Annotated in this window: 44 protein-coding genes and 1 pseudogene; 18 read left to right on the forward strand and 27 right to left on the reverse strand. The window is 55.9% G+C overall.

Translation table 11 applies throughout. From position 1 onward, the window contains the following. Both AUQ42_RS15895 and AUQ42_RS06935 read left to right on the forward strand, forming a co-directional pair. Positions 1 to 161 (forward strand): annotated as a pseudogene (locus AUQ42_RS15895) (aldehyde dehydrogenase (NADP(+))); the annotation flags it as partial. Between the two features lie 767 nt (positions 162 to 928). Beyond that, the gene (locus tag AUQ42_RS06935; protein WP_068518367.1) at positions 929 to 1,861 is read left to right on the forward strand and encodes a cyclase family protein; all 933 of its coding nucleotides are present in this window, start codon (positions 929 to 931) and stop codon (positions 1,859 to 1,861) included. A gap of 103 nt (positions 1,862 to 1,964) precedes the next feature. On the opposite strand, the gene AUQ42_RS06940 is transcribed toward AUQ42_RS06935, so the two are convergent. The 18 genes from AUQ42_RS06940 to hutI form a co-directional block, all read right to left on the reverse strand. Beyond that, positions 1,965 to 3,119, reverse strand: coding sequence for an iron-containing alcohol dehydrogenase (locus AUQ42_RS06940; RefSeq protein ID WP_068518368.1), 1,155 nt, complete (start codon positions 3,117 to 3,119; stop codon positions 1,965 to 1,967). A 21-nt stretch (positions 3,120 to 3,140) separates the two neighbouring features. Next, positions 3,141 to 4,616 carry an NAD-dependent succinate-semialdehyde dehydrogenase gene (locus AUQ42_RS06945; RefSeq protein ID WP_197460801.1) on the reverse strand — a complete coding sequence of 492 codons (1,476 nt, stop codon included), beginning with the start codon at positions 4,614 to 4,616 and terminating at the stop codon, positions 3,141 to 3,143. A gap of 18 nt (positions 4,617 to 4,634) precedes the next feature. Further along, positions 4,635 to 5,789, reverse strand: a complete 1,155-nt coding sequence (locus AUQ42_RS06950) for an iron-containing alcohol dehydrogenase (RefSeq protein ID WP_068518369.1) — start codon at positions 5,787 to 5,789, stop codon at positions 4,635 to 4,637. A gap of 48 nt (positions 5,790 to 5,837) precedes the next feature. Then, on the reverse strand, positions 5,838 to 6,500 hold the full coding sequence (locus AUQ42_RS06955) for an ABC transporter ATP-binding protein (protein WP_068518370.1): 663 nt from the start codon (positions 6,498 to 6,500) through the stop codon (positions 5,838 to 5,840). Further along, entirely contained in the window at positions 6,497 to 7,273 is a 777-nt protein-coding gene (locus AUQ42_RS06960) for an ABC transporter ATP-binding protein (protein WP_068518371.1), read from the reverse strand. Before AUQ42_RS06960 ends, AUQ42_RS06955 begins: the two co-directional genes overlap by 4 nt. Continuing rightward, a complete protein-coding gene (locus AUQ42_RS06965; RefSeq protein ID WP_068518372.1) occupies positions 7,270 to 8,217 on the reverse strand; it encodes a branched-chain amino acid ABC transporter permease in 948 nt (315 codons plus the stop codon). The genes AUQ42_RS06960 and AUQ42_RS06965 overlap by 4 nt, the downstream gene beginning before the upstream one ends. Position 8,218: 1 nt before the next feature. Beyond that, entirely contained in the window at positions 8,219 to 9,118 is a 900-nt protein-coding gene (locus AUQ42_RS06970; protein WP_068518373.1) for a branched-chain amino acid ABC transporter permease, read from the reverse strand. A 94-nt stretch (positions 9,119 to 9,212) separates the two neighbouring features. Then, complete coding sequence (locus AUQ42_RS06975; RefSeq protein WP_068518374.1) at positions 9,213 to 10,526, reverse strand: ABC transporter substrate-binding protein; 1,314 nt, start codon at positions 10,524 to 10,526, stop codon at positions 9,213 to 9,215. A gap of 21 nt (positions 10,527 to 10,547) precedes the next feature. Continuing rightward, positions 10,548 to 11,885: an ABC transporter substrate-binding protein gene (locus AUQ42_RS06980; RefSeq protein ID WP_068518375.1), complete on the reverse strand. Its 1,338-nt coding sequence runs from the start codon at positions 11,883 to 11,885 to the stop codon at positions 10,548 to 10,550. Between the two features lie 244 nt (positions 11,886 to 12,129). Beyond that, positions 12,130 to 13,500, reverse strand: coding sequence for a sigma-54 dependent transcriptional regulator (locus tag AUQ42_RS06985; protein WP_068518376.1), 1,371 nt, complete (start codon positions 13,498 to 13,500; stop codon positions 12,130 to 12,132). Beyond that, positions 13,469 to 14,974, reverse strand: a complete 1,506-nt coding sequence (locus AUQ42_RS06990) for a PAS domain-containing sensor histidine kinase (RefSeq protein ID WP_231856704.1) — start codon at positions 14,972 to 14,974, stop codon at positions 13,469 to 13,471. The genes AUQ42_RS06985 and AUQ42_RS06990 overlap by 32 nt, the downstream gene beginning before the upstream one ends. A 420-nt stretch (positions 14,975 to 15,394) precedes the next feature. After that, entirely contained in the window at positions 15,395 to 16,942 is a 1,548-nt protein-coding gene (locus AUQ42_RS06995) for a TRAP transporter large permease subunit (RefSeq protein WP_068518378.1), read from the reverse strand. Then, positions 16,942 to 17,463: a TRAP transporter small permease subunit gene (locus AUQ42_RS07000; RefSeq protein WP_068518379.1), complete on the reverse strand. Its 522-nt coding sequence runs from the start codon at positions 17,461 to 17,463 to the stop codon at positions 16,942 to 16,944. The genes AUQ42_RS06995 and AUQ42_RS07000 overlap by 1 nt, the downstream gene beginning before the upstream one ends. Before the next feature lie 67 nt (positions 17,464 to 17,530). Then, positions 17,531 to 18,625: a TRAP transporter substrate-binding protein gene (locus AUQ42_RS07005; protein WP_068518380.1), complete on the reverse strand. Its 1,095-nt coding sequence runs from the start codon at positions 18,623 to 18,625 to the stop codon at positions 17,531 to 17,533. 77 nt (positions 18,626 to 18,702) lie between these two features. After that, positions 18,703 to 20,379: a urocanate hydratase gene (gene hutU, locus AUQ42_RS07010; protein ID WP_068518381.1), complete on the reverse strand. Its 1,677-nt coding sequence runs from the start codon at positions 20,377 to 20,379 to the stop codon at positions 18,703 to 18,705. Then, complete coding sequence (gene hutG / locus AUQ42_RS07015) at positions 20,376 to 21,179, reverse strand: N-formylglutamate deformylase (protein WP_068518382.1); 804 nt, start codon at positions 21,177 to 21,179, stop codon at positions 20,376 to 20,378. Before hutG ends, hutU begins: the two co-directional genes overlap by 4 nt. 1 nt (position 21,180) lies before the next feature. Then, positions 21,181 to 22,722, reverse strand: coding sequence for a histidine ammonia-lyase (gene hutH, locus AUQ42_RS07020; protein WP_068518383.1), 1,542 nt, complete (start codon positions 22,720 to 22,722; stop codon positions 21,181 to 21,183). Positions 22,723 to 22,766: 44 nt separating this feature from the next. Beyond that, entirely contained in the window at positions 22,767 to 23,978 is a 1,212-nt protein-coding gene (gene hutI, locus AUQ42_RS07025) for an imidazolonepropionase (RefSeq protein WP_068518384.1), read from the reverse strand. 81 nt (positions 23,979 to 24,059) lie between these two features. Here hutI and AUQ42_RS07030 point away from each other — a divergent pair, with 81 nt between their 5' ends. From AUQ42_RS07030 to AUQ42_RS07065, 8 genes are all read left to right on the forward strand, one after another. Further along, the gene (locus tag AUQ42_RS07030) at positions 24,060 to 25,436 is read left to right on the forward strand and encodes a formimidoylglutamate deiminase (protein WP_068518385.1); all 1,377 of its coding nucleotides are present in this window, start codon (positions 24,060 to 24,062) and stop codon (positions 25,434 to 25,436) included. Beyond that, positions 25,433 to 26,134: a GntR family transcriptional regulator gene (locus tag AUQ42_RS07035; RefSeq protein WP_068518386.1), complete on the forward strand. Its 702-nt coding sequence runs from the start codon at positions 25,433 to 25,435 to the stop codon at positions 26,132 to 26,134. The genes AUQ42_RS07030 and AUQ42_RS07035 overlap by 4 nt, the downstream gene beginning before the upstream one ends. Before the next feature lie 392 nt (positions 26,135 to 26,526). Then, positions 26,527 to 27,057: a sigma-70 family RNA polymerase sigma factor gene (locus AUQ42_RS07040; RefSeq protein ID WP_068518387.1), complete on the forward strand. Its 531-nt coding sequence runs from the start codon at positions 26,527 to 26,529 to the stop codon at positions 27,055 to 27,057. 156 nt (positions 27,058 to 27,213) lie between these two features. Further along, complete coding sequence (locus tag AUQ42_RS07045) at positions 27,214 to 28,275, forward strand: FecR family protein (RefSeq protein WP_068518388.1); 1,062 nt, start codon at positions 27,214 to 27,216, stop codon at positions 28,273 to 28,275. 145 nt (positions 28,276 to 28,420) lie between these two features. Continuing rightward, on the forward strand, positions 28,421 to 30,718 hold the full coding sequence (locus tag AUQ42_RS07050) for a TonB-dependent receptor (protein WP_068518389.1): 2,298 nt from the start codon (positions 28,421 to 28,423) through the stop codon (positions 30,716 to 30,718). Between the two features lie 73 nt (positions 30,719 to 30,791). Then, positions 30,792 to 31,922 carry an ABC transporter substrate-binding protein gene (locus tag AUQ42_RS07055; RefSeq protein WP_068518390.1) on the forward strand — a complete coding sequence of 377 codons (1,131 nt, stop codon included), beginning with the start codon at positions 30,792 to 30,794 and terminating at the stop codon, positions 31,920 to 31,922. Next, the gene (locus AUQ42_RS07060) at positions 31,919 to 32,968 is read left to right on the forward strand and encodes an iron ABC transporter permease (protein WP_068518391.1); all 1,050 of its coding nucleotides are present in this window, start codon (positions 31,919 to 31,921) and stop codon (positions 32,966 to 32,968) included. Before AUQ42_RS07055 ends, AUQ42_RS07060 begins: the two co-directional genes overlap by 4 nt. After that, entirely contained in the window at positions 32,965 to 33,756 is a 792-nt protein-coding gene (locus AUQ42_RS07065) for an ABC transporter ATP-binding protein (RefSeq protein ID WP_068518392.1), read from the forward strand. Before AUQ42_RS07060 ends, AUQ42_RS07065 begins: the two co-directional genes overlap by 4 nt. Positions 33,757 to 33,777: 21 nt before the next feature. Here the strand turns inward: AUQ42_RS07065 and AUQ42_RS07070 are convergent, their stop codons facing one another. The 7 genes from AUQ42_RS07070 to AUQ42_RS07100 form a co-directional block, all read right to left on the reverse strand. Continuing rightward, positions 33,778 to 35,523 (reverse strand): ABC transporter ATP-binding protein, encoded by a 1,746-nt coding sequence (locus AUQ42_RS07070; protein ID WP_068518407.1) that lies wholly within the window; start codon positions 35,521 to 35,523, stop codon positions 33,778 to 33,780. Between the two features lie 174 nt (positions 35,524 to 35,697). After that, complete coding sequence (locus tag AUQ42_RS07075; protein WP_068518393.1) at positions 35,698 to 36,030, reverse strand: hypothetical protein; 333 nt, start codon at positions 36,028 to 36,030, stop codon at positions 35,698 to 35,700. Positions 36,031 to 36,094: 64 nt separating this feature from the next. Then, positions 36,095 to 37,714, reverse strand: coding sequence for a benzoylformate decarboxylase (mdlC, locus tag AUQ42_RS07080; protein ID WP_068518394.1), 1,620 nt, complete (start codon positions 37,712 to 37,714; stop codon positions 36,095 to 36,097). A gap of 141 nt (positions 37,715 to 37,855) precedes the next feature. Then, positions 37,856 to 39,307, reverse strand: a complete 1,452-nt coding sequence (locus tag AUQ42_RS07085) for an aldehyde dehydrogenase (RefSeq protein WP_068518395.1) — start codon at positions 39,305 to 39,307, stop codon at positions 37,856 to 37,858. A 92-nt stretch (positions 39,308 to 39,399) separates the two neighbouring features. Beyond that, positions 39,400 to 40,242 carry an intradiol ring-cleavage dioxygenase gene (locus AUQ42_RS07090; protein WP_068518396.1) on the reverse strand — a complete coding sequence of 281 codons (843 nt, stop codon included), beginning with the start codon at positions 40,240 to 40,242 and terminating at the stop codon, positions 39,400 to 39,402. Further along, the gene (locus AUQ42_RS07095; protein ID WP_068518397.1) at positions 40,239 to 41,324 is read right to left on the reverse strand and encodes a maleylacetate reductase; all 1,086 of its coding nucleotides are present in this window, start codon (positions 41,322 to 41,324) and stop codon (positions 40,239 to 40,241) included. The genes AUQ42_RS07090 and AUQ42_RS07095 overlap by 4 nt, the downstream gene beginning before the upstream one ends. A 3-nt stretch (positions 41,325 to 41,327) precedes the next feature. Then, positions 41,328 to 42,539, reverse strand: coding sequence for an FAD-dependent monooxygenase (locus AUQ42_RS07100; RefSeq protein WP_068518398.1), 1,212 nt, complete (start codon positions 42,537 to 42,539; stop codon positions 41,328 to 41,330). 158 nt (positions 42,540 to 42,697) lie between these two features. On the opposite strand from AUQ42_RS07100, the gene AUQ42_RS07105 reads away from it, so the two are divergent. Next, complete coding sequence (locus AUQ42_RS07105) at positions 42,698 to 43,582, forward strand: AraC family transcriptional regulator (protein WP_068518399.1); 885 nt, start codon at positions 42,698 to 42,700, stop codon at positions 43,580 to 43,582. 186 nt (positions 43,583 to 43,768) lie between these two features. On the opposite strand, the gene AUQ42_RS07110 is transcribed toward AUQ42_RS07105, so the two are convergent. Further along, entirely contained in the window at positions 43,769 to 44,800 is a 1,032-nt protein-coding gene (locus AUQ42_RS07110; RefSeq protein ID WP_068518400.1) for a LacI family DNA-binding transcriptional regulator, read from the reverse strand. A 185-nt stretch (positions 44,801 to 44,985) separates the two neighbouring features. On the opposite strand from AUQ42_RS07110, the gene AUQ42_RS07115 reads away from it, so the two are divergent. The 7 genes from AUQ42_RS07115 (at position 44,986) to AUQ42_RS07145 (ending at position 52,570) form a co-directional block, all read left to right on the forward strand. Next, on the forward strand, positions 44,986 to 46,008 hold the full coding sequence (locus tag AUQ42_RS07115) for an ABC transporter permease (RefSeq protein WP_068518401.1): 1,023 nt from the start codon (positions 44,986 to 44,988) through the stop codon (positions 46,006 to 46,008). Positions 46,009 to 46,066: 58 nt separating this feature from the next. Next, positions 46,067 to 47,077: a substrate-binding domain-containing protein gene (locus AUQ42_RS07120; RefSeq protein ID WP_068518402.1), complete on the forward strand. Its 1,011-nt coding sequence runs from the start codon at positions 46,067 to 46,069 to the stop codon at positions 47,075 to 47,077. A 92-nt stretch (positions 47,078 to 47,169) separates the two neighbouring features. Next, positions 47,170 to 48,717 (forward strand): sugar ABC transporter ATP-binding protein, encoded by a 1,548-nt coding sequence (locus AUQ42_RS07125; RefSeq protein WP_068518403.1) that lies wholly within the window; start codon positions 47,170 to 47,172, stop codon positions 48,715 to 48,717. Continuing rightward, a complete protein-coding gene (locus AUQ42_RS07130; protein WP_082817772.1) occupies positions 48,714 to 49,760 on the forward strand; it encodes an ABC transporter permease in 1,047 nt (348 codons plus the stop codon). Before AUQ42_RS07125 ends, AUQ42_RS07130 begins: the two co-directional genes overlap by 4 nt. 11 nt (positions 49,761 to 49,771) lie before the next feature. Beyond that, complete coding sequence (locus tag AUQ42_RS07135) at positions 49,772 to 50,773, forward strand: dihydroxyacetone kinase subunit DhaK (RefSeq protein WP_068518404.1); 1,002 nt, start codon at positions 49,772 to 49,774, stop codon at positions 50,771 to 50,773. Between the two features lie 12 nt (positions 50,774 to 50,785). Further along, positions 50,786 to 51,421, forward strand: a complete 636-nt coding sequence (locus AUQ42_RS07140) for a DAK2 domain-containing protein (RefSeq protein WP_068518405.1) — start codon at positions 50,786 to 50,788, stop codon at positions 51,419 to 51,421. Between the two features lie 96 nt (positions 51,422 to 51,517). Beyond that, positions 51,518 to 52,570, forward strand: a complete 1,053-nt coding sequence (locus AUQ42_RS07145) for an aldo/keto reductase (protein WP_068518409.1) — start codon at positions 51,518 to 51,520, stop codon at positions 52,568 to 52,570. A 111-nt stretch (positions 52,571 to 52,681) separates the two neighbouring features. On the opposite strand, the gene yghX is transcribed toward AUQ42_RS07145, so the two are convergent. Continuing rightward, entirely contained in the window at positions 52,682 to 53,569 is an 888-nt protein-coding gene (yghX, locus tag AUQ42_RS07150; protein WP_068518410.1) for a YghX family hydrolase, read from the reverse strand. Positions 53,570 to 53,913 lie beyond the last annotated feature (344 nt).

Here is a 53,913-nt window from a genome sequence, read left to right on the forward strand (position 1 = left end):
CCGGTGTGGAGGTATCCGATACCATGGTCCATGGCGGGCCATATCCGGCATCGACCAACTTTGGCGCGACTTCGGTCGGGACCATGGCCATCCGTCGTTTCCTGCGCCCGGTTTGTTATCAGAACATCCCGACCGACGTGCTGCCGGCAGACATCGCGTAACGGCATTTTGATCATGATGCAGCCCGGCCCGAAGTGGTCGGGCAAACCCACGGAGACGAAGCATGAGTGATTATGTCCTGAGCAGTGCGACGCGCGACAAGTTCAAGAAACTAATATTTTAATATTACAAGTTTTTCGTCTCTGAAAAAGTTGATCAGTTGATGGTTTGACCAATTCAGCGCCGACTGTCATTTAGAGCCATTCAAAGATTAATTAATTAGAATAGAGATCAAAAAGAACAGGTTAGCTGTTTTGCAGGCATTCGAAAAATAGCAGCTATTGGTAATCGCCTTAACCAGCTAAAGGTTGAATTTCTTCTCACAAACAATCTTTACTTGACAGTGTTGCGGCTGGTGCTGCTTTACGAACTTTTGAGAGACATTTTCATTCCGTAAATTTTCGGAATTTCTTGAAAAAATCACCTCAGTTGAGCTCTCCACTCGACCCAAACACAAGAATACGCATTGATTTTATTGAATTATTTCCTGCCTCAAAATCTGTTTCACCTAGTGAGTGGGAGTTCGATTCTCCCCGGGGGCACCATCGCTTTATCTCAAAATTTAGAATGACAAAGATTGCCAGTTTGGTGAGACAGGCCGATCGGCTGCGTGTTTTGCCGGAGCGGTAACCGATCATTTTACACTCTGGGTGGATCGGATTCCGCTCCAGTCTCTTCATTTTGTCTAGGTTTTTCACCACTTTTGATTGGCATTATAATTGCTGTTCTCTGAGTCCTTATCAACTTAGGGGGGGTGCAAAAAGCAAAAATGCTTGTCTCTGCATCCATGATGCTTGGTCTTATCGGCGCAATCGGTACCGCTTCGGCTGATGACCGGTTCACATCACCGTTTGGACCTGATGATCAAATCGGGGCTGCGAACTATCTGACTTCGGAAATAACACTTGCAGCCAGCAAGCTGATTTCCGAAGGCAAGGTCTATTCACTGGGGATGGAAGTTTCACGTGATACGCCGGCCTTTGCACCACGTGGTGTCGCTGTGACGGTTTTCTCGCCCGGACAAAGCGGTAACAAAACAATCGGCAGCAATGCGGGAACCTATAACGATGACATGTTCACCGGCTGGCTCGGTGTCGGGACACAGATTGATGGTCTGGGTCATCTGGGTGATCATCATACCTATTATAATAATAACCACGCCGAAGACATGGTCGCAGCCACCGGCCTGACCAAGCTTGGCATTGAAAACGTGCCACCAATGGCAACGCGTGGAGTCTTGCTGGACGTTGCTGCGATCAAGGGGACTGATCGTCTTGAAGGCGGCTATGTCATCACCCTTGAGGACATCATGGCGGCTCAAAAAGCGGCCGGTACCGAAATTCGCAAGGGAGATGTGGTTCTGATCCATACCGGATGGCTTGATTTGGTCGGGAAGGACAATGAGCTTTACGGAACGACCGAACCGGGCCTTGGTCTGGAAGCAGCGGAATGGTTGGCAAATCAGGGTGTTGTCGCCGTTGGTGCCGATACATGGGGGCTTGAAGCTGTTCCCCATGAAGATCCCAGTGCTTTCTTCCCGGTCCATGTGAAGCTTCTGGCAGAAAACGGTGTCTATATTCTTGAAAATATCGTCACGAGGGACTTGGCCGCAGACCGGGCACACGAGTTCCTGTTCGTTCTCGGGCAGGCCAAGCTCAAGGGCGCTGTACAGATGATCATCAACCCGGTTGCCATTCGCTAAGCCGGTCTGATCATTTTGATAACTTTAGAACCGGCGGCCAAGCGACCAAACAGGCCGCCGGTTCTTGTGCCACGATACAAACCGAAGTTTGCAGACGGGCAAATTAATAAACGCTGCGATAAATCGCCTCGATCTCCTTGGCGGTCATGTCGCGCGGATTGCTGTCGATCAGGCGATGGATTTTTGTAAAGACCTCCTCGGCCATTTCCGGCAGGGACTCTTCGGTGACGCCAAGATCGCGCAGGCGGATTTCAAGGCCGCTGGCCGGGACCATTTCTTCAATCCGTTTGACGAACGCCTCGGCGGCGGCGTCTTCGCTGTCGAAATCGACCCCTTCGATCAGGCACGGGGCGAGTTCGGCATACAGCTTTTTCGCGGCTGGCAGGTTAAAGCGGATCACCTGCGCCATGACCAGCGCATTGGCATGACCATGCGGGATGTGGAAGCGTGCGCCCAGCGGATAGGCCAATCCATGAATGGCGGCAACCGATGCATTGGCAAACGCCATCCCGGCAATCAGCGATCCCTGCAACATGGCAGCGCGTGCTTCCTTGTCACCCGGATTTTCAATCACCTTCATCAGGTTCTTGCCAAGCAGCGAAAGGGCGGTGACCGCCATGCCATCGGCAATCGGGTTTTTACGTGTGCGGCTGGTATAGCCTTCGATCGCATGGACCATGGCATCAAGGCCGGTGGCCGCTGTGACCTTTTGCGGCAGGCCATAGGTCAGTTCCGCATCAAGAAGGGCGATATCGGGCATCAGTTGCGGGGTGTAGACAACCTGTTTGAGGTGGTCGTTATCGGTAATCACCGACACCCATGTAACTTCCGATCCGGTCCCGGCGGTGGTCGGGATCTGGATCAACGGCAGGCGATCACCGCTTGCCTTGTCCACCCCATAGATTTCTTCGATGGTCTGATCGCTTTTGGCGAGCAATGCAACCAGCTTCGCACTATCAAGCGAGCTGCCGCCGCCAAGACCGATTACGCCATCCGCCTTCCAGTCACGTGCCCTCGCAATGGCGGCTTCGACGATTTTCTGGGGCGGGTCGGCTTCGACGTCAGAAAAGACCTGAACCGCGATACCGACGGCCTCAAGCGCATCTTGCGCCTTTTGCGCAAAGCCCAGTTTGACGATGCCGGGATCGCAGACAATGGTGACACGGCTGGCGCCGAGTTCCTTCATCAGGCTGCCGGTCTTGGCAATGCCACCGGCTTCGCAGACGATGCGCGGCGCACTTCGGAACATGAAACTCATGATGTGTCTCCTTATCCGGGATCAGTTGGCATTCCCGGCGAGACCGCCGAGGCACATATATTTAATCTCGACGAAATCATCGACGCCGTATTTTGACCCTTCGCGGCCGATGCCGGATTCCTTGACCCCGCCAAACGGTGCTGATTCGGTCGAAATGATGCCTTCGTTGATGCCGACGATGCCGTATTCAAGCGCCTCGCCAACCCGCCAGATGCGGCCGATATCACGGGCATAGAAATAGGCCGCCAGACCAAATGGCGTGTCATTGGCCATCCGAATGGCGTCTTCTTCACTGCTGAATTTGAACAACGGCGCGACCGGGCCAAAGATTTCTTCGGAGAAAATCCGCATATCCGACGTAACCCCGGTCAGAATGGTCGGGGTAAAGAAGTTGCTGTCGGGCTTGGCCCGATCACCACCCAGAACAGCCTTTGCCCCACGAGAAACCGCGTCTTCGACCAGTGCTTCGACCTTTTCGATTGCCTTCGCATTGATCAGCGGACCTTGGGTAACTCCTTCTTCGGTGCCCAAACCCACGCGCAGTTTACCAACGGCCTCGGCCAGTTTGGCGGCAAAGACGTCATAGACACCTTCCTGAACCAGAATGCGGTTGGCACAGACACAGGTCTGCCCGGCATTGCGGTATTTCGAGGCAATTGCGCCTGCAACCGCCGCATCCAGATCGGCATCGTCAAAGACAATAAACGGCGCGTTACCGCCAAGCTCCAGGCTGACTTTTTTGACGGTATCAGAACATTGACGCATCAAAAGTTTGCCAACTTGGGTGGAGCCGGTGAAGGACAGTTTGCGCACGATCGGGTTGGCAGTCAGTTCACCACCGATTTCAGCACCGTGTGATGCGGTGACGATATTGATTACGCCATCGGGGAACCCGGCGCGTTTGGCCAGTTCGACCAGTGCAAGCGCGGTCAGCGGGGTATCTTCTGCCGGTTTGATGACCACCGTGCAACCCGCGGCAAGGGCCGGGGCACATTTGCGCGTGATCATGGCCATCGGGAAGTTCCATGGCGTGATCGCGGCAACAACACCAATCGGCTGTTTGACGGTGATGATGCGTTTGTCCGCCCCATGCGACGGGATAACATCGCCATAAATGCGTTTGCCTTCTTCGGCAAACCATTCAAGGAAGGACGCACCATAGGCGACTTCGCCGGATGCCTCTGCCAGGGGTTTGCCCTGTTCGCGGGTCATCAGCAATGCAAGGTCGGCCTGGGCCGCCATGCAGAGTTCAAACCATTTGCGCAGCACATTTGCGCGTTCCTTGGCGGTTTTGGCTCGCCATGCCGGAAGGGCGGCATTGGCGGCATCAATCGCACGGCGGGTTTCGGCGGCACCCATATCGGGCACATCGGCAAGATGTTCGCCGGTGGCCGGGTCAACAACCGCAAAGGTCTTGCCGCTGTCGGATGCGACCCATTGGCCGTCAATATGCCCCTTGGTTTGCCAAAGGCCAGTATCATTTAGCTGGATGGTCATGGTGGCTATTCCTTTTCGTTACAGCACGGCGGCATAGATCGCGCGTGCGGCGTCGAACGTCATTTCACGCGGATTGTTGATCAAAAGGCGTTCCACCTTCATCGCATCGGTTGCCAGCATGTCGAGATCGCTTTCCGCCACGCCGACTTCGCGCAAGGTGCGGCTGAACGGCATGCGTTCGACCATGTCGGTCATGAAAGTAATGAAGCGATCACAGGCAGCATCGTCATTTGCGAACTTTTCATCCGGCAGAATGGCGCGGGCGAGTTCGGCGTATTGAGATACGGCCGCATCCCGGTTGAATTTCAAAACTTCGATCAGGACCAGCGCATTACTGTGTCCATGCGGAACATGGAAATGCCCGCCTAGAGGATAGGCAAGGGCATGAACAGCCGCCACCGGGGCATTGGCAAAGGCCATTCCGGCCAGCATGGACCCCTGAAGCATGGCTTCACGCGCTTCGCGTGACGGGGTGGCAGAAACCGCATCATCGATATGGGCGGTCATCAGCTGCATCGCGCGGATGGCAAGTCCGTCCGACAGGGGGTTTTTCTTGTGCTTGGTGGTGTAGGCCTCGATGGCGTGCACCATGGCATCAATGCCGGTCATGCCCGTGATCGGGGCCGGAAGGCCCATGGTCAGTTTGGCATCAAGCAGTGCGACATCGGGATAAAGCAGGCTGGACACGACACCCTTTTTCTCGTGCGTCGGTGTGGTGACAATCGAAATCGGGGTGACTTCCGAACCGGTACCAGCCGTGGTCGGCACCTGAATAAGCGGCAGGCGCGGACCCGTCGCCAGACCGATGCCATAGATCTCGTCAAGTTTCTGATCCTTGCCACACAGAAGGGCGACCAGTTTTGCGGTATCAAGCGATGACCCGCCACCTAGGCCGATGACGATATCGGCCTTGTAGTCACGGGCACCTTTGACCGAGGCAAGAATGCTTTCTTCGGGCGGATCTGCCTGAACATCAGTCCATAGCAGGGTTTCAATCCCGGCTTCTTTAAGTGCTGCGTAAGGGGCGTCGATCAGACCAACCTTCTGCAAGCCCGGATCGGACAGGAGAACGGCGCGTTTCGCGCCGAACTCCTTGCACAGGGTGCCGAGTTGCAAGGCACCGTCGAACTCGCAGATGACGCGAGGGGTGGTTTCAAACACAAAGTCTGACATGGGGAACCTCGTCTTTTGACTTGTCTGTTGTGGTGGCTGTCATTGGGATCAGGCGGTTTCCTGTTCAGCCTTGGAAACGGTGCCACGTTCGATGCGATAACTGCCCGCCACCAAATCGGCAGAGTGGGTGTCATCGGACTCAGAAATCAGGACACAAAGGCCACTGCTGCCGAGATCGGAAATGACTTCCGACAAACGGCGTGACAGCACCGGTGCGACCCCTTCGAACGGTTCATCAAGCAACAGAAGATTACGACCGGGCATCAATGCACGCCCGAGCGAGACCAGTTTCTGCTGACCACCGGAAAGTTGCAGCGCACGGCGATCCCGGAACTGGGCGATTTCGGGCAGCAGGTCATAGACCCATTTCAACCGTTCCGCAGCGTCTGCAATACCGTTGGTCCAGGCCGGAAGAAGAATGTTTTCCTCGACCGTCAGTGACGGGATCAGACGGCGATCTTCGGGCATATAGCTGATGCCGGTTTTGGCACGGGCGAAATCAGGCTGCTTGCGCAGGTCCTGACCATCAAAGGTGATGGTGCCCTGATCTGCATCCAGAAGGCCCATGATGGCGCGCATCAGGGTGGTCTTGCCCGCCCCGTTATGGCCGATCAGGCCAAACATCTTGCCGGACGGTACTGAAAGCGAGACATCACGCAGGATCGGAATATTGCCGATCGAAACATCGAGATTGCGAATTTCCAGGGTCATGATGCGCCATTCCCTTGTTTGATGGTGGGACGATGGCCGGTCACAAGATCGCGGACCTGCTGATCGGCGAGAACTGCCGCAGGTTCGCCATCGGCAATGATTTCGCCGCTATAGAACGCCAGAACGCGCGAGACATAGCGTTCGACCACATCCATGTCATGTTCGACAAACAGAACGGTAACGCCATGCTGACGCACGGCGTTCATGACCGTATCCATCAGGCCGGTTTTTTCATCCATGCTGACGCCGCTGGTTGGCTCATCAAGCAACAGCATCTGTGGATTGCCGATCAATGCCATAGCGATATCAACCAGTTTACGTGCCCCCTGCGGGACGGCGGTCACCATTGAATCGCGATAGTTTGCGACACCGAATTCCTTGAGGATTTCCTCAGCCCTTGCGATGCGTGCATCGCTGCGAAGCGGGCTTAGGAAACTCGGTCGGGCGCTTTCGGCCGCAGCCAGCGCAACAATCAGATTGTCGAGCACGGTCATTCCCGGGAACAGCTGCGCAACCTGGAAGGAACGCGCCATTCCAGCACGTGTGATGGCACGCGGAGAATGCCCCATGATGGACTTGCCATTAAATAGGATCTCGCCCCGGGTCGGCTTGAGATAACCCGTCACCATGTTGATGAAGGTCGTCTTGCCGGCTCCGTTGGAGCCGATCACACCAACGACTTCACCCTTGTTGATCTGAACGTTCAAATCCTTTGCGGCGATGACCGCGCCGAATTCCTTGTTCAGTGAACGTGTTTCAAGAATGCAGGTCATGTCCGTTCTCCTGTTTTTTCACGGCTGACCAGGCTCCACAGCCCTTTGGGCAGGAAGATAATGACCGCAAGCAGCGTGAAACCGAGGATCATCTGCCAGGTATGAGGTACGAATTCGATGGCGTATGTCCGCACGAACGAGAAGACGATGGCAGCAATAAATGGTGCAGCCACGTGGCCCAAACCACCCAAAAGCGCGATGAAGACAAATTCGCCCGACGTGGTCCAATAGGCCATCTCCGGATCAACGTGGCCGGTCGCCAGGGCCGTCAGACCGCCACCAAGGGCCGATACCGCCGCCGCAGCAACATAGTTGCCATAAAGCAACCAGCGCGGTGACAGACCGAGATATTCAACACGGACTTCATTTTCGCGAACAGCTTCGCAAATGACGCCAATGCCTGCCTTGGTGTAACGATGGATCAGAACTGCAACGATCAGACCGGCAATGACAGTCATGGTAAAGACGGTGTGCTGGCTGCCAGCACCGGCTTCGGGAGCCCAGCCGAACAGGGTCCAGTGATGAACGTTAAAGCCGTCCGTACTTCCCAGTTCCTGGCTTTTGACAAGGATGCCAAACAGGATCATCGAAAATGCCAGCGACAGCATGGCAAAAAAGATTTCGCGATAGCGCGTTAGTAACAGACCCAACAGCATTGCGATGATAATCGCGACAAACATGCCAAGTGACAGGGCGGCAACCGCATCATGAATGCCAAAGAACTGGCCGCCCATGCCGACAGTATAGCCGCCGATGCAATAGAAAAGCCCCTGGCCGAAGGATACAAGGCCGGAACGCATCTGCATGACGACACCCTGCACGACAAGTGCCTTGGCCAGTGCGATGGTCAAAAGGAAGATCAGCCAACCCGGCGAAACGAAGCCGAACAGAACGCAGCCAAGCGCGATCAGCCCGAGCGAGATTTCAGTTTTATCAAGACGCATGTCAGATTTTCCTCGCCAAAGTACGGCCAAACAGGCCTTCGGGACGGAACGCCAGAACCAGCGACATCACGCCATAAATGACGAATAGTTCGAATTCAGGAGCGTAGTGAACAGCGGCCGCACGACTCAGTCCGACCAGAAGGGCGCCGACTGCAGCACCACCAATGCTGCCAAGGCCGCCAATCACCACCACAGCAAAGGCCAGAACAATCACTTCAATACCTATGCCCGGTACTACCGAGATCGCAGGTGCGGTCAATGCACCGGCAAGTGCGCCCAGCGTGGTGCCCAGAACAAAGGTGATGGTGAACATCAGCTTCACGTTTACGCCCATGGCAACCGCGATTTCGCGGTCATGGATCACCGCACGCAGGACTTTGCCCTGGTTGGTGCGTTCAAGCCATGCCCACAGGCCAAGCCCAAGAAGTGCGGATACTCCGACCAGGGCGACGTCGTAATTTGAAACCTTAAGCAAACCGAGCGAAGTGCGCCCAAGTTCGGAATAAGGCTGGTATGCGAAATACGGGCTGACACCCCAGACGATTTTCATACCGTCTTCAAGGATCAGAAGAAGGGCATAGGTAATGATCACCATCAGGATTTCGTCGCGGCCATACATGAGGCGCAGCAATCCGCGTTCGATAATCACACCGACAATCAGGCCGGCAACCAGCGCGGCACCAACAAGCATCAAATAACTGACCCATGCCGGGCCGATGCCGTTGTTGAAATACCAGCCAACCAGTGACGCTGCTGAATAGGCGCCGATGGCATAAAAGCTGCCATGCGCCATGTTCAGGATGCGCATCACCCCGTAAATCACGGTCAGGCCGGCAGCCACAAGAAACAGCCACGATGCATAGATCGAGCCATCAATCAGGACGGCAAGAAGACTTGTCATCACAAATATCCAGTGTGCAGGGAAAGGGGCGGACATCCCAAGGGAAAAGGGATGCCCGCTGGATCAGGAAGCTCAGTGAAACAGAGCGTGCAGCTTAGTTACACTTCGCGCCCGGGAAGCCGTCTGCGATCCAGTCCGCAGCCGCAACACCTTCGGGCGGAGTTACGCATTCGCCATCAAACGAAACAGCGTTCTTGATTGATGCAACGCCGTCTTCGTAGTGATATTCACCATAGGTAATACCCTGCATGGCCTGATGGCCATTGCCGCGCGCCATCTCAACCGTACCTGAAACCGATTCAAAGGTTGCACCTTTCATCGCAGCAGAAAGTTGCTCTGCTGACGGGATTTCCTTGTCGGCGACACCGGCGTTCTCGGCGGCATATTTCAGACCAAGGATCGCCTGTGCCATCTTGGTTGCCGGATAGACAGGCTCAATGTCATAGGCGTTTTGATAGACACCCTTGAACCAGGTGTTCAGTTCGTTATCCGGGGCAAACTGGCCGAACGGGCCACGAGCACCGATGATCATGCCGTTCGGGGCCTGATCTTTGTAGGTGGCAAACGATGCTTCGCCGCAAGTCAGAAGACCGGTTGCATCTTCAAGCAGGCCACGGGCATTTGCCTGAAGAACCAGTGCTTCCATGTCGCCACCCCAGAAGGAGCTGTGAACGATTTCCGGGCGCTTCACGGACAGGGCAGAGATTTCTGCGCCGTACTGGCCCTGATAGATTTTCGGGAACTGTTCTTCGACGATTTCGGCTTCGGGCAGGAGCGCAGATGCGGCCGCGGTGAAGTCAGCCCAGCTGTCCTGACCCCACGAATAGTTCTGCTGGATGCCTGCAAGACGGGTAACGTCCGGGCGGGTCGCGGCCAGATAACGAACTGCGCCGATATTATCGACCGATGCGTCAAGACCGGTCCGGAACATGTATTGTGCATCCGGGTTATCGGCAAACAGACGGGGAGTACCGCAATCATATGCGATGGTGAAGGTTTTCAGTTCTTCGGCAACTGGTGCGATTGCCAGGCAGTCGCCCGACGAAACATAGCCAATGACAGCATCGACTTTTTGCCGCTGAACAAGGTTGCGGTATTCTTCAACCTGCTTGGTCGCACCGCCAGCCTCGTCGATGATGACGGCTTCGATTTCGGCGCCATTGATACCGATCTTGTCGTACGGCGCTGGCAGGTTGCCCTTGTTCAGTTCTTCAACAAGAACCTTGGCGGCATTAGCCGACGGAACGCCGAACGGGCCAGCTGCCGGACCGGACAGGAAGGTCACGATCCCGACGCGGAATTTGCCGTTTTCAGCGGCCGATGCAGAACCGGCTGCGCCTGCTGCAAGGGCAAGCGCTGCGACGCCCGATACAAGATGTTTGCTGAATTTTGATTTATTGTTCTTCACTATTTCCTCCCTTGGGAAAGGTCATGGAGTTGGCGGTGGAACTGCCTCCGACCCGCCTGCCACGGCATCGCGGCGACGTTTGACCATCTCTTTGGATGGCTTGAGGTCTTCGGCATCGTAGATCGCCCAATTCCCGACCATCAGTTTCGATGGTGGAAAGTCTTCGTTGTGGACGACCGTGCCCACGGCTTGCGCCTGGACAATCTGGTGAGTTTCGGGATCGATGTAGGATGCAAAGCCCGGCGGATCTTCGGGCAGGGCCAGTTGCAATCCTTCAAGGGCGGTAATCAGCGCGCGGTCATCATCCACGCCGCCTGCCTTTTCAATGGCGCGTGCAATGGCGATGATCCCGGTATAGGCGCCTTCGGCCGCATAAGTCGGATAACGCCCGGTCATGTCGTGAAACTGTTTTACGAACCGCTTGTTCCGGCCCGTTTCGGGCCAGTTATTGTGATGGCGAGCCGAAAGGATCAATCCCGGATAGGGTTGATCACCAAGGGCCATCATCACATCATAATTGGCGCCTGTGTCGAAATTGGCCAGACGGGTGGTTTCAAAGAACCGGGTTGAGGCTGCCTGTTTGATAAAGGCGATGAAATCCCCGCCCCAAAGGGCGGTTACGACCACGTCGGCTTTTGCTGATTGCAGGGCATTGATGTAGATCGAATAGTCCGGCTCATAGAGCTTAGGCCACAGGTCGCCGACGGTTTCATATTCGACACCCAATTCATCAAGGGCAAGTTGCAGATCCGTCCAGGAAACATGGCCGTAATCATAATCCGGTCCGACAAAGGCAAGACGTTTCCACCCGGTTTCCTTTTGCAGATCACGTAAATAACGGGCACCGGCTGCCATCGATGTCCAGCTGTCATTGGTGACGCGGAAGTAATAATCGTGGCCTGCCTCGATGCTTAGCCGTGATGATGCATGATCGGTTCCGACCATAATGACTTTTTCAGTCCGGGCCAGGTCGCTTACGGCGTGGGCAACACCAGATGACACTATGCCGCAGAAGAATTTGGCATTGTCATTGGTGATAAAATCCTGCGCCAGACGAACCGCATAGGATGCCTTTGATCGCGGATCATCTGCGATGACGCGAAGATTGGGTACATCAAGGCCGGATTTGGCTTCGGCTTCAAGGTCCTGAAGTGCGATTTTGATTCCGGAAATACTGTCGCGGCCATATGTGGCCGACCGTCCGGTCATTGGGTACAAACAGCCGATGACAGCATCTGCGTTCTGTGCAGATGCGCCCAGCTCAAAACGTTCTGCCTGTGCGGTATTGGCCGCAAACAGTGCGAACGTGGCTACAATAATGGTGATGCACCCGGAAACCGGGTGTTTGAGCATCTCCATGACTTTCCTCCCTGCGAATGGTTGTTCCATTCGCGTTTGTACCTTTGTCTCGCTATTCCGCAAAGGCTGTGCCAGTTGCGAAATTTCGGCGCAAAGTCAGGAAAGCCGCGCGATTGACCGTTTTGGGCCAAAATCATGGAGCGGTCTTGAGCGCGAATTTGAGCGTTAGGCGCTCAAACAGTAAAACACCCTTGAGCGGAAACCGCTCAAGGGTGCGTCGAAAATGCTTCGGGTTGGGGATAAGTTATTGCAGGCCCAGCCGTTGCAGACGACGTTTCAGGGCATGACGTGAAATACCAAGTATTTCTGCCGCACGGCCTTTGTGACCGTCGGCCTGAGCAAGCGCATCTTGGACCAGATGACGCTCGGTATTGTCCATGCGGTCCTGCAATTGCGCATTACCATCCGAAACTACGGCATGCAGATCATCCGGGTTATCATCCGTGACGTGGAATTCAGCCGGCAGTAGGTCCGGCGAAATCTGTTTGGACGGATAAAGAATGGTCAGACGCTCAATCAGGTTTTTAAGCTCGCGCACATTGCCACGCCAGCGATGATGGCGTAGCAGTTCAAGGGTCGCATCGTCAAAGTGGATCGGATGGCAACCTTCAGCTTTGGCCTGATGATCGGCGAAATGATCGACCAAACTGATAATGTCCTCGCCGCGGTGGCGCAGCGCGGGAATATCAATGGTGATGACGTTCAGTCGGTAAAACAGGTCTTCACGGAAATTTCCCTGACGGACTTCTTCCGCAAGGTCGCGGTTGGTCGCGGCAATCACCCGCACATCAGCCGATGCGGAATGCTCGCTTCCTACCGGGCGATAGTCTCCGTTTTCAAGGAAGTGCAGAAACTTCGCCTGTAGGGCCAGGGGCAATTCGCCGATTTCATCGAGAAACAGACTGCCGCCATCAGCAAGCCGGACAAGGCCGGTACGTTTCTGATGCGCTCCGGTGTAGGAGCCCTTTTCCGCACCAAACAATTCGCTTTCAATCAGCTGTTCTGGCAGCGCGGCACAGTTGACTTCGATAAAGGCGTTTGAAGCGCGCGGGCTTTCGCCGTGAATGGCGCGCGCAACCAGCGCCTTGCCAGTCCCGGACTCCCCTTGCAGCAGGATACGGCTGGCACTGCTTTGTGCAACGCGGCCGATTGTCGTGCGCAATTCGCGCATCGGCGCACATTCACCGATCAGTCCGTTGGTCGGGACATTGCGCTTGCGGTGGTAATCAAGCTCAAGTGCAGTGCGGTTTTGATCAAGGGTAGTGTTGATCGTATGGATCAACTCATCGAGTTCAAACGGCTTGCTAAGGTAATCCGCCGCACCGAGTTTGACGGCTTTCACCGCCGCACGGGTATCGCCATGAGCCGAAATCATGATGATGGGCACGTCGATATCAAGTTTGCGGATGCTATCAAGCACCTCCATTCCATCCGCACCGGGCAGGCGCAGATCAAGCAGGATGATATCGAATTTGTTTTCACGGACTTGCAGAAACGCATATTCTCCGGAATGGACGCCGGTGACATCCATGCCTTCGGTGCGAAGCGCAAAGCTTAGCGATCGGACGAATGATTCCTCATCATCAACGATCAGAATCCTGATCTTGCGGAGCATTTTTCGATGTTTCCTCCTTTGAAGTTTCCGGTTTCGTTGCCGGGAACTTCAATGTGATTGTCGTGCCCTCTTGCGGGGCACTTTCAATATTGATGGTACCGTTATTTGATTCGACCAGTTGTTGACTGATTGTCAGCCCAAGTCCGGTTCCTTTGCTTTTCATGGTAAAAAATGGCTGCACGACGTCAAGCAAATGCTCTTTGGGGATGCCGGCACCATCGTCGGTGATGCGTATTTCTACCTGGTCCTTGTGGCGTTCTGCTCGCAGGCTAACCGTGCCGTCGGGCTGGCATGCCTGAATGGCGTTGATCCCGATATTAAGCAGGATCTGTAACATCTGATCCGGGTCGACAAAGATCGTCAGACGGGAATCGCCACTGGTATAAAATCGGACATGAGCCTCTTTTGCGACCGGGATCAGTACCCGCGATGATTGGCGGAACAAATCACGTATTTCTGTTACCTGGGGGCATGCTTCCCCCGGTCGGCCATAGGCCAGAAGGTCATTCACCACGCGTGACAGGCGATCAATCTGATGACCCATATCATCCAGAAGCGTCTTGCGCTCTCCATCAGGTTCCTTGCGAACAAGGGCCTGAACAGTGGTTTTCATGGTGGCCAGAGGATTGCGGACTTCATGGGCAACGCCGGTGGCAAACTGGCCCAGAACGGCAAGCTTTTCAGCCCGCACCGTACGATCAATCAGGTCTTTAAGTTGCCAGGCCATGGTGTTGAAGGCCTTGGCGACTGTGCTGATTTCATCGCGCCGGCGACCTTCGGGCAGACGATAATAGAGATCACCCGACGCAATACTATGTGCCCCCTGAACAAGCGTATCGACCCGTCGACGCAGGCTGCGTGACAAGGCAAAAAAGATTGCCAGTATAACCACAATGATTACGGCCGCAGTCACCGCGAGCCAGAAACGCGTTTCGTCAATAGGTTGCAGGATAGTGCCCGGTCTAACACTCATCACAAGGTTCCAGCCCGGAAGGATGCTTGGACCTTCGATCAGCTCGCCATTGACTTCGGTGGGGCGTCCGGTTGCATCAAGAACAATGCCACCCGGCGTGCGCAAAAGCGGATCAATCACGCCCGATACCCCGGCACTTGCCAACAGTTCAGTCAGTGATGCCAAACGGACATGCAGGCCGACAGAGGTGTTCTGCCCCAAACCGGTATCACGGATGTGGGCCCGCATCAAAATCCAGCCGGAATTTCCATTCTCAGGCAATTTGGGACCGATGAATTCAATGCCTTCATGTTCGACCCGCGGAAGGCCGGAAATATCCCAGCCGTTTTTGGACCAGTATGGTGGACCCGATGCTGCTTGCCCGGCGACCAGTCGATCAAGATTATCGTACCAGTCAAAAAACAGGACACCATAAAGGTCGGGAGAATCCGCCTCGACCCGAAGCAGGGTCAGAGCTTCTTCGGCCTGTGGAGAGTTTGGGGCCTCAATGAATGCGGGCATGGCTGGATGGTTTGACAATGTTACCAGCTGATAGATGCGCGTATCGAGAAAAGCGGAGAGCTTGTTTGACGTAGCCGCGACCTGCGCGCTAAGTCTCTCCCCAGTAAGCCGGTCAATCAGTTCGTTGGAAAAACGTTGGTAGAACAGGCTAAGGGCAAGTAGTGCGCATACAACAACGCCTACCGATAGCAATGTATATCGGCCCACGAGGCTCAGACGTTGATTTCGTGACCAATGAAAACCGGACACAAACGGGCTCCCTTACGCTGAATACTCAACGTTTATATTTTATGATGACAGTTCTGACGTAAATGGTGCATGGCAGCAAGTCAAAGCTAGTTGTGTTTGACTCTAAAGCCGGCCAGCATACGAAAAACGCCCTCGGCGTGCCGGGGCGTTTTTGTTTGGATGTGTGCGTGATCAGAACACGACGCTTGGCAGCCAGCGCGCCAGTGATGGCCACAGCCAGATGACGAAGATGCCAAAGACCTGAAGTGCGATAAATGGCACGACACCCTTGTAGATCTGACCGGTGGTGATTTCCGGCGGGGCGGCACTGCGCAGGTAAAAGAGCGAGAAGCCAAATGGCGGGGTCAGGAATGATGTCTGCAGGTTGATGGCAATCAGGATCGCCAGCCACACCGGATCATGGCCCATCATGATCAAGCCCGGCGCAATCAGCGGCAACAGGATCACCGTGATTTCAACGAAATCAAGGAAGAAACCAAGGATAAAGATCAGTGCCATGCAAAACAGGAGCGCTCCGGTCGGTCCACCTGGCATGGCTTCAAGGATTTCGGCCACATGGTCCTCGCCTCCCAGTCCGATAAACACCAGCGAGAACATGCTGGCGGTCAGAATGGTGGCAAAGATCATCGATGTTACCGTCATGGTCGATGTCAGGGCCGATTTCAGGATATCTGCCTTCCACGCCTGACGCAGGCAGGCAAAGATCGCAGCAATGCCAATGATTGCCAGCACCACATAAACCCCGCCTAGCATATAATCGACACCGGTAAGGTCACTGCGCTGGAAACGCACCGGGGCAATCCCCGCCATCACGGCAAGAACCAGAAGCGATATCGTCCCGGCAAGCACCAGTGTGCGATTGGCCCCCTGACGGGCACCGGCCATCAGGATCGCACCAATTGCGCCCACCGATGCGGCCTCGGTCGGGGTGGCAACCCCGCCAAGGATCGCGCCCAGAACTGCAATGATCAAAAGGATCGGCGGTAAAACAGCGCGGAAAACCTCGCCGATATCGGGGCGGCCATCATCGCTATGCACTGGCGGCATGTCATCGGGGCGAAACACCCCGCGCAGCAGGATATAAAGGATGTAAATCGCCACCAGCGTCAGGCCCGGCACCAGCGCACCGGCAAAAATCTGACCAACCGAAATGGTTTCGATGGTGAATTTTCCCTGTTCATACTGGGCCTGCTGATAGGCCGATGACATGACGTCAGACAGAATGATCAAAAGCGTCGAAGGCGGGATAATCTGGCCCAGCGTCCCGGCCGTACAGACAAGCCCCGATGCCAGTTTCGGGTTGTATCCCGTGCGCAACATGGTCGGAAGCGCTATCATGCCCATGGCAATCACTGTCGCGCCGACAATCCCGGTCGATGCCGCAAGCAACGCGCCAACCAGAACGACCGAAATGCCAAGTCCGCCGCGCAGCTGACCAAACAGACGGCCCATGGTATGAAGCAGATCTTCGGCAATGCGTGACCGTTCAAGGATCACACCCATCACGACAAACAGCGGAATGGCGATCAGAACATCATTGGTCAGCGTCCCGAATACCCGCTGCCCGAATGCACCCATCAGCCCGATATTCATCGCATCGGTGGCCCAGCCGATATAACCGAAAATGATCGCCACACCGGCGATCGAAAACGAAACGGGGAAACCCAGAAGGATACAGCCCATCAGGGCGGCGAACATCAAAAGATCAAGATATTCCATCAGCTTTGCGCACCCTGATCGTCAACATCATCGCGCAGGGCAATGATCTGCCTGAGCAAACAGGCAACCGACTGAATAATCAAAAGAATACAAAATGCGGGGATCAGGGATTTCAAAAGCCACACGGCCGGAATGCCGCCCACCGAAATCGCCCCTTCCATCATCGAGATCGAATTGATCACGGACGGCCATGTCCAGTATAGCAGCGCCATCATCGACGGAATGGCAAGAATGGTATAGCCGAATGCGTCAATGCGGGCCTTGGTGCGGTTTTCGGCCCCGGCATAGAAAATATCGACCCGCACATGCCCGTCGACCAAAAGCGTGTATCCCGCGCCAAGCATGAAAAGCCCGGCATGCAGGTACAGAACACTTTCATTCAGTGCAATTGAACTGAAACCGAAAACATAGCGCAGCAAAACCACGGCAAATTGCAAAAGAACCATGATCAGCGCAAACCAGCGCACTGTCATCCCGGTCCAGTGATTGATCAGATCAAGCCGATCAGCAAGGCGTTGCATCACATCCCCCCGGATACGAAAAGAACCGGCGCAAGGATCGGTATCCTTGCGCCGGGTATCATGTTTATCAGAAGCCGAGCACCTTGGCGCGTGCATTCATCTGACCGTTATCGGCATAGGTCATATAACCACCGATCAGATCACGATATGCGACAAAGCTTTCGGTGACCTTGCGGGTCAGGGCATCGTCGCTTTCGCGCAGTTCGGCAATGACTTCCGCACCGGCCTTGCCCATGGCTTCAACCACATCATCGGGAAGCATGCGGACCTTGACGTCCTGTTCTGCCACCAGTTTCTGCAACGCCATGGCGTGCTTGGTCTCGTACTCGGTCCAGACTTCGTTATAAAGACTGTCACAGGCAAACTTGACCACGGCCTTCAAATCGTCCGGAAGGTCGGCATATGCCTTGGCATTGACCGCGCATTCCTCGGCCGAGGACGGCTCGCCGACACCCGGCCAGTAATAGTTCTTGGCCACCTGATAGAAGCCAAGAGCGCTGTCGCTCCAGGGGCCGATGAATTCACCAGCATCAAGCGCACCGCTTTGCAGCGCCTGGAACATGTCGCGACCCCCCATGGCCTGAACGGCCATGCCCAGTTTCGAGCACATTTCAGACGCCAGACCGGTGGTCCGGAATTTGAGACCCTTAAGGTCGTCAACCGATTTGATTTCATTACGGAACCAGCCAGCCCATTGCGGGCCGGAGTTGCCGCACAGGAACGGCTTCAGACCGAACTGGCCATAGATTTCATCATAGAGTTCCTGACCGCCACCATGGGTCAGCCAGCCAACCTGCTCATCTGCACGCAGACCAAATGGCTGCGAACCGAACAGAAGGATGCCTTTGGATTTCGAACCCCAATAGGCCGGAACCGCGTGATAGATATCAGCCGTGCCTTCGGCAACCGCATCAAATACGCCATTGCCCGGTACAAGTTCACCGGCAGCATGCAGTTTGACCTCGATCCGGCCGCCCGAAAGGGTGGTGATGCGATCGGCCAGTTTCTGGGCTGCAACCCCCGGCCCGGGCAGGTTTTTCGGCCAAGCGGTAACCATGTTCCACTGGCGCTTGTCCTGTGCGATTGCCGGGGTGGCAAAGGTTGCCGCCGCCGCTGCACCCATGCCGGCAACACCGGCCGTCAGAAATTCACGTCTTTTCATGTTAAGGAGCCTCCTTGATTGAACCCTGAAAGGTTTTGAAGGGGCAATCGTCATTGCCCCCGCATTAAGGTTTTTGATTACTTGCCGAGAATACCGGGCAGGTTCAGCCCGTGTTCCCGTGCGCAATCCAGTGCAATGTCATATCCCGCATCGGCGTGACGCATCACACCGGTTGCCGGATCGTTCCAAAGGACGCGTTCAACCCTGCGTGCGGCATCTTCCGTGCCGTCACAGCAAATCACCATGCCGGAATGTTGCGAAAAGCCCATTCCGACACCGCCGCCATGATGCAACGAGACCCAGGTGGCCCCCGAAGCGGTATTAAGCAGCGCATTAAGCAACGGCCAGTCACTGACCGCATCCGAGCCATCTTTCATGGCTTCGGTTTCGCGGTTCGGGCTTGCGACCGATCCGCTGTCAAGATGGTCGCGACCGATCACTACCGGGGCTTTCAGTTCACCATTCTTGACCATCTCGTTAAATGCCAGACCCAGACGATGGCGCTGCCCCAGCCCGACCCAGCAGATACGTGCGGGCAGGCCCTGGAAGGAAATGCGATCACGCGCCATATCCAGCCAGTTATGAAGGTGTTTGTCGTCGGGGATCAGTTCCTTGACCTTCTGGTCGGTCTTGTAAATGTCTTCCGGATCACCCGAAAGGGCCGCCCAGCGGAACGGGCCGATGCCCTTGCAGAATAGCGGGCGGATATAGGCCGGAACAAAGCCCGGGAAGGCAAAGGCGTTTTCCAAGCCTTCTTCAAGCGCCATCTGGCGGATATTGTTGCCGTAATCCACGGTCGGAATACCGGCTTCGTGGAAGGCAACCATGGCTTCGACCTGAACGCGCATCGATGCGCGGGCGGCCTTGGCAACCGCCTTGGGATCGGATTCCTGTTTTTCGCGCCATTCGGCAACGGTCCAGCCTTGCGGCAGATACCCATGAACCGGGTCATGGGCCGATGTCTGGTCGGTGACGATATCGGGGCGAACGCCACGTTTGACCAGTTCCGGGAAGACGTCGGCCGCATTGCCGATCAGGGCAACCGATTTTGCCTCGCCCGCCTTGGTCCAGCGGTCGATCATTGCAAGCGCTTCGTCAAGGGAATGGGTTTTTTCATCAACATAGCGGGTACGCAGACGGAAATCGGCACGCGTTTCATCGCATTCAACCGCAAGACAGCACGCACCGGCCATCACGGCTGCCAGCGGCTGTGCGCCACCCATGCCGCCAAGACCACCGGTCAGGATCCATTTGCCCTTAAGGTTGCCGCCATAATGCTGACGACCGGCCTCGACAAAGGTTTCATAGGTGCCCTGAACAATGCCCTGTGACCCGATATAGATCCACGAACCGGCCGTCATCTGGCCATACATTGCCAGACCTTTTTTATCGAGTTCGTTGAAGTGATCCCAGTTTGCCCAATGCGGTACAAGGTTGGAGTTGGCAATCAGAACGCGCGGCGCATCCTTGTGGGTGCGGAAAACGCCAACCGGTTTGCCCGACTGCACCAGAAGGGTCTGGTCGTCTTGAAGTTCCTTGAGGCTGGCAACAATCTGGTCGAAATCCTTCCAGGTGCGCGCCGCGCGGCCAATACCGCCATATACCACCAGTTCGTGCGGATTTTCGGCAACGTCGGGATGCAGATTGTTCATCAGCATGCGCATCGGCGCTTCGGTCATCCAGCTTTTGGCGGTGATTTCGGTTCCGGTTGCCGGATAGATATCACGCTGGTTGTGACGCGGATTGTTGGTCATGACTTGCCTCTTAGTGATGGGGCCAAATCGGCCAGTGTCTTCAGAATGTCGGTAAGATGCGTGCGCAGTTTTGCCGCACGGCTTTGGTCATAGGCCCAGGGTGCTTCCTCGGCCGAAAGGTATGTCGACTGTGCCAGTTCCATCTGGATGGCGTGCTGATTGATGTCGGGGCGACCGTAATGGCGGGTGGTCCAGCCGCCTTTGAAACGCCCGTTCAAAACGGTGCTATATCCCTCGGCCTGCGAACAGATTTCGGACGTCAGGGTCTCAATCATCGGATCACATGTTGTGCCCAGATTGGTGCCGATATTGAAATCGGGCAGGGTACCGTCAAACAGGAACGGGATGTTTGACCGGATCGAATGGCAATCATACAGGATCGCCACACCATGTTTGGCGCGCACCCGTTCAAGTTCGGCTGCCAGTGCCGCGTGATAGGGGGCGTGGAAATTGGCCGCACGGGCGGCAATATCGGCCTCGGTCGGGGCAACATCCCAGATGTTTTCCCCATCAAAATCGGTCAGCGGCACCAGGGTCGTGGTGTTCTGACCGGGATAAAGACTGACGCCTTCGGGGTCGCGGTTGGCATCAATCACATAACGATGAAAGGTTGCACGAACCGTTGTGACATTATCGATCAGTCCGTCATAAAGCGTGTGGATATGCCAGTCGGTATCGGCGAGCTCGCGCCCGCGATCATTCAGTTTGGCGGCAATATCATCGGGAACATGGGTGCCGGTATGGGGCAGTCCCAGAACAATGGGGCCATCGCCGCGTTTGATTTCAACGGGATTGGTCATGTTATGCACCTTCCCCGACTACGAAACCGGACAGTTTGGCAGCCGCAACCAGCGCGCCCCCGGTCACAAGGTCGGCCGCCTTGGCAAGATCAGGCGCCATATAGCGGTCTTCCTTGACGGTCGGGATATCCTTGCGCACGGTTTTAAGGACGTTCTGAAGACCGGCACTGGTTTTAAGCGGGGCTCGGAATTCAACACCCTGTGCGGCACAGATCAGTTCAACACCAAGGATATAGGAAAGATTGGCATTCATCTTTGCCAGACGGCGTGCGCCGTGGGCGGCCATTGATACATGGTCTTCCTGATTGGCACTGGTGGGTGTGCTGTCGGTCGAGCACGGATTGGCAAGATGCTTGTTTTCACTCATCAGGGCGGCTGTTGTGACCTCGGCAATCATCAGACCGGAATTCAGGCCCGGTTCCGGGGTCAGGAACGGCGGCAGATCGTGCGAAAGCGTCGGATCAACCATCAGGGCCACGCGACGCTGGGCAATTGCGCCGATCTCGGCAACGGCAAGGGCGATCTGATCGGCGGCAAAGGCCACCGGTTCGGCGTGGAAGTTCCCGCCCGAAACAATGCGCCCGTCTTCTTTCAGAACCAGCGGATTATCGGTAACCGCGTTGGCTTCGATCTCAAGCGTCTGCCCGGCAAAGCGCAGCAAATCCATGGCGGCGCCGGTGACTTGCGGCTGGCAACGGATACAATAAGGGTCCTGAACGCGGGTATCGCCTTCGCGGTGGCTTTCGCGGATTTCCGAACCTTCCATCAGATCGCGCATCGCACGCGCCACATTGATCTGGCCGGGATGACCGCGAAGAGTATGGATTTCATCAACCAGCGGGGCGGTCGAACCCATGATCGCATCGGTCGAAAGTGACGCGGTGACGATGGAACTCGCGGCATTGCGCCATGCCGAAAACAGCCCGACCAATGCACAGGCGGTTGAAAACTGTGTCCCGTTGATCAGGGCAAGGCCTTCTTTCGCACCCAGAACAACCGGGTTCAGACCAGCCTTGGCAAGGGCTTCGTCACCGGGCATGGTTTGGCCATCATAGACCGCTTCGCCCGCACCGATCATGACGGCGGCCATATGGGCCAGCGGGGCCAGATCGCCCGATGCGCCGACCGATCCTTGCGACGGGACAACCGGGGTCACACCGCTTGCCAGCATGCCTTCGATCAGTTCGATCAGGTCCCAGCGCACCCCCGATGCACCACGCCCAAGTGACAGCAATTTCAACGCCATCATCAAGCGCGTCGTGGCGATATCAAGCGGTTCACCCACGCCGCAGCAATGGCTCAGGATCAGGTTGCGCTGAAGGGTTTCGGTATCCTTGGCGGCAATCTTGACCGATGCCAGTTTGCCAAACCCGGTATTGACCCCGTAAACCGCATCCTCGCCTTCGGCAGCGGCACGGACCATGTCGCTGGCGGCCTCGACACCGGCCTTTGCCGACGGATCAAGTTTGACGGCAATCTGGTTGCGCCAGATATTTTCAAGATCGGCAAGCGTTGCTGCGGCGGGCGTCAGGGTTACGGTCATTTTGCATCCTTGTCGAATACAGGTTGTGGGGCGTTTCGTTTGTCTTATTCGGCTTTGCGGGCGACGGTCTCGCCGCCGAAAATTCGTTCAAACAGCGGGTTGAACCCGATGCGATAGGAAAGCTCGGCCGGGTGTTCGATATCCCAGATGGCAAGATCGGCACGAAGACCCGCCTTGATCTGTCCGGTATCGGAAAGGCCAAGTGCGGTTGCGGCATGTTTGGTCGCACCGCAAAGTGCCTCTTCCGGGGTCAGGCGGAACAGGGTGCAGGTCATGTTCATGGTCAGAAGGATCGACATCAATGGCGATGTGCCCGGATTGCAGTCGGTGGCAACTGCCATCGGCACGCCGTGCTTGCGAAAATCGGCAATCGGTGGCAACCGGGTTTCATGCAGGGTGTAAAATGCACCGGGCAACAGGACGGCAACCGATCCCGATTTTGCCATCGCCCTGGCGTCGTCTTCGTTGGCATATTCAACATGGTCGATTGAAATTGCACCATATTCGGCGGCAAGTCTGGTGCCTCCGATATTGGAAAGCTGTTCGGCATGGAGCTTGACCGGAATGCCAAGTTCGCGCGCAACGTCAAATACGCGTTTGATCTGATCGGGGTTAAAGGCAATGCCTTCGCAGAACCCGTCAACCGCATCAACCAGTCCTTCTGCGTGGGCGGCGCGCAGGGCGGGGATGCAAACCTCGTCGATGTAACGATCAGGTTCGCCCTTGAATTCGGCCGGGGTCGCATGGGCGCCAAGGAAGGTGGCTTTGATCCGGACCGGACGCAATGTCGCGATTTTGCGGGCCGCGCGCAGCATGTTGAGTTCGGTGTCTCGATCAAGGCCATAGCCCGATTTGACTTCGATAACCGATACCCCTTCGGCCAAAAGGGCATCAACCCGTGGCAGCGCGGTTTTTACGAGCTGGTCCACATCGGCCTGGCGGGTGGCGGTGACGGTTGAAACAATGCCGCCGCCAGCGCGCGCGATTTCTTCGTAGCTTGCCCCTTCAAGGCGCATTTCAAATTCAACCGCGCGGTTGCCGCCATAAACCACATGGGTATGGCAATCAATCAGGGCCGGGGTAATCAGGCGGCCTTCAAGGTCGCGGGATGCTTGCACAAGATATTTGGCGGGAACTTCATCATTGCTGCCGACCCAGTCGATCAAGCCGTCCTGAATGGCAATCGCACCACATTCAATCAGTCCGTAGCGATTATCATCCGTGATTGTGACGACTTTTGCATTTCTGAGCAGCATGCGAAGGATCACCCCTTGATAAGTCCGTTATTAACGATAATATGTCTGCACATAATATTTCTGTCAAGACGGGTATGGATTATGACGCTTCTTTGGGCAAATCAGGCACTTACCAGCAATGGCTGGGCGCAGGACGTCGCGGTAGAGGTCGATCAATCGGGCAAAATCAGCAATATTAAAGCCGATTCACCCGAACTGGCATCGACCGCCGATCATCGCGTCGGGGTTTTGTTGCCCGCTATCGCCAACCTTCATAGCCATGCCTTTCAACGCTCGATGGCGGGTCTGACCGAAAAACGCGGGCCGGACCCGCGCGATACCTTCTGGACGTGGCGTCAATTGATGTTCCGCTTCCTTGATCAGCTGACGCCTGATCATGTCGAAGCGATTGCGGCTTTCGTGCAGATGGAGATGCTGGAGGCCGGTTACGCCAATAATACTGAATTCCATTATCTGCATCACCGTCCGGGCGGGTATTTGTATGACAATATCGGCGAGATGGCCGAACGCATTGCCGCGGCTGCAAATATTACCGGTATAGGTCTGACACTTTTACCGGTTCACTATCAGTTCGGGGGCTGTGACAAGCGCCCGCTGGGACCAGGACAGATCCGGTTTGGCAACGATCCCGAGCAGTTCGCCAAATTGTATGAGGAATCGGTTCGCGCGGTCGCAAACCTGCCCGCCGATACCCGTATTGGCGTTGCCCCCCATTCCCTGCGCGCGGTTGGCCGTGAAGACCTGATTGCGACGACCAAGCTGTCCAAGGATGGGCCGATCCATATGCATCTGGCCGAACAGGTAGCCGAGGTCGAAGAAGTCGAGGCATCCTGGGGCAAGCGCCCGGTCGAGTGGCTTCTGGAAAATGCCGATGTAAATGTAAACTGGTGCCTGATCCATTGCACCCAGATGCAGGAACATGAAACCCTTGACCTGGCAAAGACCGGTGCGGTGGCGGGGCTTTGCCCGATCACCGAAAGCAGCCTTGGCGACGGTATCTTTGACGGTGTGCGTTATCTGGGGGCTGGCGGGGCGATTGGGGTCGGATCGGATTCCAATATCCGGATTTCGCTTTCGGAAGAATTGCGGACACTCGATTACAGTCAGCGCCTGCGCGACAAATCCCGTGCGGCCCTGGCAACACCGGAAAAATCCACCGGGCGGCGTTTGTATGATGCGGTGGCACAGGGCGGCGCACGTGCCGCCGGGCGCGATTGCGGACGGATCGAGATTGGTGCACTGGCCGATCTGATGGCGCTGGATGGCTCGGCTGTTGACCTGATCGGCCGGAAAGGCGATACGATCCTCGATACATATATCTTTGCCGGAGATGATCGCATGGTGCGTGATGTCTGGTCGGCCGGTCGCCATGTCGTGACCGAAGGCCGCCACATTGCCCATGACACGATCACCAACCGGTATCGTAAGGTGATGGAACAACTCAAGGAAGTGGTGTGAGCGCTTCGGAACAGACAAACTGGCAATCGGTCCATGATGAGGTTTTGCGCCGCATCCATACACGCGAATGGAAGCCCGGCGATCAGATCCCCAAGGAAGTCGAACTTGCCGAACAGCTGGGTTGCGCGCGTGCCACGGTGAACCGGGCGCTGCGCGAACTGGCCGCCGAAGGATTCCTTGATCGCAGGCGCAAGGCAGGCACACGGGTTGCCACCCATCCGGTCCGTCGTGCAAAGCTTGATATTCCGGTTATCCGTCTTGAAATCGAAGGCCGTGGACAGAAATACGGCTATGGCCTGTTGCTGACTGAACGCCGCACGCCGACACCGGAAATCTGCGCCAATCTTGGCGTCAGTGCCAAAAGCGACATGCTCCATATTTCGTCGCTGCATCTGGCCGATGGCAAACCCTATATGTTTGAAGAACGCTGGGTATCGATCAACACCGTTCCGGAAATTGTCGATGCCGATCTGTCAAAGATCAGTGCCAATGAATGGTTGGTTCTGCATGCCCCGTACACCAAGGGGGATATATCATTTTCCGCCGTGCTGGCATCCGAACTGGAAGCAAAGATATTGCGCACCCATGCCGGCGCGCCCCTGTTTCTGATGGAACGGACCACCTGGGAAAATGACGCCGGGATCACATCGGCCAGATTGCTTTTTGCGCCGGGCTACCGCATGCATTCGGCCATCTGATTTGCCGCAAATGCTGGTATCAGTTTCCTTGCCCTCTGCCGTTGTTATGACGGCCCGTTTGATTTCCGACAATGGCAAAGCGTTGCAGGTCGGGTGCGCGGCAGTCGCCATGGGGCGAGTGTGCTGGTCGTGATGCCATCGGTCCGTAAAATGCCGGGCCTCTGAGATAGTGGCAAGTTGCCGGATCATTGGCGGTTTCCGTGGCTTGGATGCTGGCTTTGCGCGCCCGGTTGGCGGGTGATACAGGGCCCGTTCGGCAGACAGAAAATCTGAAAACCCGGATCGATTAATCAGCGTTGCCCGATATTGGCGATTTGACAGCCTTGCATATTCCGCGTAAATGCAAACAATTCGCAATCGCTTTTGATCGCGATGTTTGACTGGTTTGTGGAATGGTTGCGACCCTGTGCGATAACGAACTTCTGACCGTGTTCATTGCCCGTCGGCATGAACTGGTGAAGTATGCGCGCGCAATCGTCGGTGATCAGGCCTTGGCCGAAGACATTGTGCAGGATGCCTATTTTCGGCTCGAACGCGCCCAGCAGGTCAAACTCGATGCCAAGCTGGACGAGCCGGTTGGTTATATTTTCCGTATTGTTCGCAATCTTGCCATTGATGGCCGTCGCCGGATCGGTCGTGAAAATGCCCTGATCCACGGGGATGGCACAGCATCAGCAGAAATGGTCGCCGAAGACACCCCTGATCCCGAAGAAAAGGCAATCGCACGCGGTGAATTGCGTCTTCTGGAAAAGGCATTGGCCGAGTTGCCGGAAAAATCGCGCATCGCACTTGAGATGCATCGTTTTGGCGGCTGCAAATATGCGGAAATCGCCCAACGCCTTGATGTTTCTATCGGAACTGCGCATTCGCTTGTTGTTGATGCGATCGAACACTGCAAACTGTTTCTGGCAAAAGGGAGATAGACGAGGAAAATCTGTCGGAAAATTTGAAAATCCGACGGGTGCCATTCGTTTATTGGACAGGAGAGAAATAAAAATGTGCCAGGACATGAAAGATACCCGCAAACAGCACCAAAAAGGTGCCTTGTGTCCTGTTGACACATGGAGAGACACAACGCCATGACGGAATTGACCCATCCCGGTTCTGCAAGTGAATGGATCGCCCGCCTGTCCGAGGATCCGGACAACGCGACCTTGCGCCGCGAACATGATGAATGGCTGGAAGCCAGTGCGCAAAACCGTGCCGACTGGGATGAGACCCTGCGCGTCTGGCAGATGCTTGAAATGACAGTACCGGTCCATAGCGCTGAATGGGAACTGTATCAGCAGGACAAAACCCCGCAACAAGACAGAATTTCACCCGCGCGTCAGTTACGCCCGGCAGATCACGCCGGTGCAGTCACCGGGGATAGTGTGGCCCGGATCAGCCCAGCATCACCGGAGCGCGCGCGGCGGTCATTTGTGCGGGCACGTACTTTCATCGGCATGTCGGTTGCGGCATTGGCGGCCTGTTTGCTGGTGGTGCTGATGCCCGGCTGGCTGACACAGTTTGAAGCGGATTATGCGACCGCAACCCACGAAACCGGGATTTATACCCTGCCGGATGGATCAAGACTGCATCTTGGGCCGGAAAGTGCGGTGGCATTTGATTTTTCAACGGATCGTCAGGTGACCTTGCTTGACGGGGAGGCGTTCTTTGAGGTTGTCCCGATGACTGAACGCCCGTTCACGGTGCAGGCACAAGGTATTAGGACCACGGTTCTGGGAACCGCGTTCAATGTGCGCAGCAGCGATTATGGTGTTGATGTTGCCGTCGAACATGGGCGTGTGCGCGTTGATGGCGACGCGCTGGGGGACGGGGCTGAATTGCAGGCCGGGGATGTTGCCCATATTGGCCCTGCCGGCGATGTCACGCGGCAATCGCTGTCGCCGGCACTGGTCGGGGCATGGCGAAACGGTCAGTTGATCGCCAAGGATCGCGCCTTTGCCGAAATGGTTGAAACGGTTGACCGCTACTATGATGGATGGGTGGTGATTTCGGATGCCGATTTGGCGCAAAAGCCGCTGACCGGGATTTATGATCTGCAAAATCCGAAGGCCGCCCTGCAGGTCATGGCCGATGCCCAGGGGGCAGAAATTCGCGAAATTTCGCCGTGGCTGATGGTGATTTCCCGCCGATAAAACAGGGGTTTGCGCGTTTTTTTCGTAAAAAGACGAAAATAAATTTGAAAATCGAGAACGCCCGCATCGTTGCTTGGTTAGATGGTGAATTTAAGTCGCATTTGCATTTCACCGGAATGTAAAACATACCAAGCGGAGAATATTGATGATGGGGGTTCAGTTGTCGGTCGTTAAGGGGAACTGGCGAAATCGCCTTGCGGTGACGACCGCGCTGTCAATGCTGGCACTTCAGGGGATGGCCACAGAGGCAAAAGCATCCGGCCTGCCAGCGACGGAGAAAAATCAGGAAGTTTCAAACCAGGAAATCGCACAGGCCGACGCCGTTCGCAGCTTTGACATTGAACGTCAATTGCTTGCCGATGCGCTGGCACTGTTCGGCCAGCAGGCTGGTGTCCAGGTTTCTGCAAATGGTGATCTGGTGCGCGGTGTGCAAACGCCAGGTGTTTCGGGGGATCTGCGCACCGAAGATGCGTTGCAGCGTCTTCTGGCCGGAACCGGGCTTTCCTATCGGATCGGATCGAACGGGGCGATCACCATCGTCAGTACCGCACAAGGTGATGCGGATGGCGCGACATCGCTCAGCCCGATCCTGGTTGAGGCAAATACCCATACCGATGACCACATTGGCGCGGCAGACCGCGCACAGTCGATCTATGTCACGCCCGAGGATTTTGAACGCCGCAATCCCCAAGACGTCAAGGACGTGTTTGCCGGCCAGTCCGCCGTGTCGGTTGGTGGATCGGTGCCGTTGAACCAGAAACTTTATGTCAACGCGATCGAGGAAACCAATCTTGCCATCAGCATTGATGGTGCGCGTCAGAACAACAAGGTTTTCCACCACAGCGGCACCAACCTGATTGACCCAAGCCTGCTTAAGGCCGCACGTGTTGATCCCGGCGTTGCCCCGGCAGATGCCGGACCGGCGGCACTTGGTGGTGCGATTGTCTATGAGACCGTCGATGTTGCCGATGTGCTGGAACCGGGTCGTTCGCTTGGCGGGTTTGCAAAGGCCAGCTACGACACCAATGGTGAAACCTTTACCAACGATCTGGCATCCTATGGCCGTGCCGGTGGTTTTGAGCTTCTTGGCTATTTCAAATGGGCCAAGGGCGATGATTACGAGGCAGGTAACGGCGATCAGGTTCCCGGTACCGAAGCCGATATGCGATCCGGGCTGATCAAGTCGGCCTATGAAGCACAAAGCGGTCACCGGTTTGAATTTTCCGGCGAACAGGTACGTGACCGTGCACGTCGTCCGTACCGTGCGAACATGACGGATCTGACCAACCGCGATCAGCCGGACGAGCTTGGCTATGACATGCGCCGGCGCAACTTTACCTTCAATTACGGGCAAAACGGTGCAGATGGTCTTTGGGATCCCAAGGCGGTTCTTGCCTATAGCGAGACCTATCTGTACGCGCCGCTGACCGAACAGGGTCGTGGCACCACCGGCAGTTTTTCCGGCAAGTTTGAAAATGATTTCAATCTGTCGGAACGCGATACGATTACGACCGGTGTCGATTTCTATCACGACACGGCCGAATATGACGGCCCGACGTCAGACCGCGAGGAAGAGGCAACCAATTTCGGTGGATATGCCCAGGCACGTCTTCAGCCGCTTGATCCGCTGCGTCTGTCCTTTGGTTTGCGCGGCGACAGCCAAAAATTTGTCGGTCTTGACGGCACCGAAATTGAAAATGAAGGGCTGAGCGGCAATGTCGCCGCCGCGGTTGATGTCACCGAGTTCCTGACCATCAATGCCGGTTATTCCAATGTCTGGGGCGGGATTGCACTGGCGGAAAACTATGTGATGAACCCGGCCTGGGATTACAGCAAGGGCGTCAAACCGGTCCGTGCGGAAAACTACACCACCGGATTTGAAGTTCAGCATGAAGGATTTTCGTTCAATGCCGGCATTTTCCGCAGCACATTTGACAATGCGCGTGATCCGGGCTGGAGCACCGGACCGTCGGTCGTCGTTGATTTTGAAACCCGGGGCTACAACCTTGGTGCCGGATATAACTGGGGTCCGGGCTTTGCGCGGGTAACCTATACCGACAGTGAAATCACCCTGAATGGCAGCCCGGCGGATTCAGATGGCACACAGTATCTTGGTGCACCGTTGGGTCGGGTCATTGCCCTTGAAGCAGCCCATATGATCGAAGGCATTAACCTGACCATCGGGGGCACGATTGATGCGGCGTTGAAAAACACCGATACCGCCGATGCCGGTGGCACAGCCCAGGAAGCCTATGAAGTTGTCGGGCTTTATGCCGAATACAAGCCCGAAGCGGCCGATTACCTGACATTCCGGATCGAAGCCAACAACATTTTTGATGAAGAATATGCCGATCGCGGAAGCTATGGGCAGGACTTCACCAATGTGGTCCCGCTTTATGAGCCGGGTCGTTCGTTCCTGCTGATGGCAAAAGCACAGTTCTGATCTTGCCAAAAGATAACCGGTCTTGCCGGGGCAGCGTTTGCTGCCCCGGATTTTGCTATTTCAAGGGTGGGTCATGACAGTTGTTCTGAAATCCTTATCTGTTCTGTTCTTCTTGATCGTGGCGATGACGACTGCGCGCGCCGAAACGATCGAGGTCACCGATCTTGCCGGGCGCAAGGTCACTATCGAATTGCCGGTCACGCGCCTGGTAATCAGCGAGGGACGCTATATCCCGTTGCTGGCATTGTTGCGCCCCGATGATCCGGTTGCCGGGATTGTCGGTATGATGACACCGCTGAGCTGGACCCATCCCGGACTTGAAACACAGCTTTATGAACGCTTTCCGCGGGCTGCGGACATTCCGTTGTTCGGGGGGCGCAATGAAGACAGCATTTCGGTGGAAAAGATCATTGATCTTGCCCCGGAACTTGCGATTTTCGGCCTGAATGATCATGGGCCCGGTGCAAAGAATGCCGAATTGATTGACCAACTGACCGCAGCGGGAACGAAGATCGTTTTCATCGATTTTCGGGCCGACCCGCTGCATAACACGTTGCCGTCGGTCAAATTGCTGGGGCAGCTTTTGGGCGCGGAAAAGCGGGCCGCGGAATATAGTGCATTTTATCAGCAACGGTTTGACCTGATCAAACAGCGTGTCGCCACGGCCAAAACCCGGCCGACCGTATTTTTGCAAGCCCATCCGGGGCGGTATGAATGCTGCTGGGGGATGGCTGACGGGATGCTTGGTCCGTTTGTCGGGATTGCAGGCGGGCTTAATATTGCCGATGCGGTTGCCCCCGGACCCACAGCACAACATACAGCCGAGTTTCTTCTGGTTGAAAACCCCGATGTGTGGATCGGGACGGCGTCGGGCATCTATGAGGAATTCATTGCCGGTGCAGAACCGGTCGCACTTGGCCCGGGCATGACGCGCGAAACGGCGTCTGAAAGCTTGACGCGCTATTTGTCCGCACCGGAATTTGCCGCTCTTGACGCGGTTCGAAACGGCCGGGCACACAGCATATGGCACAATTTCTATAATTCTCCGTTCAATATCGTCGCACTCGAAGCCTTTGCCAAATGGATCCATCCCGATCTTTTTACCGATATCGATCCGGTCGATACCTTGACCGAAATCTATGAGAAGTGGCTGCCATTCGAATTGAACGGCGTTTACAGCGCAACGGTTGATCATCAGAAATGAGTGTCGGGGAAACGTCGCTTTATCAGCGTTTCGGAACCATCCAGAAACGGCGGGTTCTGACGGTGGCGGGGCTTGCAATCGGGCTTGTTGCCATGCTTGCGCTGGATCTTTGGGCGGGCCCGGCGGGGCTTGGCTTTGGCGATATTGTGACCGGGCTTTTCTGGCCCGATCAGCTTGATCTGAGGCCGCGTATCATTTTGTGGGATGTGCGCCTGCCCGATGCGTTGATTGCGCTTGCGGTCGGGGCGGCCCTTGGACTGGCGGGGATTGAAACCCAGACCATTCTCGATAACCCGCTGGCCAGTCCGTTCACGCTTGGCGTGTCATCTGCCGCGGTATTGGGCGCAAGTCTTGCGATTGTTGTGGTTCCGGTCGTGCCATTGGTGGGCGAGACAGCGGTTCTTCCAGTGATGGCGATGGTCTTTGCGCTTGGATCGGGGGCCTTGATCCTGATGATTGTGCGATGGGCGAACGGGGCACGCGAAACGGTGGTTCTGTTCGGGATTGCGCTGGTGTTTCTGTGCAATGCGCTGACCGCGGGTTTGCAATATCTGGCCAGTGCAGAAGCGATTGCACAGATCGTTTTCTGGACCATCGGCAACCTTACGCGGGCGGGCTGGATTGAGGTCGGGCTTGTCAGTGCGTGTTTTGTGTGTGTCCTGCCATTTTCGCTGCGCCATGTCTGGGTGATGACATTGTTGCGCGGTGGTGAGGCCCACGCACGCAGCATGGGGATCAATGTCGGTCGATTGCGCATGTGGGTGATTTTGCGCGTGTCGGTACTGGCGGCATTCGCGGTTTGCTTTGTCGGCGCAATCGGTTTTATCGGCTTGGTCGGGCCCCATATTGCGCGGCTGTTGCTGGGCGAAGATCACCGGATGCTGGTGCCCGGTTCGGCATTGTGCGGGGCCTTGATACTGTCATGTGCGTCATTCCTGTCAAAGGCGCTGATCCCCGGTGTGATCATTCCGGTCGGTATTCTGACAGCGGTTGTCGGGGTTCCGGTGTTTCTTGGTCTTTTATCCGGGCGGAGGCATCGGGCATGACGGTATTTGGTGCAACCGGTATCACGGCAAAATATGGTCAGGTCACGGTACTTGACCAGGTTGATCTTCCGACCCTGAATGATAACGAGGTTCTTGGCCTTTTGGGGCCGAACGCGTCGGGAAAATCGACCCTGATGCGTTGTCTTTCCGGGGAAAAAAGCACGATCGGGCACATCACGATCGATGGGCGAACCCGTGCCGAGATGGGCCATGACGGATGGCATCACCGGTTGGCAAGCATGCCGCAATCGCCGCCAAACCCGTCGGCGCTTTTGCCAACCGAACTGATGTGGAGTACGGCACGCGCGCTTGATCTTGATGTTTCGGACCGCGAACTGGCCGATCAGATCGAAGGCATTTTTGCGCGGCTCGGGCTTTCGGAATTTGCGTTGTCGCCTTTGCATACCTTGTCCGGCGGCAAGCGGCAGCTGGTTGGATTGGCGCTTGCGCTGATGCGTGATCCGGATGTCTTGTTGCTTGATGAACCGACATCGGCACTTGATCTGCACTGGCGGATGGTGGTGCTTGATCTGGTGCGTGAACGGCTTTCGGATCGGGGCGGTGTGGTTGTTGCGGCGTTGCATGATCTTGATCTTGCGGCGCGCTATTGCGACCAGATCGTGCTGTTGCACGGCGGAAAGATCATTGCATCTGGCGGTCCGCAACATGTCCTGACACCTGCGAACCTGGCACGGGTTTACCGGGTGGAAACACGTGTGACCCTTGATTGCGATGGACGACCGCTGGTGCAGGTCATCAGGCCGCTTCGGGATGGTGAAGCGGCCTGATCAGATTGGTCTTTTCGGGTTTTATGCTCGTTTAAGGGTGCTGTCGCCGCCGGTCGTCAGGGACTGTGCATCATGCAGGCGGCGATAGGCCCCGTCTTTGGCCAGAAGGGCGTCGTGGCTACCCTGTTCGGCGATGCCGTCTTGGGTGATGACAACGATGCGGTTGGCATTGCGGATGGTGGCAAGGCGGTGGGCAATGACCAGGGTCGTGCGCCCCTGTGCCAGTTCATCAAGCGATTGCTGGATGGCGCGTTCGGTTTCGGTATCAAGGGCCGAAGTTGCTTCGTCCAGGATCAGGATCGGCGGGTTTTTAAGGAAAATCCGCGCAATCGCAACGCGCTGTTTCTGACCGCCGGAAAGCTTGACTCCGCGTTCACCAATTACGGTATCAATCCCGTCGGGCAGGGTCGCAATCAGATCATCAAGACGGGCCCGGCGTGCCGCATCGACGATTTCATCATCGCTGGCTGTCAGACGGCCATAGGCGATATTTTCGCGCAGGGTTCCGGCAAACAGGAAGACATCCTGTTGCACGATGCCGATCTGTTGACGCAGGGATTTCATGGTGATGTCACGGATATCGCAGCCATCAATCATGATGCGGCCACCAGTGACATCGTAAAAGCGCGGCACCAGCGAACACAGGGTGGTTTTCCCCGCCCCGGACGGGCCGACAAAGGCCACGGTTTCGCCGGCTTCGATCGCGATATTGATATTGTTTAGGATGGTGCGATCGGGGCTATAGCCGAAATCGACATTTTCAAACACCAGATTGCCCCGCAAAACAATGTCATCACGTGCGGTTGGCCGGTCGATAATGTCGGGCTCGGTTGCCATCAATTCCTGATAATTGCGGAAACCGGCAATGCCCTTGGGATAGGTTTCAACAACGGCTGCGATCTTTTCAAGCGGCTGATAAAACACATTGACCAGCAGCAGGAACCCGACAAAACCGCCGATGCTCAGCCCGCCGGTCACGACGTAATAGGTCCCGGCCAGCAGGATCACCACCTGAACAATGCGCATGCCCAGATAATTGATGGCAAGGCTGATCGCCATGATGGCATAGGCCTGAAGTTTGACGGTGCGATATTGTTCGTTGTCCTTTTGGAACAGGGCGCGTTCATGTTCTTCGTTGGCAAAGGCACGCACAACGCGAACACCGCCGACATTTTCCTCGATCCGGGCGTTGAAGGCGCGCACCCGGCCAAACTGGCTTTGCCAGTTGCGGGTCATATCGCCGCCAAACCGCACCACCAGCCACATGATCAACGGGGCAATGGTCATGGCAATCAGTGCAAGTGGTACATGCACCATGAACATCAGGATCAGCGCACCGACAAAGGTCATTACCGCGACAAACAGGTCCTCGGGGCCGTGATGGGCGACTTCACCGATTTCTTCGAGATCCTTGGTCACACGGGCGACCAGATGGCCGGTTTTCTGGTTGTCATAGAACCGGAAAGACAGCTTTTGCAGATGATCAAAGGCACGCCGGCGCATTTCCGTTTCAATGGTAATGCCCAGCACATGCCCCCAATAGGTGACAACCGCCATCAGACCGGTATTGATGACATAGACAATCAGCAAGCCGATTGCGGCAAGAACAATCAGAAACCAGTCCTGTTTGGGCAGCAACACATCGACGAAACCGGCAACCGCGACCGGAAATCCAAGCGCAAGAACGCCCGACAGAACCGCACAGCCGAAATCAAGCATAAACAGGCGTTTATGGGGCAGGTAATAGGAAAAGAATTCTTTGATCATCAAGGGGATTCCAAGAAAAAGTGGCCCCTTCTTCATATAGGAATGCTTCGCATTTTCATAGTCAAACTGTGCGAAACCGTGATGATCGTGCAATGGCCGGGATTCCTGAAATTACCGCCTGCCATCACCGGGACAGCAGGCGGTCATCAGATGCGTGGTGCGGCGGGTTTGGCGCTATTTCAACGCAACATAGGTTTGCCGGTCAAGGGTCGCGATGCGCACAGCACACGGGCAACCGGCCCGATCCCCGATCATGGCTTGAAGATCCCCGCCAAGGGTTTCAAGCAGATCCCGGGTGCGCTCGGGATGGGGCATGATATGCAATTCGATATTGATGGCGGGCTGATCGGCAAGACCGTAAACCGGGATCAGCGCCAATTGACAGGCGTTCGGGGCAACATTGAGCCGCTGGCACAGGATATCGCGAAGTTTGGGCAATGATCCGTGCAGTTCGGCCTGATTTTCGGTCCAGACGCTGTGATCGACATAAAGTTTGGCATTGGGCATGGGATTACCGGCGGTTTGAACATGGGGAATGGTTGAACGGTTTGGGCGCCTTTGCGACGCGGGGCTAATACAAAATCTGGATTTCCGGATCGATGACGACTTCAAGAAGCCTTGGACCGCTTTGCGCCATGAAGGACGCAAACCGGGCATCAAACTCATCAGATGACGTTACGCGTTCGGCCGGGCAGCCCATGCCGCGTGCAAGTTCGACAAAATCAAGTCCCCGAAGTTCGATCCCCGGCACATCGCGCACCTGCAAAACCTTGCTAAAGGATCGCATCGCGCCATAGCCCCCGTTATTAAGGATAATCACCGCAAGATCCTGATCATGCTGAACCGCAGTCCAAAGGGCCTGGGGCGAATACATGAATGATCCGTCACCGATCAGGCAAATGACCTTTTGATCGGGTTGGGCAAGCCCGAAGCCGACCGCACCGGGCAGGCCATAACCAAGCCCGCCGCTGGCCATGGTAAAGAAGCGGTTCCAGTTCGCAATACGGACATGATCCTGCAAGGCGGGGCGCACGGATGGGGTTTCTTCAAACAGAACCGTATCGTCGGTCATTTCCTGACCAAGGCGATGCAGGAAATAATCAGGCGAAATATGCGTGCCGCGATCCGGAACAGCCGGTTTCGGGCGGGCAAAAGGTTCGCTGCGTGCCGGGCGGGCATCAATCAGATCAGCCAGCATCGGTAACCCGAATGCAAGACTTCCGACGATACTGGTACCAAGCGGGGCCGAAGATGCGGCATCGGGATCGGTGGTCAGATGAATGATCGTAGTGTCACTGTCGAGCAGATCGGACGGGCCGGGCACGTGATAGGTAAAGACCGGTGCCCCGACAGCAATCACCAGATCATATTTGGTCAGGGTGCTTGAAACCTTGGCCGGGGCGGCGGGCAGGAACCCGGCAAACAGATCGTGATTTTCGGGGAATGTAACCCGTGCAGCAAAGGGGGCGGCATAAACCGGGGCCTGAAGACGTTCGACCAGACGGACCAGCGCATCACCCGCACCTTCTTCGTCAACTTCAGCGCCAACCACAAAGGCAATCGATTTTGCAGATGAAATGGCAGTGGCCGCATCGGAAATCATGCGCGGATCAGGCGCGGTCTTCGACGATATCTGGCGCGGGGCAAGCGGTTTGCACCGCACGTTCCAGTCATCGGCAGGAACCGAAACAAAGGTCGGACCATAAGGGCGCTGCATCGCAATCCGGTAGGCATGGGCAATGGCGGCGGGCACATCTTCGGCCCGGGCGGGTTCGATGCTGTATTTCACATAGGGTTTCGGAAAATCGGCGGCATTGCTGGCACCAAGAAACGGCTGATTGGGAAGCAGTTCACGCGATTGCTGACCGGCAATGATCACCATCGGTGCCCGGTTGCGATAGGCCGTATAGACATTGCCAAGTGCATGCCCAAGGCCGGCGGCCGAATGGACATTGACAAAGGCCGCCTTGCCGGTGGCACGCGCATAACCGTCAGCCATGCCAACAACCGATGCTTCATGCAGGCCCAGCACATAGCGAATATCCTCAGGCCAGCGATCGAGCATGGCCAGTTCGGTTGATCCCGGATTGCCAAAAAACGTATCGACCCCGACAGAACGGAAGAAATCGAACGTTGCTTCGCGAACGGTTGTCCAGTCACCGGATTTTCGGGCGTTAAGTGAAGATGGCATGCGTTGGCATCCTTGGCTGCGATGAGGTGGCGAAAAGGGGCCGGTTGCCCATACGGATCGGCAACCGGCAAACTGGATCGATCAGGTCAGATCAAGACGTGCCTGACCCGATCAGAAGCGTGAAAATCAGACCCTGTCAGGTCAGAACGGATAATGCTGATGGGGATCTTCGATGGTGATCCAGCGCAGTTCGGTGAACTGTTCCATGCCCTGCAAACTGCCGAACTTGCCATAGCCCGATGCCTTCACCCCGCCAAATGGCATCTGGGCTTCGTCCGCAACCGTCGGGCCATTGATATGGCAGATACCCGATTCAATGGCATCGGCGACACGCATCGCACGGGTGATATCGGATCCGAACACCGATGCCGACAGGCCGTAGGCATTGTCATTGGCCAGTTCGATGGCGTGATCGGCATCGCGGGCACGCAGCACCGCGACAACCGGACCGAAACTTTCATCCCGGTAGATGTCCATATCCGGTGTGACCTTGTCGACAATGGTTGCCGGCATGATGGTGCTGTTTTCAGGAACGCCGCCCGATGCAATGACAGCCCCCTTGCGCGTCGCATCATCAACCAGATGACGCACCCGATCGATGATGTCGCGATCAACGACTGATCCCAGAATGACATCCTGCTTGGTGGCATCCCCGCAGGTCAGGGATTTGGCCTTTTGGGCGAAGCGGCGGACAAATTCATCGGCAATGCTGTCATCGACAATGATGCGCTCGGTCGACATGCAGATTTGCCCCTGATTAAGGAAGGCCCCGAATGCGGCGGCATTAACCGCGGCATCAAGATCGGCATCTTCAAGAACAATCAGCGGCGCCTTGCCACCCAGTTCAAGCAACACGGGTTTAAGATGCTTGCCGGCCTGTTCGGCAATGATGCGCCCGACCCGGGTCGATCCGGTGAAATTGATCCGTTTGACATCGGGATGGGCAATCAGAGCCGAGACAACCTCGGGCGCGTCATCGGCGGAATGGGTAATGACATTAAGCACCCCCTTGGGCAGGCCGCCGCGCTGGAAAACTTCGGCAATCAGGCGGTGGGTATGCGGGCAGCGTTCGGATGCCTTGAGCACCACGGTATTGCCACAGGCAATCGCCATGACAACCGCACGCACCGCCAGAATAATCGGCGCGTTCCAGGGTGCCATGCCCACCAGTACACCAACCGGGCGGCGCACCGACATGGCAAGAGAGCCCGGCTTGTCGGTCGGAATGACTTCACCCTTGAGCTGGGTGGTCATGGCGGCAGCTTCGCGGATCATGCCCGATGCAACTTTGACATTGAAGCCAAGCCAGACCTTGGTTGCACCGGTTTCCTGTGCGGCGATCTGCATGAAGTCGGCAACAGCAGCCTGAAATTCTTCGGCAACCTTGAGCAGGATGGCGCGCCGTTCCGACGGGCCGGTTTTCGACCAGGTCTTGAACGCGTCGGCCGCGGCCTTGACTGCAAGGTCGACATCGCCACTTTTGGCTGCGGGTGCGGTTGTCACGACCTCGCCGGTGACGGGGTTCTTGCGATCAAACATTTCATTGCTGATCGATTGGGTCGGGGTGCCCCCGATAAGCATGTCGATATTCATTGCGATTTCCTTCCCTGTGCTGCGCAAATTCGGTGTTGCAGCGTTTTATGATGGTTGATGTGCCGGGTGTTTCATGCTGTGCGTCATCCCGATCAGGTTTCGGGCACCAGAATGAAGTCAAATTTCGATACCCATTTTGTGACGCCATCCGGGTTGGGTTCGAACGGGGCAACAAGGGTTTCCTTGACGCCAAATACCGTGTCGGATGCCAGATACGGGTCGTCCCCTACAAAGGTGTGGGTCACCAGTTTCTGATATCCCGGTGCGGTAACCAGAAAATGGGTATGGGCCGGGCGAAACGGATGGCGTCCAAGGGCAGCCAGCATCTTGCCAACCGGGCCGTCATCGGGGATCGGGTAGCTGACCGGTTTGATACCGACGAAACTGTATGCGCCGTCCGAACCGGTGACGAAGATGCCGCGATTGTTCCATTTGGGCTGACTGTCAGGTTGCTGGACGTCGTAAAAGCCATCGGCATTGTCCGACCAGACATCAATTTTAGCCCCTTTGACCGGATTGCCATCCAGATCAAGAACCCGCCCGGTAAACAGGCAAGGTTCGCCTTTGCCATCAAGCGAGATGCTGTCGCCCATCTGTCGGGCCGGCGCGTCCTTGACGTGGAAGGGACCGAAAACAGTGTTTTCGGTGGCACCGTCCGGGCGCCGGTTATTGATCGCATCGACCAGCATCGAGACACCGAGAACGTCGCTTAGTAGAATGTATTCCTGGCGTTCGGTGCTACAGATCTGACCGGTTTTGGTCAGAAACGCGATGGCGCTGTTCCATTCGTCTTCGGTCAGTTCGACTTCCTTGACGAAGGCGTGCAAATGTTTGACCAGTGCGGCCATGATGGTTTTCAGACGCGGGTCAATGTCATCGCCCATCCGGGCATTGACGGTCTGGGCTGAATTTTCTTCGGTGAAAAAGCCGGTCATGATGTGACTCCCGTTTCTGGACGAACCCCGTCATAGGCATTTTGCAGCAGGGCCCGAATGGCCCGGCGTTCGATTGCGACAGGATTCCAGTAGGGATTTTGCACAGCCAGATCAGCAACCCGGTCCAGATCAGGCTCGGCAACGCCAAGGGATTTCAAATCCGTCGGTGCGCCAAGTTTTCCGGCAAAATCAAAAAGCCCGCCGCCAGCGGTATCGCTGCCAAGAATGGCAGCAAGCGGGGCGAGTTTTTCAGGTGCAGCGGCTTCGTTATAAGCGGTGGCATGCGGAAGTATGATCGCATGGGTCGCCGCGTGCGGTAAGTTCAGGGTACCGCCAAGAGTGTGACAAAGTTTGTGATGCAAGGCCATGCCAACCTGTGCCAGCACCGCCCCGCATGTCCAGGCCCCGAACAGCGTGTTTTCACGGGCAACCAGATCATCAGGCGATGACACCACCACCGGAAGACCGGTGACAAAGGCCCGCAAACCCGAAAGTGCAAGTTCACTTGAAAGGCGGTTGGCATCGCGGGCGTAAAGGGCTTCGACCGCATGCGCCATGGCGTTCAGACCGCTTGTGACAGACATCGGAACCGGCAGGCTGCGCACAAGTTCCGCGTCATAAAGGATGGCTTCGGGCTGGACGCTTTCGGATTTCAGGGTCGATTTGACCCCGTTTTCGGTCTGCCCCAGAACCGGGGTTGCTTCGGACCCGGCATAGGTGGTGGGCAACACGATTTGCGGCAGATCGGTGTGATAGGCAATCGCCTTGCCCAGTCCGATCGTCGATCCGCCACCAATGGCAATCACGCAATCTGCTTTGGATTTCTTGACCGTTTCCAGCGCATCCCGGGTAATATCAACCGGCGTGTGCATGGTGGCGCGGGTATAAAGACCGGCTGCGCGACCGGCAAGCGTGTCAATAAGGGCTTCGCCCTGATCAACCTGTTCCGGAGTGGTCAGAACCAGTGGCCGTTTTGCCTTGATCGCATCAAGTTCGGGGCCAAGGTCGGAACGCCCGCCCTTTTGGAAACGGACCTGGACGGGGGTGCCTTGGCGGTCAAAGCCCACATTGAAAATCGACATGGATCACACCGCCTTTTTCTGGAAACCGGCGACATTGCGATACCCGGCTGCGACCTGTTCGAGTTCTTCGGGCGTGATCAGGTCTTCGATCCGGTCATCGGGGCCGGTGACACGTGATGCCGCGATATCAAGAACCCGTTCGGGGCCGCCCTGACGGTTGCTGAGAACGACATTGGCCGTAGCGGGACGACGGTTGTTTTCATAGGCCAGAAGCCCGTCGGGGCTGTTTTGTTGCCCCAGACATTCGGCCAGCATATGGGCATCAAGAATGGCCTGGCTGGCCCCGTTGGCGCCGATCGGATACATCGGATGGGCCGCATCCCCCAAAAGGGTCACCCGCCCATCGGTCCAGAAATCCAGCGGGTCGCGATCAACCATCGGGAATTCGGTGACGATGTCGGTTGCTTCCATGATGGCGGCGCAATTCATGTCCGCCATCTGGAATTCGCGAAATGGCGTGATGTAATCAATCGTTGCGCCGCGGGTCCAGTCGGCATCGTCAATGTGGCGCGGGCTGCTGTGGCGCAGTTCCGCCACCCAGTTTGTCAGTGCCTTGCCCTGTTTGCGCAGTTTTTCACTGATCGGGTAGGTGACGAATTTTACATCGTGATCCCCGGCAATCACCATGGTTTTGCCATCGCCGATCATGTCCATTTCAACAGCACCGCGGAACATCATGGTGCCTTCATATTTCAGCGGGCCTTCGTCGGGATGCATTTGCTGGCGGATTTGGGAACGCAGTCCTTCTGCGCCGATCAGGAAGTCGGCGGCAAATTCCGATCCGTCCTGAAACAGGACGGTCACCCCGTCGTCATTCTGACGATAACCGGTCGCCGGGATGCCGGTCTGAACCGATCCGGGGCCGACACGGTTATGGACTTCGGACAGCAACAGAAACTGCAAGGCACCGCGATGAATTGAATATTGCGGGGCGGGAAAGCCTGCTTCGACGCAACGCGGGTCGGACTGGATCACATGACCGTATTTGGTGCGATATTCGATGCAGCGGGTGCGAATGCCGGTGAAGTCAAGTTTGTCACCCAAGCCAAGATCATGCAGCAATTTCGACGAATGGGGCATGACATTGATGCCGACCCCCAGCGGTTTGATTTCCTTTACCGCTTCGAAAACTTTCACATCGAAGCCCTTGCGATGTAGATAAAGTGCCGCCGTCAGGCCGCCAATGCCAGCGCCCGCAATTGCAATGGTTGTCATGGATGTTCTCCCGATTTAGCTTGGTATGCCTTGTTTTTCTGACGAAAGAGTGCAAAGTCTTCCGTGCGCCATGTTGCGGTGATTGTTCCGCGACACGGGGTTTCGAACAAGCCACGCAACGGATTTAAAATTTCAATATTTCAACATTTGGATGGCCGATGACCCAGACGCATCTTGATCGGGAACGCTATGTTTTGGGGGATCCGTCCGATCATGTCGGCTTTTTGAATTGCGAACGTATTGTCGAGCGCAGCCATATTCACGGCTGGTCGGTCGAGCCGCATTATCACGAAGGTCTGGCCCAGATGTTTGTGTTTGGCGACGGACGGGTGAAGGGGCAAATCGATTATCTGTCACGCGACATCGTCGGGCCGGCCATTGTGTGGTTGCCCGCACTTTGCAGTCATGCCTTTGACTATCAGGTTGGCATGAATGGCTGGGTGATCACGGTTCCGACCATTGATGTGATGCGGATTGGCAAACATAACAGCTGGTGCCAGAACTGGATCGGGCGCCCGCAACTGGTTGTCGGGGCGTTGCATCGTGATCTTTTGACCGAGACGCTCGGACTGGTTCAGCAGGTTGAAAAGGAACATAAAAAACTGGGCGAGGAGCGCAATGTCGCACTCGAATCCCTGTTCATGTTGTTGCTGATTTCGCTTAATCGCGGATTGTCGGCCAACCCCGATTTCAATGATCAGTCATCGGGCCGCCAGCAGCAACTGGTCAACCGGTTCCAGACCCTGCTTGAACAGCACGAAACCGACAAGTTTTCGGTGGCCGATTATGCCGGCATGTTGTCGGTTACCACCACCCATTTGAGCCGCACGGTCAAGACGGTTACCGGCAAAACAGCCGGGGAAATGATCAGTGACCGCCTGTTGCTGGCTGCCAAGCGCAAGCTGGTTTTTTCCGATCTGCCGATTTCCGAGATCGCCTATATGCTTGAATTTTCAAGCCCGTCCTATTTCACCCGGTTCTTTTCCGCCCAGGCCGGGGAAACACCGCGCCAGTTCAGAACCCGGATGCGTGAAAGTTCCTGACCGCCTTGTCGGATGGCTGGTTAACTGGGGGCAAACGGGTTTGGATTGCGGGTGTTGGCGGGGGCATGCAGGACAGAGGGTTCTGCGCCAGAGACGCCGGCGCCGGAAGGGGCCAGTACGCCAGACCATTGGGTCACGCAGCCTGCTGCATCCGGGCCGATGGCCCAAACAGGTTTGGGGGTACTGTTATCCGTTTTTGGGGCGGGTACTGGCGCGTTTGATCAGTTGCGCACCAACCAGCACCTTGACCGCAGGGGGCATGGTGTCGGCATTGATCAGCTCATCAAGTACCGTGATCGCCATGCTGCCGATTTTGCGTTTGGACACATCAATGGTGGTCAATGGCGGATCGAGTGTGATGCTCATGGGAAGGTTGTCAAAACCGATCACCGAGACATCATCGGGCACCTTGTAGCCTTTTTCCTTCAGCGCCTTGGTAAAGCCATAGGCCATGATGTCATTGGCACAGAAATAGGCCTCGGCGATGTCATTGCCCAGGGCATCAACGCTGTCTTCATAGGCCGATGACAGCGTTGATCCGATCGACAGCACATGTTCAGGGGCCACCGGCAGGCCAAGGGTCGCCATATTGCTGATAAAGGCGTCCTTGCGCAGGGCAAAGTTCCGGGTCTGGGTTTCACTGCCGACATAGCCAATTTTAGTAAAACCAAGACTTTTTAGGTGCTCAAGAACGGTGTAAACCGCGTCGCCATTGTTCATATCGACAAAATTGGCTTCGACCAGATCATAGAAAGTATCAATAAAAACAATCGGTAAGTGCAGATCCTGGATTTTCTGAATGTCTTCGCGGCTTAATTCCGTGCCCAGGACGATGACGGCGGTCGCATCCGAGGTCGCGAGAATGTCGGTAATGTCGTCTGCGCTGACATTCTCGTAGCTCAGGACCTGTAATTTGTAGCCCCGACTCGTCGCTTCTTGCGACATGCCATCAATGTAATCGGAAATGAAGTGGCTGTGGTCGCGGTTAACCGTATGACCGTGCTTGGCAATCTTGAGAAACTTGATGGTTTTCTGGGTTGTTGCGCGTTTTTTCGGTGTGCGCGGCGTGTAGTTCAGGGATGACACGACCTCAAGAACCCGCGAACGGGTGGTTCCGGAAATTTCGCCTTTTCCATTCAGCACGAGCGACACGGTAGACGGCGAAACGCCTGCACGTTCGGCAATCTCTTTGATCGTGGTTTTATTGTTTTTTTTCATATGGTTGTCCCCGGGGTCCCGTCCCTGAATTTTTCTTGTTTAGTTTGTTTAATAAACATTCTGCACGGCGCAATGCAACCTTGCACTGAGTATTTTAGTGAAAGTGCCTGCTTGCCAACATAAAAATGAGTTGGTAGTTTTAGTCAACAAAACAAAAAATTTACTAAACGCATAAGGGAGGATTTATGCGTACCAAAGACGGGCATTTCACTGTCCTGGTGGCACTTATTGTGGTGCTCATGACAGCTGGCGCCATTGTATCTGGTGGGAACTATCTCTCATTGTTTAACTTGCAGTCGATGGCCGGTCAGGTGCCGGAAATCGGGTTGCTGGCGATCGGTGTCATGCTGGCAATGTCGGTGGGCAATGGCGGTATCGAACTTTCGGGTATTGCGCTTGCCAATCTGTCCGGCGTTGCTGCGGCAACGCTTGTTGCCGGTCACTTTTCGGCATCAAGCGACCCGGGCATGTTTTCGCTGTTCTTCATTCTGGTTGCGCTGGCGGTCGGGCTGCTGGGCGGTTTGCTGAATGGATTGCTGATCGCCTATCTGAAAATCACGGCGATCCTTTGCACCCTTGGTACGCAGATGTTCTTTATCGGACTGGCGGTGGTTCTGTCCGACGGGCGGTCGGTGCGTGTTGGTGCGCCAGGCCCGCTTTATGAAATCGGCAACGGGTTCCTGTTTGAAATCCCGATCAGCTTTCTTCTGTTTATTGCGGTTGCCTGTCTGATCGGTTTTGTTCTGCGCTATACGCCGTTCGGGCTGTGGCTGATGCTTAACGGATCGAACCCCAAGGCGTCCGAATATGCAGGTTTTCCGCAGAACAAGGTGATTATCGCGACCTATACGGTCAGCGGCGTTCTGTCATCGCTGGCCGGTATTATCATCGCGGCACGAACCATCAATGTGAAATGGGACTACGGCACATCCTATCTTCTGGTGGCCATCCTGATTGCCGTCATGGCCGGGGTGCGTCCGGAAGGCGGATATGGACGTGTTGTCTGTGTGGTCCTGTCTGCCATCGCCCTTCAGATGATGTCGAGCATGCTCAACTTCATGGGGCTTTCCAACTTTGTCCGCGATTTTGCCTGGGGTGCCTTGCTTCTTGGCTTCCTGGCCATCGGACGGTTCCGTCTGACGGACTTCTTCAGTCCGCAATTTCGCGCGGTCACGGCATCTGTGCAACGCCCTCAAGCACGGAAATAAAAACAAGGAACGAGGGCACTGTCTGCCTAACAGAATTTTCCAATTCGGGAGGAAAACAATGAAAATTTCGACACTTTTGAAAAGCTCTGCCTTTGCGGTTGCTGCCCTGTCCATGGTCGGCGTTGCCGCACCGGCATCCGCACAGGATGGCAAGGCCATCACCACGGTTGTTAAAATCAGCGGTATTCCGTGGTTTGACCGTATGGAAACCGGCGTAAACAAATTCGCCGAACAGAACCCGGAAATGGACATTCGCCAGGTCGGTCCGGCAACTGCGGATTCCGCACAGCAGCTTCAGATCGTTCAGGATCTGGTGGCAACCGGTGTGGATGCGCTGGCGGTTGTGCCGATGGATCCGGATATTCTTGAAGGTATTCTGGGCCGTGCGATGGATCGTGGCACGATCATCGTCACCCACGAAGCCGACAACCAGGCGAACACCCACGCCGATATCGAGGCATTTGACAATGCCGATTACGGTGCGGCACTGAACGAACGTCTGGCCCAGTGCATGGGCGGCGAAGGCAAATGGACCACCTTTGTCGGTTCGCTGGGCAGCCGTACCCACATGCAGTGGGTTGGTGCCGGTGAAGAAAATGCCAAGAAATATCCGGGCATGGAACTGGTTGATCCGAACAATGAATCGTTCGATGACGCCAACGGCACCTATGAAAAGGCCAAGGAAATCCTGCGCAAACATCCCGATATCAAAGGGTTCCAGACCTCGGCTGGTAACGATGTTCTGGGTGTAGGCCGTGCAATCGAAGAAGCAGGTCTGGCTGGCAAGGTTTGCCTGGTCGGTACCGGTCTTCCGAACCCGTCGGCAGCGTATCTGGATTCCGGTGCCATCACCGCGATCGGTTTCTGGGATCCGCAGAAAGCCGGCATGGCGATGAATGCGGTCGCGAAATTCATGCTCGAAGGCAAGGAAATTACCGACGGTATGGATCTTGGTGTTGAAGGCTATGAAAGCGTCACCGTCAAACCGGGTGCAGGCAAGGGTCTTCTGATTGTTGGTAACGGCATGGTGCTGGCCGACAAGGACACCTACAAGGACTACCTTTTCTAAGATCACCTGATGCCAGTGGTCCGGCGCAACGCACAATGCGCCGGACTGCATGGCTATGCCTGACAGAAACGTCAGCAGAAAGGGAATAACTGGTGACCAAGCAAGATCCGCAAAATCGCTGCTTCCTTGAGCTGCGAAACATCCACAAACGGTTTGGCGGTGTGCATGCCCTCAGAGGGGTGGACATGTCGCTTCAGGCTGGTGAGGTCTATCACCTGCTTGGTGAAAACGGATGTGGCAAAAGTACCGTAATCAAGATCATGGCTGGTGCGCATCCGCCCAGCGAAGGACAGATCATTCTTGATGGCGAGGTTCATGATGAACTGACGCCGATCCAGTCACTCGATTTCGGGATCGAGACGGTTTATCAGGACCTGTCGCTGATCCCCAATCTGACCGTGATGGAAAATGTTGCGCTTGGCGAGCAGCTTGTCGAAGGCCATGGTCGCCTTTTGCGCACGCTTGACCGCGCACGTTTGAAAGAAACCGCAACCAAGGCCCTGTCGCAGGTCGGGCTGAATGTTACGGCGGAACTGTTGTCGACCATTGTGTCTGACCTTCCGCTTGCCATTCGTCAGCTTGTGGCGATTGCGCGCGCCATTGCGTGCGAAGCGCGCCTTGTGATCATGGATGAACCGACCACGTCGCTGACCCGGCGCGAGGTCGAAAACCTGATTGATGTGGTGTCAAAACTGCGGTCGCGAAATGTGGCCGTGCTGTTCGTTACCCACAAACTCGAAGAATGTTACCGGATTGGTGGCCATGCCATCGTCTTCCGTGACGGCCAATGCGTTGCCCAGGGGCCGATCAGCAATTACAGCCGCACGGATCTTGCCGAACTGATGACCGGACGCAAGATCAGCGAAAAACGTTATCGCACCGGGGCGCCATCGGCCGAAACCCTGATGGTGCTGGATCGTCTTGAAGTACCCGGGCGTTTTCGCGATGTCAGCTTCAAACTGCATAAGGGCGAGGTTCTTGGCATTACCGGGCTTTCGGATTCCGGCAGGAACGAACTGGCACTGGCGATTGCCGGGATCAAACCGGCGGCCGGTGGTTCGATTTCGGTCAATGGTAAGCCGGTGCGCATCCACAGTGCGTCGGAATCAATTGATGCGGGGATCGGCTATGTCCCCGAAGACCGCCTGTCGGAAGGCCTGTTTCTTGACAAGTCGATCTATCAGAATGAAATCGCGCTGATCCTGCGCAAACTTGCCAGCAAGTTCGGCATTCTCGACATGAAAAAGGGCAAGGAAATTGCCCGCGACATTTCCGAAAAGATGCGCCTGAATACCGCAGATATCGAATTGCCGGTATCGGCGCTTTCGGGTGGTAACCAGCAGCGCGTTCTGATTGGCCGCTGGCTGAGCATCGATCCGGAAATTCTGGTGCTGCACGGGCCGACGGTCGGTGTCGATGTCGGATCAAAGGATGCGATTTACCAGACCATCCAGAAAATGGCCGAACAGGGCATCGGACTTGTCATCGTCAGTGATGACCTTCCCGAACTTTTGCAGAATTGCGACCGCATTCTTGTGATGAGTGCCGGTGAAATCGTCGCCGATTTGAACGGCGCGGGCGCAAATGAAGACGAGATCTACCAGGCGATGCTTGGTTCAGTACAGGAAGGTGCAGCATGAGTGCGGCTGGAACCTCGCATAATCAGGCCGCGGCAAATGCCGGGCCGGGCGGCGGATTGAGCGGTCTGATCGCCAAACGACCGGAATTTGTCACCCTTGTTTTGCTGATGGCGATCTGTATCGCCGTGACGATTGCCAATCCGGCATTTTTGCAGCCCTCCACCCTGATTGATATCGGGCGGGCAAGTGTCGTGACCGGGCTGTTTGCGCTGGGCGTGTTTGTCATTCTTGCGGCGGGCGGGATTGATGTTTCCTTTACCGCCATTGCTGCATTGACGATGTATTCGATCACGCTTCTGGTTCAGAAATATGCGCCGGATCTGTCGATTGTTGTGGTGTTTGCCATTGCGATTGCCGGCGGTGTGTTTCTGGGCGTTGTGAACGGTTTTCTGGTTTATACGCTGCGCGTGCCATCGCTGATTGTGACCATCGGGACGCAATATTTCTTCCGGGGCGGGTTGCTGGCCTTTATCGGGACAACCTGGATCATGGAACTGCCCGGGGAGATGGCGACATTCGGTCGTTTGTCGCTTCTGGAATTTGAAACCGCGAATGGCGCGATTGTCAGTCTTCCGGTCTATTTCCTGATTCTGCCGGTGGTTGCGGTTCTGACCTGGTGGATCATGCGGCGTACCCTGATGGGGCGGGCGATCTTTTCACTGGGCGGCAATCCGGAAGTCACCGCACGCCTGGGTTACAACGTCAAAATCGTTCACCTGTTTGTTTTTGGATATGCCGGTGCATTGGCCGGTCTGGCGGGGATTGTCCATATCACCGCGAACCGGCTGGCCAACCCGTTTGATCTTGTCGGAACCGAGATTTCCGTGATCGCAGCCGTGGTACTTGGCGGGGCGCGGATCACCGGGGGAACCGGGTCGGTTATCGGCACCATGCTGGGTGTTTTGCTGGTGGTTGTTGTCGACAACGTTCTGGTGATGGTCGGCATTCCCAGCACCTGGCAGCGTGTGTTTGTCGGCGCGTTCATCCTGCTTGCCGCGGCCTTCTTTGTCACCCGACAGCGCAAATTCAAACCTGCGAAATAAAAGAGAAAATCATGAAAAAGTTTCTGAATGATCCCAAGAATTTCGTCGATGAGATGCTTGAGGGTATCTATCTCGCCAACAGCGACGTCACCTATGTCAATGATGACAAGCGCTGCTATGTAAAAGCATCCCCGAAACCGGGCAAGGTCGGCATTGCGACCGGTGGCGGTTCGGGTCACCTTCCGCTGTTTCTGGGTTATGTTGGCGAAGGTATGCTTGATGGTGCGGCCGTAGGCGGCGTGTTCCAGTCACCCAGTGCCGAGCAGATGCTCGAAGTCACCAAATATATCGATCAGGGTGCGGGCGTTCTTTATATCTATGGCAACTATACCGGCGACATCATCAATTTCGATATGGCGACCGAACTGGCCGACATGGAAGACATCAAGGTTCTTTCGGTTGTCGGCAATGACGATGTTGCATCATCCGTGGTTGGCGAAGAACACAAGCGCCGTGGCGTTGCCGGGATTTTCTTCCTGTATAAGGCCGCCGGTGCCGCATCCGAAGAAGGCATGTCACTTGAAGAAGTCGCCCGCGTTGCCGAAAAGGCAAAGGACCGCACGCGTACCATCGGTGTCGCGTTAAGCAGTTGCGTGATCCCGGAAATCGGCAAGCCGTCCTTTGAAATCGGTGCCGATGAAATGGAAATCGGCATGGGTATCCACGGCGAAAACGGCATCAGCCGCAAAAAACTGACCGCTGCCGACCCGCTGGTTGACGAGATGATGGACAAGATCTTTGCCGAACAGGATTACAAGGCCGGTGACGGCGTTGCCATCCTGGTCAACGGTCTTGGCGGCACCCCGCTTGAAGAACTTTATATCCTGTTCCGTCGCGTCCATCAGCTGATGAGCGAACGCAAGGTCAACGTCAAGCATGTCTGGATCGGCGAGTTCGCGACATCAATGGAAATGGCCGGGGCATCTGTTTCGGTGCTGCATCTTGATGACGAACTTGATCGTCTGATGGCGGCCAAGGCCGACACCCCGTTCTTCAAACATTTTGCCAAGTAAGCCGAGGCCAAGATGGACAAGATTACCAGCGGTGATATCACCGCATTGTTCGAAGCCCTGCACGCGACGTTCCGTGACAAACGCGATGAACTGATCGCCCTTGATGCCAAGGTCGGTGACAGCGATCTGGGCATCACGATGAATAATGCCTTCGAAGCGGCAGCGGCAACGGTCACCGCCCAGACCGATACACCGATGGGCAAACAGTTCATGCTGGCCGGTGCGGCAATGGCAAAGGCCGCCCCGTCAACCATGGGGACGCTGACCGCGACCGGTTTCATGCGCGGTGGCAAGGCGCTTGGCGATGCCGATGCAATCGGTGCGACCGAGATGGCCGCATTCTGGCGGGCCTATGCCGATGGTATTGCCGAACGCGGCAAGGCCAAGCTGGGGGACAAGACGGTTCTGGATGTTCTGGTACCGATTGCCGAAAGCCTCGAAGCATCGGTTGCAGCGGGATTGTCACTGGCAGAGTCCACAAGCAAGGCATCCAGCGATGCCAAGGCCGCGCTTGAGGCCACCAAGAACCTTGTTGCGCAACATGGCAAGGCAGCCGCCTTTGCCGAAAAAAGCAAAGGTCTTCAGGATGCCGGCAGCACGGTCGCGGCCCTTTTGATCGAAACGGTTGCAGAATTTTGCAACCGCTGATGCGGCGGCATGCGGTTCAGATTGGCCTCTCCCTCTGATCTGGTCGCATGCCGTGCCATCAAAAGTTTTCGTCTTTGATAAATGCAGGAACCCACCATGGAATACAGAACCCTTGGCCGATCCGGCTTGAAAGTCTCAGCCATTTCAATGGGCACATTCACCTTTGGCGGGCAGGGGCCGTTTGCCATGGTCGGCAAGCAGGGCGTGCCCGAAGCACGGCGTCTTGTCGATTGCTGCATTGATCACGGCGTGAATGTTTTTGATACCGCCAACATGTATTCGACCGGCCTGTCCGAACAGATTCTTGGCGAAGTTCTTGACGGGCGGCGTGATCAGGTTCTGGTGACGTCAAAGGCGCGCATGCGCATTGGCGACGGCCCCAATGACGAAGGTGTCAGCCGTTATCACCTGATCCGTGAATGCGAAAAGTCGCTGCGCAATCTCAGAACCGATCATATCGACATCTATTACATGCATGAATGGGATGGTGTCACACCGGTCGAAGAAAAGATGGCGGCCCTTGATACCCTCGTGACACAGGGCAAGGTGCGCTATGTCGGCTGTTCGAACTATTCGGGTTGGCACATCATGAAATCGTTGCAGGCATCCGAACGTGACCGTCGCGTCCGGTTCGTCACGCAGCAAATCCATTACACCCTTGAAGCCCGCGAAGCGGAATATGAATTGCTTCCGGTTTCGGTCGATCAGGGGTTAGGTGTTCTGGTCTGGAGCCCGTTGGCGGCCGGTTTGCTGAGCGGTAAACACACCCGCCAAAATCCTGTTGCAAAAGGGTCAAGGCAAGAGGCGGGCTGGACCGAACCACCCATCCGGGATCAAGGACGTTTGTGGGATATAGTTGACGTCCTGATCTCGGTGGGTGAAAAACACGGCGTTGAAGCCGCACAGGTCGCACTGGCCTGGTTGCTGACGCGCCCGGCGGTATCTTCGCTGGTCGTCGGTGGCAGCTCCGAACAGCAATTCATCAACAATTTCCGCGCGATTGACCTTAAACTTGATGAAGATGACCTGACCCGTCTGGACAAGGTCAGCCAGCCGCCTTTGATCTATCCCTATTGGCATCAGGGCCAGTTTGCCCGCGACAGATTCAGCGACGGCGACTGGGCGCTGCATAACCGGGCAGGCGACTAAGCCGCCCCGAATTTCCCAATGCGCACATGATGAAACACCGTGACCGGTTGATATCGGTCACGGTGTTTTTTTGTCTGTGGCAGGTCTGGTTAGCCCGTCAAATGGAACGGCCTATTTCAGGTATTTGTTGAACCAGTCGATGGTACGTTGCCATGCCAGTTCGGCGGCTTCCTTGTCATAGCGCGGTGTGGAATCATTGTGGAAACCATGATTGGCGCCGGGATAGATATAGGCCTCATACACCTTGTTATTGGCTTTCAGGGCTTCTTCATAGGCCGGCCAGCCGGCATTGATCCGTTCATCAAGTTCGCCATATTGCAAAAGGATCGGTGCCTGAATGCGCGGAACATCGGCGGCATCGGCCTGACGGCCATAGAACGGGACAGCAGCACCAAGATCGGGATAGGCAACCGCAGCCGCATTGGCGACCCCGCCACCATAGCAAAAACCGGTAATGCCGGTTTTTCCGGTGGTGGCTTCGTGGGCGGTCAGGAATTCAATGGCTGCAAAGAAGTCATTCATCAGTTTGGTCGGATCGACGGTACGTTGCAATTCGCGACCCTTGTCATCATTGCCGGGATAACCGCCAACCGATGTCAGACCATCCGGGGCAAGGGCGATAAAGCCCGCCTTGGCGACCCGGCGTGCGACATCTTCGATATAGGGGTTAAGCCCGCGGTTTTCGTGCACAACCACCACACCGGGAACCTTGCCCGTGACATTGGCCGGTTTGACCAGATAGGCGCGGACCTCGCCATGGCCATTGGGGGACGGATAGGTGATATATTCAGCAACAATGTCGGGATCGGTGAAATCAACCTGATGGGCCATTGCGTAATTCGGGCTCATGGCATTAAGGATGGCCAGTGCCGTCATGCCGCCAACCGCATAGCGGCCCGCACGATCAAGAAATTCGCGCCGGTCAATCATCCCATGCGCGTAAAAATCATATAGTTCAAGCAGTTCCGGCGAAAAATCCTTGGCAGTCAGACGTTCCATCATGCGCTCCTGTCCTGAGTGACACGGGGATTGGGGGGCTGGTGGTGACGGTAACAAAGACAAATCAGATCAACGCACGTCGCAGCAGGGGGCGCTGTTTTGCGTCCTGGCCCCTGCGTGCGAATGATTGTCATCTATCCTGATTTTTTCACAAGTCACAAACGCGCTATCACGGCCAAAAAGTAACCGTGGTCACATCAAGATCCCGATCCGTTCGGACAAGGGGCGGCAGATATCGTTTGCGATGATGCTATGATGGAAGAACCCGGATCGGATCACCATTGATCCAGGCCAGCACCGCCTCAACCGTCTGGCCATAAAACACATCCCAGGTATGGCGGGGG

The organism is Thalassospira sp. MCCC 1A02491, from assembly GCF_001613785.1.
In the GTDB taxonomy this organism is placed as follows: Bacteria; Pseudomonadota; Alphaproteobacteria; order Rhodospirillales; family Thalassospiraceae; genus Thalassospira; species Thalassospira povalilytica.

Bases quoted from the DNA above. Each gene is read 5' to 3' on its own strand.
- AUQ42_RS07135 (WP_068518404.1), top strand. From the start codon at position 49,772: ATGAAAAAGTTTCTGAATGATCCCAAGAATTTCGTCGATGAGATGCTT.
- AUQ42_RS07110 (WP_068518400.1), bottom strand. From the start codon at position 44,800: ATGAAAAAAAACAATAAAACCACGATCAAAGAGATTGCCGAACGTGCA.
- AUQ42_RS07105 (WP_068518399.1), top strand. From the start codon at position 42,698: ATGACCCAGACGCATCTTGATCGGGAACGCTATGTTTTGGGGGATCCG.
- hutI (WP_068518384.1), bottom strand. From the start codon at position 23,978: ATGCTGCTCAGAAATGCAAAAGTCGTCACAATCACGGATGATAATCGC.
- AUQ42_RS07130 (WP_082817772.1), top strand. From the start codon at position 48,714: ATGAGTGCGGCTGGAACCTCGCATAATCAGGCCGCGGCAAATGCCGGG.
- AUQ42_RS07090 (WP_068518396.1), bottom strand. From the start codon at position 40,242: ATGACCGGCTTTTTCACCGAAGAAAATTCAGCCCAGACCGTCAATGCC.
- AUQ42_RS06985 (WP_068518376.1), bottom strand. From the start codon at position 13,500: ATGCTCCGCAAGATCAGGATTCTGATCGTTGATGATGAGGAATCATTC.
- AUQ42_RS07040 (WP_068518387.1), top strand. From the start codon at position 26,527: ATGGTTGCGACCCTGTGCGATAACGAACTTCTGACCGTGTTCATTGCC.
- AUQ42_RS07115 (WP_068518401.1), top strand. From the start codon at position 44,986: ATGCGTACCAAAGACGGGCATTTCACTGTCCTGGTGGCACTTATTGTG.
- AUQ42_RS07005 (WP_068518380.1), bottom strand. From the start codon at position 18,625: ATGAAAAGACGTGAATTTCTGACGGCCGGTGTTGCCGGCATGGGTGCA.
- AUQ42_RS06970 (WP_068518373.1), bottom strand. From the start codon at position 9,118: ATGACAAGTCTTCTTGCCGTCCTGATTGATGGCTCGATCTATGCATCG.
- AUQ42_RS06980 (WP_068518375.1), bottom strand. From the start codon at position 11,885: ATGGAGATGCTCAAACACCCGGTTTCCGGGTGCATCACCATTATTGTA.
- AUQ42_RS07050 (WP_068518389.1), top strand. From the start codon at position 28,421: ATGATGGGGGTTCAGTTGTCGGTCGTTAAGGGGAACTGGCGAAATCGC.
- AUQ42_RS07045 (WP_068518388.1), top strand. From the start codon at position 27,214: ATGACGGAATTGACCCATCCCGGTTCTGCAAGTGAATGGATCGCCCGC.
- AUQ42_RS06945 (WP_197460801.1), bottom strand. From the start codon at position 4,616: ATGACCATCCAGCTAAATGATACTGGCCTTTGGCAAACCAAGGGGCAT.
- hutH (WP_068518383.1), bottom strand. From the start codon at position 22,722: ATGACCGTAACCCTGACGCCCGCCGCAGCAACGCTTGCCGATCTTGAA.
- AUQ42_RS07145 (WP_068518409.1), top strand. From the start codon at position 51,518: ATGGAATACAGAACCCTTGGCCGATCCGGCTTGAAAGTCTCAGCCATT.
- AUQ42_RS07140 (WP_068518405.1), top strand. From the start codon at position 50,786: ATGGACAAGATTACCAGCGGTGATATCACCGCATTGTTCGAAGCCCTG.
- hutG (WP_068518382.1), bottom strand. From the start codon at position 21,179: ATGACCAATCCCGTTGAAATCAAACGCGGCGATGGCCCCATTGTTCTG.
- AUQ42_RS07095 (WP_068518397.1), bottom strand. From the start codon at position 41,324: ATGTCGATTTTCAATGTGGGCTTTGACCGCCAAGGCACCCCCGTCCAG.
- mdlC (WP_068518394.1), bottom strand. From the start codon at position 37,714: ATGCCATCTTCACTTAACGCCCGAAAATCCGGTGACTGGACAACCGTT.
- AUQ42_RS07070 (WP_068518407.1), bottom strand. From the start codon at position 35,523: ATGATCAAAGAATTCTTTTCCTATTACCTGCCCCATAAACGCCTGTTT.
- AUQ42_RS06965 (WP_068518372.1), bottom strand. From the start codon at position 8,217: ATGCGTCTTGATAAAACTGAAATCTCGCTCGGGCTGATCGCGCTTGGC.
- AUQ42_RS07100 (WP_068518398.1), bottom strand. From the start codon at position 42,539: ATGACAACCATTGCAATTGCGGGCGCTGGCATTGGCGGCCTGACGGCG.
- AUQ42_RS06955 (WP_068518370.1), bottom strand. From the start codon at position 6,500: ATGACCCTGGAAATTCGCAATCTCGATGTTTCGATCGGCAATATTCCG.
- AUQ42_RS06940 (WP_068518368.1), bottom strand. From the start codon at position 3,119: ATGAGTTTCATGTTCCGAAGTGCGCCGCGCATCGTCTGCGAAGCCGGT.
- AUQ42_RS07085 (WP_068518395.1), bottom strand. From the start codon at position 39,307: ATGAATATCGACATGCTTATCGGGGGCACCCCGACCCAATCGATCAGC.
- hutU (WP_068518381.1), bottom strand. From the start codon at position 20,379: ATGACCAACAATCCGCGTCACAACCAGCGTGATATCTATCCGGCAACC.
- yghX (WP_068518410.1), bottom strand. From the start codon at position 53,569: ATGGAACGTCTGACTGCCAAGGATTTTTCGCCGGAACTGCTTGAACTA.
- AUQ42_RS07065 (WP_068518392.1), top strand. From the start codon at position 32,965: ATGACGGTATTTGGTGCAACCGGTATCACGGCAAAATATGGTCAGGTC.
- AUQ42_RS07120 (WP_068518402.1), top strand. From the start codon at position 46,067: ATGAAAATTTCGACACTTTTGAAAAGCTCTGCCTTTGCGGTTGCTGCC.
- AUQ42_RS06960 (WP_068518371.1), bottom strand. From the start codon at position 7,273: ATGACCTGCATTCTTGAAACACGTTCACTGAACAAGGAATTCGGCGCG.
- AUQ42_RS07055 (WP_068518390.1), top strand. From the start codon at position 30,792: ATGACAGTTGTTCTGAAATCCTTATCTGTTCTGTTCTTCTTGATCGTG.
- AUQ42_RS07000 (WP_068518379.1), bottom strand. From the start codon at position 17,463: ATGCAACGCCTTGCTGATCGGCTTGATCTGATCAATCACTGGACCGGG.
- AUQ42_RS07075 (WP_068518393.1), bottom strand. From the start codon at position 36,030: ATGCCCAATGCCAAACTTTATGTCGATCACAGCGTCTGGACCGAAAAT.
- AUQ42_RS06935 (WP_068518367.1), top strand. From the start codon at position 929: ATGCTTGTCTCTGCATCCATGATGCTTGGTCTTATCGGCGCAATCGGT.
- AUQ42_RS06995 (WP_068518378.1), bottom strand. From the start codon at position 16,942: ATGGAATATCTTGATCTTTTGATGTTCGCCGCCCTGATGGGCTGTATC.
- AUQ42_RS06950 (WP_068518369.1), bottom strand. From the start codon at position 5,789: ATGTCAGACTTTGTGTTTGAAACCACCCCTCGCGTCATCTGCGAGTTC.
- AUQ42_RS06990 (WP_231856704.1), bottom strand. From the start codon at position 14,974: ATGCCCGCATTCATTGAGGCCCCAAACTCTCCACAGGCCGAAGAAGCT.
- AUQ42_RS07060 (WP_068518391.1), top strand. From the start codon at position 31,919: ATGAGTGTCGGGGAAACGTCGCTTTATCAGCGTTTCGGAACCATCCAG.
- AUQ42_RS07030 (WP_068518385.1), top strand. From the start codon at position 24,060: ATGACGCTTCTTTGGGCAAATCAGGCACTTACCAGCAATGGCTGGGCG.